The sequence below is a fragment of the Aliterella atlantica CENA595 genome (assembly GCF_000952155.1).
GTDB lineage: Bacteria > Cyanobacteriota > Cyanobacteriia > Cyanobacteriales > Chroococcidiopsidaceae > Aliterella > Aliterella atlantica.
Genome location: NZ_JYON01000024.1, coordinates 1 through 57,362 on the forward strand (window position 1 = coordinate 1; position 57,362 = coordinate 57,362).

General features: G+C 42.9%; 54 protein-coding genes, 1 tRNA gene and 1 pseudogene. 21 read left to right on the forward strand and 35 right to left on the reverse strand.

Annotation, left to right across the window (positions count from 1 at the left end; all coding sequences use genetic code 11):
• Positions 1-397 precede the first annotated feature (397 nt).
• The 3 genes from UH38_RS18480 (at position 398) to UH38_RS18490 (ending at position 2,497) form a co-directional block, all read left to right on the forward strand.
• Positions 398-649, forward strand: coding sequence for a hypothetical protein (locus UH38_RS18480; RefSeq protein ID WP_045056166.1), 252 nt, complete (start codon positions 398-400; stop codon positions 647-649).
• A gap of 9 nt (positions 650-658) precedes the next feature.
• Positions 659-1,837: a murein transglycosylase A gene (gene mltA, locus UH38_RS18485; protein WP_045056167.1), complete on the forward strand. Its 1,179-nt coding sequence runs from the start codon at positions 659-661 to the stop codon at positions 1,835-1,837.
• 78 nt (positions 1,838-1,915) lie between these two features.
• Positions 1,916-2,497 carry a YdeI/OmpD-associated family protein gene (locus tag UH38_RS18490; protein ID WP_045056230.1) on the forward strand — a complete coding sequence of 194 codons (582 nt, stop codon included), beginning with the start codon at positions 1,916-1,918 and terminating at the stop codon, positions 2,495-2,497.
• 181 nt (positions 2,498-2,678) lie between these two features.
• Here the strand turns inward: UH38_RS18490 and UH38_RS18495 are convergent, their stop codons facing one another.
• Positions 2,679-3,554 carry a DUF5895 domain-containing protein gene (locus UH38_RS18495; protein ID WP_045056168.1) on the reverse strand — a complete coding sequence of 292 codons (876 nt, stop codon included), beginning with the start codon at positions 3,552-3,554 and terminating at the stop codon, positions 2,679-2,681.
• A gap of 365 nt (positions 3,555-3,919) precedes the next feature.
• On the opposite strand from UH38_RS18495, the gene UH38_RS18500 reads away from it, so the two are divergent.
• Positions 3,920-5,878, forward strand: coding sequence for a cation:proton antiporter (locus UH38_RS18500; protein WP_045056169.1), 1,959 nt, complete (start codon positions 3,920-3,922; stop codon positions 5,876-5,878).
• Positions 5,879-5,931: 53 nt separating this feature from the next.
• On the opposite strand, the gene UH38_RS18505 is transcribed toward UH38_RS18500, so the two are convergent.
• A complete protein-coding gene (locus UH38_RS18505; protein ID WP_045056170.1) occupies positions 5,932-7,578 on the reverse strand; it encodes a dipeptide ABC transporter ATP-binding protein in 1,647 nt (548 codons plus the stop codon).
• Positions 7,579-7,637: 59 nt separating this feature from the next.
• Positions 7,638-7,997, reverse strand: a complete 360-nt coding sequence (gene patD / locus UH38_RS18510) for a heterocyst frequency control protein PatD (RefSeq protein WP_045056171.1) — start codon at positions 7,995-7,997, stop codon at positions 7,638-7,640.
• Positions 7,998-8,249: 252 nt separating this feature from the next.
• Between patD and UH38_RS18515 the strand changes: the two genes are divergently transcribed.
• Entirely contained in the window at positions 8,250-10,478 is a 2,229-nt protein-coding gene (locus UH38_RS18515; RefSeq protein WP_045056172.1) for a RelA/SpoT family protein, read from the forward strand.
• Between the two features lie 123 nt (positions 10,479-10,601).
• Here the strand turns inward: UH38_RS18515 and UH38_RS18520 are convergent, their stop codons facing one another.
• The gene (locus tag UH38_RS18520) at positions 10,602-10,922 is read right to left on the reverse strand and encodes a hypothetical protein (RefSeq protein WP_045056173.1); all 321 of its coding nucleotides are present in this window, start codon (positions 10,920-10,922) and stop codon (positions 10,602-10,604) included.
• A 214-nt stretch (positions 10,923-11,136) separates the two neighbouring features.
• Between UH38_RS18520 and UH38_RS18525 the strand changes: the two genes are divergently transcribed.
• Positions 11,137-12,549 (forward strand): protein adenylyltransferase SelO, encoded by a 1,413-nt coding sequence (locus tag UH38_RS18525; RefSeq protein ID WP_045056174.1) that lies wholly within the window; start codon positions 11,137-11,139, stop codon positions 12,547-12,549.
• Here the strand turns inward: UH38_RS18525 and UH38_RS18530 are convergent.
• Together UH38_RS18530 and UH38_RS18535 are read right to left on the reverse strand one after the other, a co-directional pair.
• Entirely contained in the window at positions 12,546-13,598 is a 1,053-nt protein-coding gene (locus UH38_RS18530) for a glycerate kinase (RefSeq protein WP_235355345.1), read from the reverse strand. The genes UH38_RS18525 and UH38_RS18530 overlap by 4 nt on opposite strands.
• 4 nt (positions 13,599-13,602) lie before the next feature.
• Positions 13,603-13,935, reverse strand: coding sequence for a DUF565 domain-containing protein (locus tag UH38_RS18535; protein WP_045056175.1), 333 nt, complete (start codon positions 13,933-13,935; stop codon positions 13,603-13,605).
• Positions 13,936-14,120: 185 nt separating this feature from the next.
• Here UH38_RS18535 and UH38_RS18540 point away from each other — a divergent pair, with 185 nt between their 5' ends.
• Both UH38_RS18540 and UH38_RS18545 read left to right on the forward strand, forming a co-directional pair.
• Positions 14,121-14,624 (forward strand): hypothetical protein, encoded by a 504-nt coding sequence (locus tag UH38_RS18540; protein ID WP_045056176.1) that lies wholly within the window; start codon positions 14,121-14,123, stop codon positions 14,622-14,624.
• A gap of 37 nt (positions 14,625-14,661) precedes the next feature.
• The gene (locus UH38_RS18545; protein WP_045056177.1) at positions 14,662-16,455 is read left to right on the forward strand and encodes a glycosyltransferase family 39 protein; all 1,794 of its coding nucleotides are present in this window, start codon (positions 14,662-14,664) and stop codon (positions 16,453-16,455) included.
• On the opposite strand, the pseudogene UH38_RS28295 reads toward UH38_RS18545, so the two are convergent.
• The 3 genes and pseudogenes from UH38_RS28295 to UH38_RS18555 form a co-directional block, all read right to left on the reverse strand.
• Positions 16,452-16,591, reverse strand: a pseudogene (locus tag UH38_RS28295) (IS1 family transposase); the annotation flags it as partial. The gene UH38_RS18545 and the pseudogene UH38_RS28295 sit on opposite strands and share 4 nt — an antisense overlap.
• A 294-nt stretch (positions 16,592-16,885) precedes the next feature.
• Complete coding sequence (locus tag UH38_RS18550) at positions 16,886-17,119, reverse strand: EF-hand domain-containing protein (RefSeq protein ID WP_045056178.1); 234 nt, start codon at positions 17,117-17,119, stop codon at positions 16,886-16,888.
• Between the two features lie 263 nt (positions 17,120-17,382).
• Positions 17,383-20,481, reverse strand: a complete 3,099-nt coding sequence (locus UH38_RS18555; protein WP_052672447.1) for an ATP-binding response regulator — start codon at positions 20,479-20,481, stop codon at positions 17,383-17,385.
• A 672-nt stretch (positions 20,482-21,153) separates the two neighbouring features.
• Between UH38_RS18555 and UH38_RS18560 the strand changes: the two genes are divergently transcribed.
• The 3 genes from UH38_RS18560 to kaiC all read left to right on the forward strand — a co-directional run bounded on the left by UH38_RS18560 (position 21,154) and on the right by kaiC (position 23,454).
• Entirely contained in the window at positions 21,154-21,495 is a 342-nt protein-coding gene (locus UH38_RS18560) for a circadian clock protein KaiA (protein WP_072044948.1), read from the forward strand.
• 26 nt (positions 21,496-21,521) lie between these two features.
• A complete protein-coding gene (gene kaiB / locus UH38_RS18565) occupies positions 21,522-21,830 on the forward strand; it encodes a circadian clock protein KaiB (protein WP_045056179.1) in 309 nt (102 codons plus the stop codon).
• Positions 21,831-21,900: 70 nt separating this feature from the next.
• Positions 21,901-23,454 carry a circadian clock protein KaiC gene (gene kaiC / locus UH38_RS18570; protein WP_045056180.1) on the forward strand — a complete coding sequence of 518 codons (1,554 nt, stop codon included), beginning with the start codon at positions 21,901-21,903 and terminating at the stop codon, positions 23,452-23,454.
• 106 nt (positions 23,455-23,560) lie between these two features.
• Here kaiC and UH38_RS18575 read toward each other — a convergent pair.
• Positions 23,561-23,634, reverse strand: a tRNA-Arg gene (locus tag UH38_RS18575).
• Between the two features lie 141 nt (positions 23,635-23,775).
• Between UH38_RS18575 and UH38_RS18580 the strand changes: the two genes are divergently transcribed.
• From UH38_RS18580 to UH38_RS18590, 3 genes are read left to right on the forward strand one after another with little or no spacing between them, the layout of a single operon-like run.
• Positions 23,776-24,435 carry a vWA domain-containing protein gene (locus tag UH38_RS18580; RefSeq protein ID WP_045056181.1) on the forward strand — a complete coding sequence of 220 codons (660 nt, stop codon included), beginning with the start codon at positions 23,776-23,778 and terminating at the stop codon, positions 24,433-24,435.
• Positions 24,436-24,448: 13 nt separating this feature from the next.
• On the forward strand, positions 24,449-25,249 hold the full coding sequence (locus UH38_RS18585) for a PP2C family serine/threonine-protein phosphatase (RefSeq protein ID WP_045056182.1): 801 nt from the start codon (positions 24,449-24,451) through the stop codon (positions 25,247-25,249).
• Positions 25,224-26,600: a helix-hairpin-helix domain-containing protein gene (locus tag UH38_RS18590; protein WP_160295994.1), complete on the forward strand. Its 1,377-nt coding sequence runs from the start codon at positions 25,224-25,226 to the stop codon at positions 26,598-26,600. Before UH38_RS18585 ends, UH38_RS18590 begins: the two co-directional genes overlap by 26 nt.
• Before the next feature lie 286 nt (positions 26,601-26,886).
• On the opposite strand, the gene UH38_RS18595 is transcribed toward UH38_RS18590, so the two are convergent.
• The 12 genes from UH38_RS18595 to UH38_RS18650 all read right to left on the reverse strand — a co-directional run bounded on the left by UH38_RS18595 (position 26,887) and on the right by UH38_RS18650 (position 38,390).
• Positions 26,887-27,150, reverse strand: a complete 264-nt coding sequence (locus UH38_RS18595) for a hypothetical protein (protein WP_045056183.1) — start codon at positions 27,148-27,150, stop codon at positions 26,887-26,889.
• A gap of 120 nt (positions 27,151-27,270) precedes the next feature.
• A complete protein-coding gene (locus UH38_RS18600) occupies positions 27,271-27,555 on the reverse strand; it encodes a BrnA antitoxin family protein (protein ID WP_045056184.1) in 285 nt (94 codons plus the stop codon).
• Positions 27,530-27,814, reverse strand: coding sequence for a BrnT family toxin (locus UH38_RS18605; RefSeq protein ID WP_045056185.1), 285 nt, complete (start codon positions 27,812-27,814; stop codon positions 27,530-27,532). The genes UH38_RS18600 and UH38_RS18605 overlap by 26 nt, the downstream gene beginning before the upstream one ends.
• A gap of 92 nt (positions 27,815-27,906) precedes the next feature.
• Entirely contained in the window at positions 27,907-28,155 is a 249-nt protein-coding gene (locus UH38_RS18610) for a hypothetical protein (RefSeq protein WP_045056186.1), read from the reverse strand.
• A gap of 125 nt (positions 28,156-28,280) precedes the next feature.
• A complete protein-coding gene (locus UH38_RS18615) occupies positions 28,281-29,579 on the reverse strand; it encodes a DNA cytosine methyltransferase (RefSeq protein WP_045056187.1) in 1,299 nt (432 codons plus the stop codon).
• Positions 29,580-29,613: 34 nt separating this feature from the next.
• Positions 29,614-30,783, reverse strand: coding sequence for a lipid-A-disaccharide synthase (lpxB, locus tag UH38_RS18620; protein WP_045056235.1), 1,170 nt, complete (start codon positions 30,781-30,783; stop codon positions 29,614-29,616).
• A gap of 52 nt (positions 30,784-30,835) precedes the next feature.
• Positions 30,836-31,660: an acyl-ACP--UDP-N-acetylglucosamine O-acyltransferase gene (gene lpxA / locus UH38_RS18625; RefSeq protein ID WP_045056188.1), complete on the reverse strand. Its 825-nt coding sequence runs from the start codon at positions 31,658-31,660 to the stop codon at positions 30,836-30,838.
• 55 nt (positions 31,661-31,715) lie between these two features.
• Positions 31,716-32,231 (reverse strand): 3-hydroxyacyl-ACP dehydratase FabZ, encoded by a 516-nt coding sequence (gene fabZ, locus UH38_RS18630; protein ID WP_045056189.1) that lies wholly within the window; start codon positions 32,229-32,231, stop codon positions 31,716-31,718.
• Between the two features lie 39 nt (positions 32,232-32,270).
• Entirely contained in the window at positions 32,271-33,152 is an 882-nt protein-coding gene (gene lpxC / locus UH38_RS18635) for a UDP-3-O-acyl-N-acetylglucosamine deacetylase (RefSeq protein ID WP_045056190.1), read from the reverse strand.
• Positions 33,153-33,173: 21 nt separating this feature from the next.
• Entirely contained in the window at positions 33,174-35,516 is a 2,343-nt protein-coding gene (locus UH38_RS18640) for a BamA/TamA family outer membrane protein (RefSeq protein ID WP_082065436.1), read from the reverse strand.
• Between the two features lie 345 nt (positions 35,517-35,861).
• Entirely contained in the window at positions 35,862-36,605 is a 744-nt protein-coding gene (purC, locus tag UH38_RS18645; protein ID WP_045056191.1) for a phosphoribosylaminoimidazolesuccinocarboxamide synthase, read from the reverse strand.
• Between the two features lie 135 nt (positions 36,606-36,740).
• Entirely contained in the window at positions 36,741-38,390 is a 1,650-nt protein-coding gene (locus UH38_RS18650; RefSeq protein ID WP_045056192.1) for a flavin monoamine oxidase family protein, read from the reverse strand.
• 111 nt (positions 38,391-38,501) lie between these two features.
• Here UH38_RS18650 and UH38_RS18655 point away from each other — a divergent pair, with 111 nt between their 5' ends.
• Both UH38_RS18655 and UH38_RS18660 read left to right on the forward strand, forming a co-directional pair.
• On the forward strand, positions 38,502-39,356 hold the full coding sequence (locus UH38_RS18655) for an FAD-binding domain-containing protein (RefSeq protein WP_045056193.1): 855 nt from the start codon (positions 38,502-38,504) through the stop codon (positions 39,354-39,356).
• Positions 39,357-39,362: 6 nt separating this feature from the next.
• Entirely contained in the window at positions 39,363-39,773 is a 411-nt protein-coding gene (locus UH38_RS18660) for a DNA polymerase (protein WP_045056194.1), read from the forward strand.
• On the opposite strand, the gene UH38_RS18665 is transcribed toward UH38_RS18660, so the two are convergent.
• The 6 genes from UH38_RS18665 to UH38_RS18690 form a co-directional block, all read right to left on the reverse strand.
• Positions 39,770-40,375: an exopolysaccharide biosynthesis protein gene (locus UH38_RS18665; RefSeq protein WP_045056195.1), complete on the reverse strand. Its 606-nt coding sequence runs from the start codon at positions 40,373-40,375 to the stop codon at positions 39,770-39,772. The genes UH38_RS18660 and UH38_RS18665 overlap by 4 nt on opposite strands.
• Before the next feature lie 50 nt (positions 40,376-40,425).
• Positions 40,426-41,322 carry a lipid kinase gene (locus UH38_RS18670; RefSeq protein WP_045056196.1) on the reverse strand — a complete coding sequence of 299 codons (897 nt, stop codon included), beginning with the start codon at positions 41,320-41,322 and terminating at the stop codon, positions 40,426-40,428.
• A 112-nt stretch (positions 41,323-41,434) separates the two neighbouring features.
• Positions 41,435-44,299: a glycerol-3-phosphate acyltransferase gene (locus tag UH38_RS18675; RefSeq protein WP_082065437.1), complete on the reverse strand. Its 2,865-nt coding sequence runs from the start codon at positions 44,297-44,299 to the stop codon at positions 41,435-41,437.
• A gap of 36 nt (positions 44,300-44,335) precedes the next feature.
• Complete coding sequence (locus tag UH38_RS18680) at positions 44,336-45,208, reverse strand: aldo/keto reductase (RefSeq protein WP_045056197.1); 873 nt, start codon at positions 45,206-45,208, stop codon at positions 44,336-44,338.
• 80 nt (positions 45,209-45,288) lie between these two features.
• The gene (locus UH38_RS18685) at positions 45,289-45,771 is read right to left on the reverse strand and encodes a GNAT family N-acetyltransferase (RefSeq protein WP_045056238.1); all 483 of its coding nucleotides are present in this window, start codon (positions 45,769-45,771) and stop codon (positions 45,289-45,291) included.
• Positions 45,772-46,053: 282 nt separating this feature from the next.
• On the reverse strand, positions 46,054-46,836 hold the full coding sequence (locus UH38_RS18690; RefSeq protein ID WP_045056198.1) for an ABC transporter permease: 783 nt from the start codon (positions 46,834-46,836) through the stop codon (positions 46,054-46,056).
• A 118-nt stretch (positions 46,837-46,954) separates the two neighbouring features.
• Between UH38_RS18690 and UH38_RS18695 the strand changes: the two genes are divergently transcribed.
• Together UH38_RS18695 and UH38_RS18700 are read left to right on the forward strand one after the other, a co-directional pair.
• On the forward strand, positions 46,955-47,302 hold the full coding sequence (locus UH38_RS18695) for a hypothetical protein (protein WP_045056199.1): 348 nt from the start codon (positions 46,955-46,957) through the stop codon (positions 47,300-47,302).
• Between the two features lie 335 nt (positions 47,303-47,637).
• Positions 47,638-48,591, forward strand: coding sequence for an RpnC/YadD family protein (locus UH38_RS18700; protein WP_045056200.1), 954 nt, complete (start codon positions 47,638-47,640; stop codon positions 48,589-48,591).
• 6 nt (positions 48,592-48,597) lie between these two features.
• Here the strand turns inward: UH38_RS18700 and UH38_RS18705 are convergent, their stop codons facing one another.
• From UH38_RS18705 to UH38_RS18720, 4 genes are all read right to left on the reverse strand, one after another.
• A complete protein-coding gene (locus UH38_RS18705) occupies positions 48,598-49,389 on the reverse strand; it encodes an ABC transporter permease (protein ID WP_045056201.1) in 792 nt (263 codons plus the stop codon).
• Entirely contained in the window at positions 49,386-50,369 is a 984-nt protein-coding gene (locus tag UH38_RS18710; RefSeq protein ID WP_045056202.1) for an ABC transporter ATP-binding protein, read from the reverse strand. Before UH38_RS18710 ends, UH38_RS18705 begins: the two co-directional genes overlap by 4 nt.
• A gap of 83 nt (positions 50,370-50,452) precedes the next feature.
• Positions 50,453-50,806, reverse strand: coding sequence for a type II toxin-antitoxin system PemK/MazF family toxin (locus UH38_RS18715; protein ID WP_045056203.1), 354 nt, complete (start codon positions 50,804-50,806; stop codon positions 50,453-50,455).
• Between the two features lie 2 nt (positions 50,807-50,808).
• Positions 50,809-51,063: a ribbon-helix-helix domain-containing protein gene (locus tag UH38_RS18720; protein ID WP_045056204.1), complete on the reverse strand. Its 255-nt coding sequence runs from the start codon at positions 51,061-51,063 to the stop codon at positions 50,809-50,811.
• 114 nt (positions 51,064-51,177) lie between these two features.
• Here UH38_RS18720 and UH38_RS18725 point away from each other — a divergent pair, with 114 nt between their 5' ends.
• Positions 51,178-51,393 carry a hypothetical protein gene (locus UH38_RS18725; protein ID WP_045056205.1) on the forward strand — a complete coding sequence of 72 codons (216 nt, stop codon included), beginning with the start codon at positions 51,178-51,180 and terminating at the stop codon, positions 51,391-51,393.
• An 8-nt stretch (positions 51,394-51,401) separates the two neighbouring features.
• Positions 51,402-52,568 carry an 8-amino-7-oxononanoate synthase gene (gene bioF, locus UH38_RS18730; RefSeq protein ID WP_045056206.1) on the forward strand — a complete coding sequence of 389 codons (1,167 nt, stop codon included), beginning with the start codon at positions 51,402-51,404 and terminating at the stop codon, positions 52,566-52,568.
• Positions 52,569-52,677: 109 nt separating this feature from the next.
• Here bioF and UH38_RS18735 read toward each other — a convergent pair whose 3' ends face one another.
• Together UH38_RS18735 and UH38_RS18740 are read right to left on the reverse strand one after the other, a co-directional pair.
• Positions 52,678-53,142: a BON domain-containing protein gene (locus UH38_RS18735; protein WP_045056207.1), complete on the reverse strand. Its 465-nt coding sequence runs from the start codon at positions 53,140-53,142 to the stop codon at positions 52,678-52,680.
• Positions 53,143-53,226: 84 nt separating this feature from the next.
• Positions 53,227-53,916 carry a general stress protein gene (locus UH38_RS18740; protein WP_045056208.1) on the reverse strand — a complete coding sequence of 230 codons (690 nt, stop codon included), beginning with the start codon at positions 53,914-53,916 and terminating at the stop codon, positions 53,227-53,229.
• Positions 53,917-54,290: 374 nt separating this feature from the next.
• Here UH38_RS18740 and UH38_RS18745 point away from each other — a divergent pair, with 374 nt between their 5' ends.
• The gene (locus UH38_RS18745) at positions 54,291-55,829 is read left to right on the forward strand and encodes a sensor histidine kinase (RefSeq protein ID WP_045056209.1); all 1,539 of its coding nucleotides are present in this window, start codon (positions 54,291-54,293) and stop codon (positions 55,827-55,829) included.
• Between the two features lie 4 nt (positions 55,830-55,833).
• On the opposite strand, the gene UH38_RS18750 is transcribed toward UH38_RS18745, so the two are convergent.
• On the reverse strand, positions 55,834-57,309 hold the full coding sequence (locus UH38_RS18750) for an ATP-binding protein (RefSeq protein ID WP_045056210.1): 1,476 nt from the start codon (positions 57,307-57,309) through the stop codon (positions 55,834-55,836).
• Positions 57,310-57,362: the final 53 nt, after the last annotated feature.

Consider the following 57,362-nt stretch of genomic DNA (forward strand, 5'->3'; position numbering starts at 1 on the left):
GATATTGGTAAGACTTACCTTTAACTTTAAACTCGTAGACTATCATGGTTATCGACCTATCACCATTTTTATGCTAACACGAACAGCACAAAAAAGATTCGCTATCGCGATAGTTTATTTTGTTGGTCGCAATTCATCATCCCGTTAATCCTGTCAGATGTAACGGGAGTCTTCTTGCTTCATTGAGATAAAAATATTTGAGATCGGCGATCGCACGATTGCAAAAATTGCCTTAGTTGTGCTTACATTGATTTTCATTGCGTAGTTAGTAGTTGAACCTGTTAAATCGCTGCCAGCCTCGCTCCTTAGTGAGGATAGCAAGTCAAAAATCCTACTTGCATAAGTAGCTAACAGCTAATCGATTGCTTCTCGTCACAATTTAAGGTAACTCGATTGTATGCCCAGAACCCCTAACGAGTATGTCGTACACCTGATGATTGAAGGTGGACACCGAGAAGAAGTCCGTTTTACTAACATTCAGGACTTTCAAAAATGGTACAGTACCGAACTCGTACCTAAGTCTGCCTCCGATGATTTCATCAGCGTGCCGATTAAAAACGTTCAAGGGGAATACATGGTGGTGCGTCCATCCCGAATTATGGCAATTCGAGTAGAACCTGTATTTAGTTCTAGTGTAGAAAGATTTTAGTGGTGGATGATGAGAAAAATAATTGCTTTACTGACATTGGGTGTAGGAGTGGCGATTTCAACGCCTGCGCCTTCGATTGCCCGCGTACCTCTGCAAGCAACAAACGTACAAAAGCAAACAAAAGATTGCTGCCTTGCAGATACTTTAGGGCTAGATACCCAAATATGGGGGGAAGATGGTAAGCCTGGAGATTGGCGGGCAGTCCTTAAATCAGTCGATCATAGTTTGAAGTATTTAAATACACCAGGTTCGGCAAAAGTTTATCGTCGCTATGCAAAAAGTGGCATCACCCGCGATCGCGTACGCCGCAGTTTGGTACACTTTCGCAAGCTAGTAGTTGCGGCTAAATCTCCCACCGACTTGCAGCAAGCTGTGAAGCGCGATTTTGTCTTTTACCGCTCGATTGGCAAAGATGGTAAAGGGGACGTTTTATTTACTGCCTACTACGAGCCAATGTACGCTGCTAGTCGCGTCAGAACGGAGCAATACCGCTATCCTCTGTATCGGATGCCAGCAAACTTTACAAAATGGTCGAAACCTCATCCTACTCGCGCTCAATTGGAAGGTAGAGACGGTTTATTGGGAGCAAAAAGTCGGCTAAATGGGTTAGAACTTGTGTACCTGAGCGATCGCTTAGATGCTTTCTTAACTCAAGTCCAAGGTTCTGCTAGGTTGCAGCTAACAGACGGTAGTGAGATGAGTATCGGCTATGCTGCCAAAACTAATTATCCTTATACCAGCATTGGTAAAGAACTAGCCAAAGATGGCAAACTACCCTTGGCAGGGCTAACTTTGCCTGTAATGATTGGTTATCTATCTCAGCATCCTTGGGAACTTAATAATTATCTTCCCCGCAATCGTAGCTTTGTATTCTTCCGCAAAACTTATGGAGCGCAAGCTACAGGCAGTTTGGGCGTACCTGTGACGGCAGAACGTTCTATCGCTACTGACAAGTCTTTGATGCCTCCTGGGGCTTTGGCACTGATGCATACTAGCCTACCTTTTGGCGAAACTACCGAGCAAATGGAGTATAAAACAGTTAGCCGCTTTGTTTTGGATCAAGATGCAGGTAGCGCGATTAAGGGACCAGGACGTGTAGATTATTTTATGGGAACTGGGAAACTAGCAGGCGATCGCGCTGGGATTACTGGTAGTAGAGGTCAGTTGTACTATTTACTGCTGAAATAGCAACGATTGATGAAAAGGAGAAAGGGTAAAGAGTTTAACTTTACCCTAATTTCCATATTACTGATAGTTTTTTCTGTAATGCCGTTTGACGATCGACTAGAAACCTTTTTTGCTAGAAGCCGCCAACAATGGCGACAATGGTTAGAAACAAATCATCTGACATCCTGCGGTGTATGGCTTGTCTACTACAAAATTAAAAGTGGCAAACCAAGCGTTCGATATAGCGAAGCAGTCAAAGAAGCTTTATGTTTTGGTTGGATTGATAGCAAAGTTCAATCTATAGATGCAGAAAGTTATCGACAAATATTTACACCGCGCAAACCTCAAAGTGTTTGGTCAAAATTAAATAAGCAATATATTCAAGAACTTATAGAGCAAGGTTTGATAACTGAAATTGGTCTGGAAAAAATTGCCGTAGCAAAACAAAATGGCTCGTGGTACAAGTTGGATGCCATAGAAGAGTTAACAATTCCAGCAGACTTAGAGCAAGCCTTAACAGCAAACGCAATTGCTAATAGCTATTTTCAGGCTTTTAGTAAATCGTCTAAAAAGAACATACTGGCTTGGATTGAAAGCGCCAAACGCCCAGAAACAAGAGTCAAAAGAATCGAACAAACTATCAACTTTGCGTTGCAAAACAAAAGTCCTTTAGCGAGATAGTATTGTAGGGTGCGTTGTCCGCAACGCACCCTACCAATCTGGCTAATTTTCAAAACCTAAACAAAGGGACAAGATTGCTTCCTTTCATAATTTTTTAGCTACTAGATGTCCTAGATAAATATACCGTTTTAGTCCCAAAATTTAAGCGATACTAATAGCCATACAGTTAGGTTTTTAATTGTTAATAAGGAGGATAATCAAATTCATCTTCCTCTGGGTAAGTATAAGAACTAGAAGCACCTGCTGTTGCCAATTTGGGCATTTCTACTTTGATTTGTTCTTTGCCAAATTCTTTGTATTCCTCAAACATCTGAGTAATTATTGCTGACTCATGAGAATCTGAAGCAATCAAAAATTGAGTCAAAGTATCCGCTGTAGGATGTCCGTAGTCTACTGTCGCTGCTACTAAAGCTGTATTTTCTGCATTTCCTCTTTCTTCTGGTTCAATTGTTGGACAAAAAATTCCGTGAGCGTGAAACAACGAGCCTTTTGCTGCAACTGGTTGATTGCGGTAGCTAGCATAAGCTTTCTCTAATTCGCTTACAAATCCCGTTAATTCTCTATTTTGTCTGTTGAAATCGTAGTACGCTTTGCTAAAACTCGTACCAGATGCACCGTTTACAGTTAGTTGTAAGGGCAATTTGTGTAATAACTTTTTGTCTTCACCTACTATAAATATGAGATGGCGCGTGTAGGTTTTAAACTTAAGCTTGTCTGCTATAAAAGCGTCGTAATTATCTTTGAATGTACCAATTTTTTCTCCAGTTTCGCGATTCTTTAGAGATAAAGGTCCCCGACGTACTATAACTAAGCGTGGAGTTTTACTAATATACAGGTCTTGAATTTCTCCAGTGCTAAAAGCATATTCTATTTGCTGCCAATTTGCATCGGGAGTAAAACCTACAGTACGAGCATTATCTAACTTAATTGCTAGCCCGTAAGGCAGAAGATCGCGCTCATCGTAGCGAGGATTCACAATTTGACACCAAGGAATAACTTGAGATGGTGGCGCGTTAAATTTGTCGTCTTCAAAATCAAAATTTGTCGGTAAATTCATGTTCAACTAATCAAAATCTATGCTTATAAAGCTTATCTTTTCTACAATGAAGAAAGTATCCGGCAAAATACGGGTAAACTGCAAATAGCAACAACTCTTCATTTTTATATTGCGGATTGTGACAGCAAGAAAGTGAGGAGGAATGACTTTAATAGGCGATCGCATTGTTAGCTGCGCTATTACTACTGCGACTTTGAGCAAACGAACCTAAATTATTTTTGTCATGAGAATTAATACGTTTTTTCAATAAAAATTAGTAAATGGTAATATAAAATACATCATATTATTCAACTTAGTGTTTTATCTAATTAGGTTAAAATCGACTATCCTTGACGAAAGATTTTGACCGCAGCAAAATCTAGAACATGGAAGCATCTTTTGAAATTACATTGCAGATAGCGATCGCCGTTGTCGCAGGAATCGGCGCTCAAGTGCTGGCGGAGTACCTCAAAGTACCCAGCATCGTGTTTCTGCTGCTGTTTGGCATTGTTCTAGGTGCAGACGGTACGGGCTTGCTGCACCCTCAGTTACTAGGCGCAGGCTTAGAAGTAATTGTTGCCCTAGCGACAGCCGTAATCTTATTTGAAGGCGGGTTGAACTTAGAAATGCGAGACTTAGGCAAAGTCTCCGGTAGTTTGCGTAACCTAGTCACAATTGGGACGCTAATTACTTTAGTTGGTGGCGGTATGGCGGCGCACTGGTTGGGGGAGTTTCCTTGGGCGATCGCTTTTCTGTATGCTTCTTTAGTTGTAGTTACAGGACCTACTGTAATTAGTCCTTTACTTAGGCACGTCAAAGTAGATAGGCAAGTTGCCACGCTCTTAGAGGGTGAAGGAGTCTTAATCGATCCGGTAGGGGCAATATTAGCTGTAGTAGTATTAGACACGATTTTAAATGGCGAAGCTGACCCTATTGCTGCATTTAGTGGCTTAGTTCTACGCTTGGGTATTGGTGGCGGAATTGGAGCGTTAGGCGGTTGGTTGTTGAGCTTGATGTTCAAACGCGCTCATTTTATTGCTGACGAACTGAAAAATTTAGTAGTTTTGGCTGGATTGTGGGGATTATTTACCCTAGCGCAACTGATTCGCAGCGAATCGGGGTTGATGGCGACGGTAGTAGCAGGAGTAGTATTAGGATCTGCCTCTATCCCTGAAGAAAGGCTACTTAGGCGCTTTAAAGGGCAATTAACGATTCTCGGTGTTTCCGTACTGTTTATTTTGCTAGCGGCGGATTTATCAATTGCCAGTATAGTTGCCTTGGGTTGGGGTAGCTTATTTACTGTACTGGTACTAATGTTTGTCGTGCGCCCGATTAACATTGCCGTGTGTACTTGGAACAGCAGTTTAAGCTTGCAGCAAAAGCTATTTTTATGTTGGGTTGCACCTAGAGGTATTGTTTCAGCTTCCGTTGCCTCTTTATTTTCTATCTTATTAACTGACAGAGGTATTAATGGCGGCGATGCAATCAAAGCCTTGGTATTTTTGACAATTATCATGACCGTATTTTGTCAAGGGTTGAGCGCTGGTTGGGTAGCAAAATGGCTGGCGATCGCTTCTACCGAAGCAACAGGAGCGGTAATAGTTGGCTGCAACCCTTTGAGCTTGCTAATTGCCCGTTTATTTCAAGAACGCGGCGAATCAGTCGCAATTATCGATACCGATCCTGTAGCCCAAGAACAAGCCGCAACCGAAAATATTCCTTTTTTCCTCAGCAGTGCTTTAGATCCCCAAGTGCTAGAAGAAGCCGGAGTTAGTTCTAGAGGAACTTTCCTCGCGATGACAAACAATGGCGAAGTAAATGTTGTTGTCGCCCAAAGAGCAGCAGAAGAATTTAAACCGCCGCGAGTTTTAGCTATTTTTCCCCGCGATCCGCAAGCTAATGATGGCAGCAATAACAACAAAAAAATTAGCCAGGCTTTTTTACCAGATTTTGCCAGTAAAACTTGGAACGATTATCTCAGCGATGGGCGAGTCAAGCTGGGAACTACAACGCTAGTAGAGCCAGGATTTGCATTTCAACAGGCGCATTTACAAGCATTAATGCGAGCGGGGGAACTCGTACCCTTGTTTGTAGAACGCGAAGCTAGGTTACAAATTGTGTTAGCAACAGAAGAATGGCAAATAGGCGATCGCTTAATCTACCTGCTGCACGATCCTAGACCAATTTTATTAAAGCGTTTATCTGGGCAACGTCAATCTAGCCGCCTGACTCTAGAAAAATTACCAGAAGTAGAAGAAGTAGCGATTAACTCAGCAGCCTTAGCCGCAGCCATCTCTACTAGCGTAGAAGCGACAGCTTTAAACGAAGGCATAAAAGAAACTTAAACATTTTCCTCCTCAAGCCGCAAAGCGGCAATTCATAATTACGAATGCGCGAATTACGAATTACGAATTAATAAAGGGGCAGCTTTGAGCAGAGTTTGCGTGTAAGGATGTTGGGGATTAGTAAATATATTTTCAGTAGCGCCAAGTTCTACAATTTGTCCGGCATTCATTACAGCAATGCGATCGCACAAAAACCGCGCTAGCCAAAGATCGTGAGTAATAAATAAGTAAGTAAGTTCAAATTTTTGCTTCAAATCCAGCATCAAATCTAATACTTGCGTTTGGACGCTAGCATCTAACATACTTACAGGTTCGTCGCAAATCAACAGTTTTGGGCGCGTAATCAAAGCCCGCGCGATCGCAACTCGCTGCTGTTGTCCTCCTGACAAATCGGACGGATAGCGATCGTAATACTCCGCAGCAGGTACTAACCCTACTTGTTCTAGCATTTGCATTACCTGCTTTTTTGCTGGCAATTCTGGTGTATCTAACTTGTGAATCGCTAAGGGATCGGCAATATTTTCACCAACTGTCATCGCCGGATTAAGGCAAGCATGAGGATCTTGAAACACCATTTGCATTTGACGGCGCTGCTGCAACAAGCTTTGCCAGGGTAAGGTAGTTAGTTCCGTTGCTTGCAACTGCACTTTGCCAGATGTGGGGCGAATTAGCTGCAATATAGTCCGAGATAGAGTGCTTTTACCACAACCCGACTCGCCCACCAGCCCTAAAATTTCGCCTGGGTACAGTTCCAAATTGACACCATCAACAGCCTTAATTGTTTGCTCCTGCGCCCCCAAAAAGCGCTCGATCAAATTCGGTTCCAGCGTATAATACTGCTGCAAATTTGTAACTTTCAGCAAAGGCGATTGATTAGTAGGGGCGCAATGCATGGCGCTTTTACCATCATGAATGTGCAACGCTGCTTTGAGAAGGCTGCGCGTATATTCGTGCTGGGGTTTTTCAAAGACAGATTTAGCCTCCCCAACTTCTACTAAAGCACCTTGGTACATTACGCCAATAGAATTGCAATACTCCCCAACTAAGGCTAAATCGTGGGAAATTAATAGCAATGCCATGTCTCGTTCTTGGCACAGCCTAGTTAGTTCTTTGAGTATTTCTGAGGCAACAGTTACATCTAAGCTGGTGGTTGGTTCGTCAGCCACAATTAATTTGGGGTTGAGTAACAGAGCTAGAGCGATCGCAACTCTTTGTCTCATCCCGCCGCTAAATTCGTGGGGGTATTGCTTCCATCTGCTAGCGGGAATTTTTACAGATTCTAAAGTGGCGATCGCTTTTTCTTTGGCTTGCTGATGCGATAGCTGCGGTTGGTGAGCTTTGAGCGTTTCTATACAATGCTTGCCAATTGTCATCAACGGATCGAGGCGCGTCATTGGATCTTGAAATATCAAGGCTACAGCTTCGCCGCGAAATCGCCGCAACTGGGCGCTTGTCATCTCAAACACCGATTTATCTTCAAAATATACTTTGCCTTCAATCTGCGTAGCTGGCGGTAATAAGCGCATTGCTGCTCTACCTAGAGTAGATTTACCACAGCCTGATTCTCCTACTAACCCCAAGCGATCGCCCCTTTGCAATGTTAAAGATACATCGTTGACTGCCCAATTGGGTTGCTCTGTAAGTCGGCGTTGGGGATAGGCTACTTTGAGGTTTTCTATTTTAAATAAAGGGTTACTCATATTTGGTTAGCTAATGCGCGATCGGCTCTTAGCTGATAATTTTTAGTTATTGTACTGGTTTAGGCTAATTCTACGATTGTGTTGCAGTAGCTTAGTAGAGTTTCGATACGGCTTTTAAGTTGTGTTTGCCTATTAGTTGCTGTTGCTTGCGCTCTTGCTGCTTGCAAAAATCTTACATCCATTCCTAAAAGTTGTAGCTGTTTGCTAATTTCTGTCTGGTAAGCACGAATTTGCGCTTCCTGTACTGGCGATAAGTCGCTAGAGTCTAAAGTCAAAAGCTGTTGCCCAAAAAATTGTTGCGCTTGCTGTACGCTTTGGCGTAGTTTGCCCCCTGCTAGCACAGAATTAGCTGCTTGCAGTTGCAGCCCCTCTAGTAGTTGAGCAAATTCTTGGTAGCGTTGTTGATATCTTGACAACATTCAGCCAATTGTTATGTAGAATTAATGTAAAGAATTTTGCCTTGTTAATAAATTTTAGAGACGTTATATACAACGACTCGGATTGACCAATAGTTTTTATACCTCCTTTGACATATTTGGTACAGATTGGCGTTACGATTGACAAACTATATTAGTTTTTCCCTAGCCTAAATAATACTTTCAATAGATCGCTCCGTTGATTTTTTAACTTTACCCCCACACCCCAAATAAGTGATTGAAGCTCGATCCCCTATGAATGTCGTTGCTCCGAAAGCCTCCTTTAATTGCGTTATTCCTGAGTGGTTGCAAAAGTGTCTGATTTCCGAAAATGACAGCGATCCCAGCGATGCGGGGATAATTTGTCGGGCTTTTGAATTTGCCTATAACTTACACCAAGGGCAGTATCGCAAATCTGGCGAACCTTATATCTGTCATCCTGTTGCCGTTGCGGGTTTATTGCGAGATTTGGGTGGCGGTGGCGCAATGATAGCGGCTGGCTTTCTCCACGACGTTGTAGAAGACACAGAAATTACCCTAGAGGAAATAGAAAAGCGATTTAATCCAGAAGTTAGGCAATTAGTAGAAGGCGTTACTAAGCTATCTAAATTTAACTTTTCCAGCAAAACAGAAAGCCAAGCTGAGAACTTCCGGCGGATGTTTTTGGCAATGGCGCAAGATATTCGGGTAATTGTAGTCAAACTTGCCGATCGCTTGCACAATATGCGAACGCTAGAACACTTGCCAGATGAAAAGCGCCGCCGTATTGCTCAGGAAACGAGAGATATTTTCGCTCCTTTGGCTAATCGGTTGGGGATCGGGCGAGTTAAGTGGGAATTAGAAGATTTAGCCTTTAAGTATTTGGAACCAGATGCTTATCGCCAGATTCAAGAATTAGTAGCTGAAAAACGCGGCGATAGGGAAGCGAGACTTACTAGAGTTACTGAAGTCCTTAAAGCTAGATTAGAGCAATCAGGCATCCAATATAGCGATATTAGCGGTCGTCCCAAGCACCTGTATGGGATTTACCAAAAAATGCAGCGCCAACAAAAAGAATTTCACGAAATTTACGACTTGGCAGCAATTCGGCTCATCGTGCAAACAAATGAAGAATGCTACCGCGCTTTAGCAGTAGTACATGACGAATTTAAGCCGATCCCAGGACGATTTAAAGATTATATTGGTTTGCCTAAGCCCAACCGCTACCAATCGCTGCATACTGCGGTTGTAGGCTTTACCGGACGACCTTTAGAAGTGCAAATTCGCACTTTAGAAATGCATCATATCGCCGAGTACGGAATTGCTGCTCATTGGAAGTACAAGGAAAAAGGCAGCACGCACACACAGATGACACCAGGAGATGAAAAATTTACCTGGCTGCGGCAATTATTAGAATGGCAGCACGATTTGAAAGACGCGCAGGAGTATTTAGAAAGCGTCAAAGATAATTTATTTGAAGATGACGTTTATGTATTTACTCCCAAAGGCGATGTAGTCTCCTTAAGTCCAGGATCGACTACAGTAGATTTTGCCTATCGGATTCACACAGAAGTAGGCAATCATTGCTGCGGGGCGCGAGTAAACGGGCGGATGGTTACGCTAGATACGCAGCTAAAAAACGGCGATATTGTCGAAGTTCTTACTCAGAAAAATAGCCATCCTAGCTTAGATTGGTTGAATTTTGTCAGGACATCTGCAGCTAAGAACAGGATCAGACAGTGGTATAAGCGATCGCACCGCGACGAAAATGTAGCACGCGGGCGAGAGATGTTGGAAAAGGAAATGGGCAAAACTGGCTTTGATGCTTTGTTGAAGTCAGAACCAATGCAACAAGTCGCAGAAAAGTTTAACTATCACAGCGTCGAAGACTTATTAGCGGCTTTGGGTTACGGCGAACAGACATCAAACTCGGTACTCAATCGCTGGCGAGAAACAGTCAAAGCGCAGCAACCGATCGCCACTACAGATATTACTTTACCCACAACAGCAGCGCGATCGCCATTACCCACCAAAAAGGCTAGCGAGTCGCCTATCGCAGGCGTAGAAGGGCTGCTTTATCACTTAGCTGGGTGTTGCAGTCCTATTCCAGGAGAGTCGATTATTGGGGTAGTTACGCGCAGCAATAAGGGAATTTCGATTCACCGCCAAGGCTGTCAGAACGTGGAAAGCGTAGAAGGCGATCGCTTAGTACCTGTAAGTTGGAACCCAATTGACACGCAAAAAGGTCGTCCCCAAACTTATCCAATTGACGTACAAATTGAAGCTATTGACCGTGTAGGCGTACTCAAAGATATATTGTCACGACTTAGCGACCAAAGCATAAATGTGCGTAACGCCAACGTCAAAACTGCCAACGGACAACCAGCAATTATAGATTTAGGAATTGAAATACGCGATCGCGTTCAGCTAGAACAAGTATTTGTGCAAATCAAAAAGATGAGCGATATTCTCAACATTCGTCGCGTCGGGCAAGTTGAGGAGTAATAGTAAGTATGTTGAAAGCGCTAGACATTGCCTTAGTCTGCGCTCGTTTGACTTTAATTCCCGCAGGATAGTTAGATAAAACTAACTATAAAACGCTATCTTTTAAACTATTTGTAACTTAAACTACAGATTTTTGTTGATAACTACCGTACCTTCTAACTCAATTTCTTCGGCAATATCTATGAGTTTATGGGCTTCAACTTTGAGTTTAGTTGAGATATCGCTTGCCGATTTTACTGGATTTTTTTGCAAAAAGTTGATTGCTGCCTCTTGGGTGTGGAAGTAGTAAGTTTCGCCGTCACTTGCTGTTGTGTACCAATTACCTGTAGAGGGATCTCGATCGCTATTCCAGGAAATTAAACCTAAAGTTTGTTCGTCTATTTCCACCTTATATTCTTTGTAGTCAGAACCATCTAGAGTACACAACAATTTGACGTTTTGCATATTTCGACTCTGCTATTAACGAAAATTCTTGAGTTTGAGTATATTGTTAAGCCTATTAGTTATTTAACTACCTTTGTTTGTAACTATTGGGCAAAATTCTATGTCTGTAGATAGGTTTTAGCTCGATTAACGATCGCCAAATACATCGTGAAGCAGAATTGCGATCGCGATCGCCAAAATCGTTAGGATTAAAGCAACAACTTAAAAGCTAACAATGACTGCATCGCACAATCCCCTACTTAACCTTAATTACGAGCCTGCAATCGAATCCTTGGGTAATGAATACTATGATGTTGTCCAAGCAGCAGAATTTCCGCAGCATATCTTACGTTTTCGCAACGATTTATTGTTACCGCTATTAGGACTAGATCCGCAAACAGTTACAGACGAGGATTTTGTGGAGGCTTTTGGCAAATTTCAGGGGCGATCGCCGCTTTTGGCTTTACGCTATCACGGTTATCAATTTGGCTACTACAACCCCGATTTAGGTGATGGTAGAGGCTTTTTATACGGTCAAGTGCGTGGGACAGATGGCGAACTCTACGACTTTGGTACTAAAGGATCTGGTAAAACTCCTTACTCGCGTGGTGGAGATGGAATGCTAACCCTTAAAGGTGGAGTTAGGGAAGTATTAGCAACCGAAGCACTGTATCGATTGGGAGTACGTACTTCTCGCACTTTTAGCATGATAGAAACAGGCGAACAACTATGGCGCGGTGACGAACCTTCCCCCACGCGATCGTCTGTAATGGTGCGTTTTAGCCGATCGCACATTCGTTTTGGTACATTTGAACGCTTGCGCTACATAGAACGAGCAGATTTAACTAAGAAGCTGCTAGACCACGTAATTGAAAACTATTATCCAGATATTTTTACTAAACCAGACCAATATGCCTTATTTTACGCTCAATTAGTCCAAAGAGTTGCTAAATTAGTTGCCCAATGGATGGCAGCAGGCTTTTGTCATGGTGTATTAAATACAGATAATATGTCAATTACTGGGGAAAGCTTTGACTACGGACCTTATGCTTTCATTCCTACCTACGATCCTTTATTTACAGCAGCTTATTTTGATTATGGCAAACGCTACTGTTATGGCAATCAACCAGATGTTTGCTGCGCGAATTTAGAAGCTTTGCAAGAACCGCTAGCAGCAGTTATTAATGCAGAAGATATGGTAAATGGGTTGGCGCAGTTTTACGATCGCTACCTGTATGAATATAGACTGTTGATGCTGAAAAAACTGGGTTTTACTAATGTAGATATACCCCAATTAGATGACTTGTTAGCAGTTACAATTGAGCTTTTAAAAGAAACTCAAATTGGCTACCACGACTTTTTTACGCAAATTACAGCTAAGTTTTCTTCTAGTTGGCGCGATCGCACAGATTTGTCTCTAGACACCTCCCAGCCAGAACTACTAGCAAAGTGGTGCAATACGTATCAACAAGTATTAGCAAAATTACCTGTAGACGAAACTGATAAAATTGCCCAAACATTGCAAGATAGTAACCCTAAAACAGCACTACTAAGACCAGTTATAGAATCAATTTGGGAACCTATAGCTAATGATGATAACTGGCAACCTTTTAACGAGTTGGTAAAGCGCTTGCAAACTGGAAATTAAATATTTTCTGGACGATAAACTCTACCCAAAGAACGAGCGCCCATAATTTCAATAACCACATCGACCTGACTTTTTTGCTCAACTAAAGGTTTGATAAATAATTCTGGATGCAGCGATCGCCAAAAATACTTGACAAATTCCTCTATTTCTGAATCGGTCATGCCTGCTTTACCAGCAGCGATCGCCTGTCGTTCAGCTTGTTGCCGCCAAGCGATACTATAGCGATAATCAGTAGGATACAAAACAATCAAACGGTCTAAATGCGCCCACAAAGGCAGATAATCGTGTAATTTAGCATTCATATCACGGGCAAAATCGCGGTCAAAAGCCGTAACAATCGGCGGCGGTGCATTATCAAAAGCACTTGGAGCGATAGGTCGAACGCCGATAAACCAACCTTCAAACAGCACAATATCAATATTAGAGACTTCTTCAGGTGTAGAGCGATCGCCAGCACCGTTATAAGCTGATTTATCAAAGCGGGGAAGTTGAATCGGTTTATCAAAGTTAGGTTGATGCAGTTGTTCTAGTACCATTAAACCCAACTCGACATCGTGAGTACCAGGAGGACCCCGCCAAATGAGCCGAGGGTCTTGTTGCTGTAAAATTAGGCGATCGCTATAAGTCTTATACAAGTCATCGATAGACAAACTACAAGTGCGATATCCTAAGTGACCTGAAATTGCTCTTAAGACTGCCGCTAAAGTAGTTTTACCCATACCTTGACCGCCCAAAATACCTTGAATCAAAGGTCGAGATTGTTCTTGACGACAAGCAGCTATTTGCATCGCCAGAGGCAGCCACAAGTGCCAGAGAGTGGCGATAAGTGTGTGGGCTGGTAGTTGTAAGGAACGATCGCACTCCTCGCTAAAAGCAGGGTAAAAAGAGCGCAAAAGCTGCGACCTGGTATCGACTTTTTCGGCGACATTTTCCGGTGTAATCCCAAAAGCTGTAGCCCGTTCTGAATCTTGAAGTATGGCAGTTGCTAATTGTTGGCGATCGCCAAATGTATCTGTACCCGCCACAACTCTGTACAGAGAATCGTGCATCGTGCTAAGAACCAAGTTTGAAGGCTTCGATAAATAAGCTGTAAGTAAGACCAATTTTCAGCGCATTTAATGACTCTACCCAAAAAGCTCTGTTTCCTTGGCGACTGCTACGGTAATAAATGCGGTCTACAATTTCTACCAAACTAACTAAAATCGCTGCCGCAATAATATCCCAGTCTGCCGCCTGCCCCGCAGTTGTAGAAACTGCCGTTCCCAGAAAAAAGCCAAATAACAGCGAAATTATCAATAACGATAGCCGCCGCCAAGGATTAAAAAACCATCTTCCCAACTGCCCGCCGATAGCATCAACAATACCGCTCAGACGAGTATTTTGCATAACTAAAAATTGCTAGTGTAGATGTGCCAGATATAAATCTGCCTTATATCTATATACAGAGGATATCGTACAAGCTTTAGCCTATTTCAGTAGTAGAGGGACTATTTATTATAAAAGTCGCCAATTTATCAACATAATAAGCCGCTAATTTGTTAAGCATAAAGAAACTGGATATCTATAAAACTATGAATGCTAAATCCTCGGTGTATCCTGCCATTACGATCGCCTCTTTGCTCGGACTTGCTATGCTAGCGATCGCTGCAATGCAGTTTAGCGTATCAGTCGAACCCCCGATCGCTCCGCCGCCGACAACCGCCAGAGTACCGTCAACGCCAGCAGCGCAGCCAACTGTCGCCGCCAACAACGCACCGCAAGCAAAGCCCGCAGCTAGCATTCCTGGGGCGTTGATAATGAGCAATCAGACTGATGTACCTGTAAGAGTGGCGCTTTTAGCTAGAGGTAAAAACGCAGTAGAACCCGCACATTGGGATTTTGCCCCCCAAGAAGGTAGTAAAGAAGGATTAGTTCTTTCTCTACCAGAAGGGAACTTTAAGCTCAATAAAGGAGACATTTTAGTTGCCTTTGCTCAAGATGGTTCCGGTTATTACTGGGGACCTTATGTAGTAGGAGAATCAGATGCACCAGTTTGGGATAAAAAGCGATCGCAGTGGCAGTTAACTTTAAAGTAACTATTAATATGAAGATCGCTTATAGACTTTTAATGGCATGAAATTGAGCTTGCACCGTAATCTAGCTGATGGGCTGCAAAATATAGAAAAGCGTCCTCATCTGGCTTGGACTTTATCGATCTTGTGGCTGCTGTTTGTTGGTTGGATTGCCTTCTTTTGGCATTTGGGCAGTACCAGCTTAATTGATGAGACAGAACCGCTATTTGCCGAAGCTGCAAGGCAAATGACAGTTACAGGCGATTGGGTAACACCATATTTTAATGGTGTAACTCGTTTTGATAAGCCGCCTTTGGTTTATTGGTTGATGGCGACTTCTTATCAAACTATCGGCGTGAATGAATGGGCGGTACGTCTACCTTCAGCGCTGGCGGCGATGAGTGTAGTTTGTTTGGGATTCTATACTATTTGGTCTTTTGGACTGCATACAAACGCTACTAAGGAACCGTCTAAACCTGGTTATTGGTGGAGTGCAGCTATCGGCGCGGCTTTGATGGCGCTAAATCCAGAGACGATCGCTTGGGCGCGGGTTGGTGTATCGGATATGCTGCTCACAGGCTGTATGGCTTCGGCTTTGCTGTGCTTTTTTATTGGCTACGCGCGATCGCCGCAATCAAAAGTGCAGTTTCGCTGGTATTTAGCCTTTTACGTACTAATTGCAGCGGCAATTTTGACTAAAGGACCTGTAGGCATTGTTTTACCAGGTTTAATTATTATTTCCTTCTTGTTTTATGTTGGTAAGTTCAAAGAAGTGTGGCAGGAAATGCGCCCGCTATGGGGTAGCTTAATCATTTGCGCGATCGCTTTGCCTTGGTTTATATTAGTAACTTTGCGTAACGGCGATGCATATATCAACTCATTTTTTGGCTATCACAATATCGAACGCTTTACAGGAGTAGTTAACAATCACTCTGCACCTTGGTATTTTTACTTTATAGTAGTGTTGCTTGGTTTTGCTCCTTGGTCGATTTATTTGCCTGTAGCGATCGCAAAGGTCAAGTTTTGGCAGCGCTCTATTTGGCAACATCAAGCAAGAACCAATCAACTAAGTTTGTTTGCGCTGTTCTGGTTTTTGGGTGTTTTTAGCTTTTTTACTGTTGCTGTAACCAAATTACCTAGTTATGTATTGCCTTTAATGCCAGCAGGGGCGATGCTAGTTACGCTAGCTTGGAGCAATTTGCCATCAAATCTCAAGTTACAAAGGTTTTTCCAAGTTAGTCGGTGGTTAAATATAGTTTTATTAGTGGTTCTAGCGGTAGGATTTTTCTTGCTGCCTAATTTAATTGGCATAGATCCAGCGATACCGAATTTACAGCAATTAGTTAAACAGTCTGGTTTGCCAGTTGTGGCAGGGACGATTTGGGCGCTTGCAGGAGTAGGAGGAGCGATTTTATTGTTGCGCCGTCAAGGGCGTTGGCTATTGGGTGCGAACTTGTTGGCGTTTATTGCTTTTATGATGTTTGTGATTACGCCTGCTGCTTTTTTGATGGATGGCGCAAGACAATTGCCTTTGAAACAATTGTCGGCGATCGCTGCTACTAGCCATCAACCAGGTGAAGAATTAATCATGATTGGTTTTAAAAAGCCGAGTGTAGTATTCTACAGCCATTTGCCAGTGACTTATATTAAACAGACTGATACAGGTCTAGATTACGTCAAGAAAATTCTAGATGCCAGATCGTCTCCTGTTTCGGTAATGGTGTTGACACAGCCGCAAAAGCTAGCAGGCTTAAAGTTGTCTCCTCCATCCCAGTATGTGAATTTGGGCAAAACTGGGGGATATCAACTTATTCGCGCTAGTAAATGGGCGTTGCTGAATAGCAGTATGAATTAGAGAGGAACTGGAACATCCCAGAATTTAGAATAGTGCAGTAACAATCGAACCCGTGAGCCTCAGCATTTCTGCGGACGAGCGAATAACATAATGTCTTGCGATGCCATCGGGCGAGATAGTGTCTTTGAAAAGCATTTGCACTGATATCACTATTTTCTAAAGCAACTAGGGTATTGGTATCAATACCCCTGTCCGTATTTTTCTGTAACAATTCCAAAAGCTGTTTTAATATCTAATTGCCTAGCTGAAATAATTATATCTGCGCCTTTTCCAATAGAAAGATTTTGTGAAACAATGCCTGCTCCTAAACCATCTATTCTAGAATTTCCTAGCGCAGCAAAATTTAGATTAAATGACCTGGAAATTGCATATCCCTCAAAGTGTGGGCGCTTTGAGGGATTTTGGGTATTCGGTATTGGTTTTTCAACTGCTATGTCAAATTATCTGCTCTCTCAACTGCTTTTTTTAACTCTTCAAAGGTAATACTACCGTCTTCGTTTGAAGCATACCGTGATAGTAACTCCTGGGGGCTAGTAATACCTGTTTCTGATGAGATGATTGCACTTAAGCCAGGACTTAAAAAAAGCTCATTCATGGAGACTTTGCCATCTCCATCGGTATCCAAAGTATCAAAAAGAGATTGAAGCTCTTGCTCGGTTGCCATAAGTTTCTATTTGAATTGATTTTTAAATTTACTATCTCATTAATATTTCACTTATCAAACAAACTTACATCCAAAGAGGTAGAAACGGGTATTGCAGGAGCTTAGAACGGGTATAAGCTGCGATCCAGTGTGTACAGTTAGGAGCGGAAAAATCAATTGGCATGGTCGAGCCAAAGTTCTTACTCAACAAATGAATCTGCATTGGCGGATGTTGTCAGATGTAGCAGTGCTGCATCTCTACATTCTTCCTTGTCTCTTCATCTCTATTCTTCTTTTTTCAATGCTTGATGGATGTGGTTTAACAATTCTTCCATAGAGACGGAAGGCGGCAGGATGCGGGTAGCGATCGCATCTAAAATATTTGCTAATTCTCTGCTATTTTTCGGCTTTTTTGGGCTTGATCGCCGATCTATGACTAAAATTGGTGGCATTTTGTCTTGCTGGCTCAAAACTCTAACTGCTTCTATTGCTTGGGCATTTACAGGAAAATTTCCCCAACTAATTATTAGTAGATCGATGCTGTGAGAACGAATTTGTTGTATTAGTTCTAGCCAAGAGCGACCGAGGGTGCTTTTGAAGCCAGCGCTGTGCAAATATTGAATTAAGGCTTGAAACCACTCATTTTTTGACATCTGTAAAGCGCCGTCAGTTTCTAACTTTTGATTATCTAGTTCTGGTAAATCTGCTAAAGTCGCCAAATCTACTACTGACAAGTTAGGCTTCCACCTGATACCCGCAGCAGTTTGGAGAACTGTTACCAACGTATCTAAGGATGAATCTGATTCTAATAGCGGACAAGGAAAGATAGAAAGTTCTGGTACTTGCGTCGCTGCTTGAGTAATTTCTGGATCTAAAGTTACCAGAGGTAAGTTAGGCAATCTGCGGTACTGGCGCAGTTGTTGTAAATAAGCTAGGGGATCGGAAAGCGAACCATCTAATACAACTACGTCTGGTTGCCACAAACGGGCGAGTAATTCTGCTTGTTCTAAATCGTCTGCTTCTAAAACTCGATAATGCAGCTTAGAAGCATATAAATTGAGCAGTGAAGACTGAAATGGAGTAACTAACCATAAAACAGTCAATAAATCTCGGCGGGGAATTGGCGAAATATTATCTCCTGGTACAAATACAGGTAATAAAGCGCAATAACGCTCTAAAACTTGTTGCAAGCTGCTATTTTGAATTGGCAAGCTCAAGAAATCATCTGCTCGATTTAATAATGCTTGTTCCTTTTCTGCTCGTGTTGCGGTGATAATTACAGGTACTTGGCTAGTTGCTGCATCTGATTTTAATAGCGTTAGTACGTCCCAACCTGAAAGCATGGGTAATAAAGGATTGAGAAATATAAATCCTGGTTGCACTCTTCGTGCTTTTTCTAGTGCTTCTGTTCCCGTCCGCGCGACGACAACTCGGTAGCCGAAACCAGTTAGTTGCGTGCTTAAAGCTTCAATAAATTTAGGCGCTGCTTCTACTACCAATACTAAGTGATTGCAGTGCAGTTGAAAGTTAGAGGATGAATCAGGTAGCCCTTTAAGAGTATGAGGTGTAGGTGGAGATGGTGGTGTCGGTAAAAGCGATGAATAAGTATGAGTAGGTAGCGATCGCTTTTGGTGCAAAGTAGACAGATTATTTGTCGCATCTCCATTCTCTGCAACTGTTGGTTGCGGCGGACTGGGGGGCAAAAGTAATGTAAATGTGCTGCCTTGACCTTGTTGAGATATGAAAGTCACATCTCCACCATGCAATCGCGCTAGCGCCCTTGTTAGCACAAGTCCCAATCCTGTGCCTTCAAACTGGCGAGTTAAAGGGTTTTCTAGTTGTTGAAATTTTTGGAAAATTAAGTGTTGCTGCGCGTCAGCAATGCCAATACCTGTGTCCCAAACTGTAAATGCAATCCAGCCTTCCCATCGGCTTACTTGCAAGCCAACTTCGCCGCCAGGGTCTGTAAATTTAAAGGCGTTGCTTAATAGGTTGACTAGCATTTGCCGCAGACGCATTTCATCGGCTATTAATAGGTCTAATTCTGGGGCAATTGTCAGGTTAAAGCGGCGATCGCTACTATCTTCTGTATCTTCTGAGGTGCTAGTTTTGGGCTGCATTGCTTTTGCTTGCTCAAGAGCGCGATCGCATACTATCCTAATTTGCACTGGTTCTAATGTTAGCTTGAGTTGTCCCGTCTCCATGCGGGTCAAGTCTAATATATCGTTGACTACTGCCATCAAATGACGACCGCTTTGATGAATCAGTTTGGCATATCGTGCTTGGCGTTCGTTTAACTCTCCTAGCGCTCGATCTTTTAATAAGGTGGACAAACCCATCACAGCAGTAATCGGGGTTTTTAGTTCGTGGCTGATACAGGCTAGAAATTCATCTTTGAGGCGGTTTAGTTGAATTAAGTCTGCGTTCTTGGCTGCTAGTTCTGAGGCTAATTGCTGTTGTTCGCTAATATCTGTCGCTACTAACAACCATAAATCTTTATGCCACGATTGCTGGCGATCGCTCGATTCTAAGTCATTAGACAGCGGAATTTTCTCAAATTCCCATACTTTTTCTTGTCCTCCAGAGGTAGGACATATACACACGCAAGTCCCTGGTTTGCCAGTAAGCTGACAGCGGCTACCTTGTGGTAGTGCTGTTTCCGGCGGGTTTTGTTCTAGGCGATCGCTTGGCGTGTCTGTTTGGTACAATCTCTCTAAGTTTTGTTCGCTCTGCGGTTCGTGGTAGACATTGGCTGTAGATAGTGTTTCTGGTTGCGAGATGGTTGGGGTATTTAATAGTTCTGCTATTTCTTGCTTGACTGCTTCTGTATCTTGCCACAAGCTAAAGTTTTCTTGCCAAGCTGAATTTTCAAAGATCGTTTTACCTGTATTACTCTGCAATACTAAGGGTAATGGTAATTTATCTAGTATTTCTAGTAGGGCATTTAATACTTGGCGATCGCTGAGTTGCTGTTGTTGAGTTAATACCCAATACTGTAGTAGGCGCTGGCTATCCAATAGCCCGACAAATCTACCTAAATTGTCTACTAATGCTCGTTCGCTGTCTGTGGCATTTTGTAGTTGCTCTTGCCCAAGGTACAATTTAAATTGCTCTAAGCTCCAATCAGCAGGCAGTGTTTTTAACGGTTCTATCAGGTTTGGCACTTCTGCAAGTGCTGATAGCGGTAGTTGCAGTTTGCTGTCGGTGCGGTCTTCGAGCAAGTAAGATAGCAACCGAGCGGGATATAGTAGCCCTAGAGGGTGTTGCCGATTGCTTACTATTACTAAGCGATCGCTCTTTCTCTGCGCTAATATTTCTAATACTACGGCTATCTGAGTTGTCTGTTCGCAATAGGGTACGAGCGCGATAAAATCTCTCAGCATGGAATTTGGCATTAACTTACGATGCAGCGCCGTAGAGCGTGGACGGGAGTATAATTGCACTTCAGTTTGTAGCTTTGTACTACTTGTACTTCACCCTCTGGAGTATGCAAGCTTATCTGTACCTACTGTTTTGATTGCAACTCAACACCTTGAAGGTATTAAAGTACGACTTTCCATCATAGCCATACTAACTACTAATTATGACTGCTCAACTGGAAGATGAGCATTAAAGAATTATAATGAATTACAATGCCATAATGGTCGCGCTACCTTTAATGTATCTTAATTTTAAGGAGTAAAATAAATATTTTTTTCTAGATATATTTTATTAATACTACTTGAACTTATCGCTCGTAATCTTTTGCTTTTAAGTTGCTCTTTGGATCTGACTATTTTTCTCTATTTATTTAAGCCGAGCTTTTTAGCTTATTCCACAATTTAACTGCTCTCTAAAATCAGCATTTAACTGCAATTTTCACGTCTAATTTCAAGAATATCAATTTATTCCTATGCGTATACCTAAATTATTACTTAATAATTTATATTGACAGCAATAAGCAGTTAAAATTTGCTCCACTTCTAAATATACCAAAACTAGGATAAATGATATGTAAAAGTTTATTGTTCTACAAGTAGACATTGCAAAACTAATAGCAAAAATTTTCCATCCAGATGAATGATGAAACAATATTATTTCAGCAAATGTCCGCCCAAAAACAAGCTACTTTTATTCAGGATTTAAAAACTGACTATCGGGCGATCGTTTTAAACTATTTCTCTCATCCGAACATTAAACCTATAGAAAATTTTACAGACAAAGTTTTTTACAGTAATATTCCAGTTCCGCAGGTGATTCAAATTCACATGGATTTGATAGATGAATTTTCTAAGCAGTTAAAAATAGAAGGTAGAAGCGATGAAGTTTTGCTAGATTACCGTTTAACATTGATTGATATTTTAGCTCACCTTTGCGAGATGTATCGGCGGAAGATATCAAAACATTCTCACGTTTAAAATAAATTAGTGTAATTTAATAAGATATGAACACCTATAAAAAAGCATACATTCTTAAGCTTTACGTAGCGGGCAATACATCTAACTCAATTAGAGCCTTAAAAACGTTAAAAGATATTTTAGAACAAGAGTTTCAAGGTATTTATACGCTTAAAGTGATAGATGTATTAAAAAATCCTCAATTAGCAGAAGATGACAAAATTTTAGCTACACCAACTTTATCGAAAATTTTACCACCGCCAGTTCGTAAAGTAATTGGCGATCTTTCCGACAGAGAAAAGGTGTTAATTGGTTTAGATTTACTCTATGACGAAATCAAAGACGAGGAATTATAGATCGAGATTGGAAGAATTTTATAAAAAATTGAAGACATATTTAAATTATAAAAAATTTAGTAATTGAAAAATGAAAAAAGACAAACAAATATTTTCAACAAAATTATTTAGTAATAAGGGTGTGGATAAAATTCGCACAATGATTGAAGGCTTTGACGATATCAGTCATGGCGGGTTGCCAATTGGTAGAGCAACATTAGTTAGCGGTACTTCTGGTACGGGAAAAACTTTGTTTTCGGTGCAATTCCTCTACAATGGCATAACTCACTTCGACGAACCAGGTGTATTTGTTACTTTTGAAGAATCGCCTAGCGATATTATCAAAAATGCTAGTAGTTTTGGCTGGGATTTACAAAGTTTAATTGACCAAGGAAAGCTATTTATTTTAGATGCTTCTCCAGACCCAGAAGGACATGAAGTTGTTGGCAGTTTCGATCTTTCAGCATTAATTGAACGCTTGCACTATGCAATTGTCAAATATAAAGCCAAACGAGTTTCTATAGACTCAATTACAGCTTTATTTCAGCAATATGAAGCAGTATCAGTTGTTAGAAGAGAGATTTTTCGCTTGGTAGCGCGTCTAAAGCAAATTGGCGTAACTACAATTATGACAACAGAAAGAACAGAGGAATACGGACCAGTAGCGCGATTTGGGGTAGAAGAATTTGTTTCTGATAATGTAACAATTGTCCGCAACGTGTTAGAAGGAGAACGTCGCCGCCGAACGATAGAAATTCTTAAGTTGCGCGGTTCTACACACATGAAAGGCGAGTATCCTTTTACGCTGACAAATGATGGCTTTAATATATTTCCATTAGGAGCAATGCAATTAACACAAAGGTCTTCTAACGTGCGAGTATCTTCAGGAGTGGAGACGTTAGATAAAATGTGTGGTGGAGGATTTTTTAAAGATTCAATTATTTTAGCAACAGGTGCAACAGGGACGGGTAAAACGCTACTGGTAAGTAAGTTTTTGCAAAATGCTTGTGTCAATAGCGATCGCGCGATATTATTTGCTTACGAGGAATCCCGCGCTCAATTATCCCGCAATGCTTTTTCCTGGGGAATTGATTTTGAAGAATTGGAACGCAAAGGCTTACTAAAAATTATTTGTGCTTATCCAGAATCGGCGGGATTAGAAGATCATTTGCAAATTATTAAGTCAGAAATTGCTGAATTTAAGCCATCAAGAATAGCGATAGATTCGCTTTCTGCTTTGGCGCGGGGAGTAAGTAATAACGCCTTTCGTCAATTTGTAATTGGTGTAACGGGTTATGCCAAACAAGAAGAAATTACCGGATTTTTTACTAATACATCCGATCAATTTATGGGGTCAAATTCAATTACCGATTCTCATATTTCGACAATTACAGATACGATATTAATGCTGCAATATGTAGAAATTCGCGGGGAAATGTCGCGGGCAATTAACGTATTTAAGATGCGCGGTTCTTGGCACGATAAAGGTATACGCGAGTACACAATTAGCGCCGCAGGTCCCGAAATTACTGATTCTTTCCGCAACTACGAAGGTATTATTAGCGGTTCGCCAACGCGGATTACTATTGATGAGAAAAGCGAGTTGTCAAGGATAGTTCAAAGCTTCCAAGAAACTGAGGAGTGAATATTAACTCAGGTAATAGAAGATGGAATGCGATCGCACGTTGGTACAAATTTACCCGAACGCAAACAATAGTTTAATAGGTAATTAATCGAGATTAAGACTAAAACGAGCATGGAGGGACTCGAACCCCCGCCAACTTAGAACCGGAATCTAATGCTCTATCCACTGAGCTACATGCCCTTGCACTTTGCAAGTATAGCACTTTTTGCAGTGTAGTGCAGCTAAAAAGGAACGTTGCAGGCGATCGCAATTTACACCCAAATGCGATTTTGCAGCTTGACATGGGCATCCTAAGCATGAGTTACGTAAGGAGCATATAGGATGCCTATAGGATTGCCTGAATTTGTAGACAACCCAGAACCGCGTTGTCCAGTAATTTTGCTGTGCGATACATCTGGTTCGATGTCTGGTGAACCAATTAATGCTTTGAATGCAGGATTGGCAGCATTTAAAGAGGATGTTTATCTAGACGAAGTTGCTTCTTTACGAGTAGAAGTAGCGCTAGTAACTTTTGGTCCTGTGCAGTTGGCGCAAGATTTTGTCACGATTGACAATTTTACGTCGCCGAGATTATTTGCCGATGGTGGAACTCCGATGGGAGAGGCGATTGAGTATGCTTTGGACTTACTAGAAAGACGCAAAGTAACTTATAAAAATAACGGCATTCAGTATTATCGCCCTTGGATGTTCTTAATTACCGACGGAGCGCCTACTGATAGGTGGTACAACGCCGCCCAACAAATCAGACAAGCTGAAGCACAGCGTCGGCTATTGTTCTTTGCTGTCGGCGTTAAGGGGGCGGATATGAATACCCTCAGACAAATTGCCTTGCCAGAACGCCCGCCTGTCGTATTGGATGGGCTGAAATTTAGAGAGATGTTTCATTGGCTCTCAACTTCGATGAAACGAGTATCTAGCAGCCAAGTCGGGGGAACAATGATTGCATTGCCGCCCGTAGGTTGGGGTCAAATTGCTACATAAGGAACGGAAATTTATGCAGTGGAAAGCGATCGCCCGTTCTACGGTAGGAACAAGTCATATCAAACATCAAATGCCCTGTCAAGACTACGGTGGCTACAAAGTTTTAAATAACGTCCTTATTGGGGCTGTAGCTGATGGCGCAGGTAGTGCAAAATACGCCGAAACTGGGGCTAAATTAGCCGTCGAGAAAGCATTGGCATACCTAACAGGTATAGAAGCATGGTTGCAGAAGCACAAACGCTTTTGGCAGCTTCAACCGCAACCGCTATCAGAAGAACAAGCTAGCAAAATTTTTACTAAGACGACTACAAAGGTAATTGATGCTTTGAAAATGCAAGCAGCAAGCGCAGGTTACTTATTTGAGGACTTAGCTTGTACGTTGCTGGTATTTATCGCGACTCCAAATTGGGTGGCGGCGATGCAAATTGGCGATGGATTTATTACCGTACGCTGTCAGCAAGAAGCCCATCAATTGCTGTTTCCGCCAGATAAGGGGGAATACATCAACGAGACAACTTTTGTCACTTCAGCTAATGCCTTGCAAGCGATGCGGGTAGAAGTTCGCAAAGGCAAGCCAGAGTATATTTTTGCGGCAACTGATGGGCTAGAAAGAGTAGCAATTCGCATGAGTGACTTTACACCGTTTGCTCCTTTCTTCCAACCATTAGAAGAATATTTGCAAGAAACTAGCAATCCAGAACAGGAAGACGCATATTTAATGAGTTTTCTTAACTCTGACAGGTTAAATGCCCGTACTGACGACGATAAAACCTTACTTTTGTGCTGCTATGATGACAATTCTCACTCGCGCTAGCGATCGCCAAACGGTTTCTTTGGGCAATAAAATTGCTAGTAGCGGTGAAGGCGAAGTTTGGGAAACCAATTTTAGCGGCATTTTAGCGAAGATTTATCATAACCCAACTCCTGAGAGAATCGAGAAGCTAAAAGCGATGCTGGCAAATCCGCCAGTAGATCCGATGGCGGGAAAAAATCATGTTTCGATTGCTTTTCCCCAAGATTTGCTGCAAGACGGGAGTGGTAATTGTGTCGGCTTTTTGATGCCAGCAGTTCGCAGTAGTCGAGAACTACCAAGTATTTATAACCCCAGATTGCGTAAACGGAATGCTCCTGGTTTCAATTGGTATTACCTGCACATCACCGCCTTAAATACTGCTTGGATTATTCAGGCAATTCATGAGAAAGGCTATGTTTTGGGCGATATCAAGCCGCAGAATATCTTGGTAAACGATCGCGCTTTGGTTGCGGTGATTGATACTGATTCTTTTCAAGTATGCGATCGCAAGTCAGGGAAAGTATATCGCTGTACTGTAGGTTCCGATGGTTTTACACCTGTGGAATTGCTAGGCAAAGATTTTGCTGTTACCGATCAAAGTGAAGTGTGCGATCGTTTTCGCCTAGCGGTGTTGATTCACTACTTACTATTTGGCTACCATCCTTTTTCTGGAGAGTGGACGGGTGTGGGTGAATCGCCAGATCAAACTGAACTCATCCGCAAAGGCTTGTGGTACGGCGGTAACAGTAGTCTAATTCGCCCTAGTCAAAATACAATTCCGCTTGACGTTATTCATCCAGAAATTAAGCGACTTTTTCTTAAATGTTTTAATGACGGACACGCATCGCCCAAACTACGCCCGACTGCGGAAGATTGGCACAATGCCTTACAAGTTGCAGTTAACGATTTGACGATTTGTGGAAAGGTAGACAGTCATCACTACAGCCGGAACTATAGTAAGTGCTACTGGTGCGAAAGGTCAGTAAAACTTAGTGTTGACATTTTTCCTTCTGTTCCTGGTACTACTACACCAGTTACAAATACAACAACTTCATCAACAAGACTAACAAACCAAAAACAGCACATACTAGCCCAGAGGCAAGCTACAACAACTCCATTAACAGCAACTCAAAATACGTCATCTTCAATATCACTGAATCAAACTTCAAAGCAATTAGCTTCTCCTTCCACTGGTCATTCTCATACAAATCAATCTTCTCATATTTCTAAGGAACATAAAGTTGTGTTAGTAATCTTTCTCTTATCTCCTTTTATTTGTATGTGTGTTTTAGCAGGAGGATCTGCTGGCTCTATTTTTGGCTTCTTAATCGGCATAGCAACTGTATTTTTAACTGTTGTATATAGCAAATAATTGATTTCTCTAACTAATAAATAGTTCTAGCTGACTATTCTTAGAGATATTAATAATATAAATTTTAAATAGGCTACAAAGCAAAATTGCAATTAGTCTTTAAACAGTTGCTTTTACAGTAGACGGCGAATAAAGTTAATAGTATTGAACTTATTTATTAGATGATTAAATACTCACGAATTTTGAAGGGAATACATTGCACTTTCTACATCTAAAATAACAAAGGCGATCGCAGTTAATTCATACTTGCCTTTACTAAATGTGAATGATACTGAATTACTGTAGCTTACGAATTGCCTACAAAATTAAATAACTTAGCCAAGCCACCAAGAATTGCTAAAATCAATCCGATCGAGATTCCTCTGCTTATGAAGTCCTTGTTTTTTACCCGTTCGTCTATTCCATTAATTCTTTCACTCAAAGTTTTGAATTCTCCTTTAATCTCTGTTTGTCCTATTTTTAAATCGACTATATCTTTTTGTATTCCCTCTAACTTTTGGTCAATTTTCCCTAAAATTTCCTTTAAGTCCTGTTCTATTGTTACTGACATTTGTTAACCTCCTGAGTAAGCGATCGGGTGTGTATAAAATATAAATCGCTACTTTTGTACTGTAAACGCGATCGCACTTTTATTTTCGAGGTAGTGCGATCGCTTTTAAAAGATAAATTATTAATGATGCGTTACGTAAGTTCTCAATACATCATTAATTAAAGTTTGATAACCTTTTTCAGTAGCGTGATTTCTAAACCATTCCAGCACTTCTGTATCAATCCTGATACTAATTTGTGCTGTTTTTGGTTTACGCTGCACCAGTTTAGCCTTTTTAAAAAACTCTTCATCTAGAGGCGGAATATCAGAATAATCAATATCTTCATCAGACATTGACTTGAGTTCTTCTGCTCTTTCCTCACTCATCGGAGGTATTTCGTCAATATGTTTGCGTACAGTATTCATAGTACAATCGCTCCTCTTGTTTGTTAGCTCTACGCGCTGAGATTATCCTGATTCTTGCTTCTCTCTCAGTGTAAACAACTGTCAAAATTAGCATCTTACTGTTTCTACCAATTACAATGAACCTTTCTTCCCCATACTCTAATCGAGAATCAACTGTTTCATGTGTTGGGTAGCAAAAGACTTCGGTAGCCTCTTCAAAACTAATTTGATGCTTTCTTTGGTTGGCTGTGTTTTTTTCTTCGTCCCATTCAAACTCCATATAGTGTATATACAAAATAGTATAGACATTATATAAAGCAAACTAGGTACTAAATTTAAAAACTTGTATATAGCCTTAGAAATCTACTTATCCTATAAATCATCTGCCCTAAGTTGGCGAATCAAGTTTACAGAACTTAGTTGAGTGTCTGTCTTTTGTTTGATTTTCTCTCGTCTATCAATAATGCGCTGATACGCTGCTAATCCCTTGCGGTGGCTTACTTCTCGCTCTGGTGCTGCGATCGCCAAATCGTTCAAAGACTCATTTTGTGCCTTATACAACTTCACCTGAGTAAGCAATCTCACAGGCAAACGAACTGTTAAAGATTCTCTTTCTTCCATAACAATGATGTCTTACTGTGACACCATTTAATGATATCAAATCTTGAATTTTGAACAGTTAAAGCGATCGCTAGTATATTCTCTTCTAAATCTTAAAATCCTTGAGTCGGTCAAAGAGGAAATGCTTATACTTCCTCTTGGCGATCGCAATTTTGCAACCAATAGTTAAAGGCTTGAGATGGTTCCCAGCTTAATAGTTGGCGATCGCCTGGTGCTAATGTTATTCCTGGCACAATGGGGGTAATGCCTAAAGCAGCGATGATTTTTTTGCCAATTGCTTGAGCAAGTAATGGCGGAACGGCATTGCCTACTTGTCTAAATCCATGCCACTTTGTTTGATGGAAGCGAAACCAATCTGGGAAAGAATGCAGTCTGGCGGCTTCTCTAACAGAAATTACTCTCGGTAAAATTGGATGAATTGGACGTGGTGACGTGTAGCTACCGCGATCGCTTCCCGTTCCTGCGCGTAATGTATGGCTTAATCCATGTAAATCTAACCGCCGCAAATGGCTAATTGGTTCTCTTTGATTGGCTAATGTTGCTGCAAACCGCGCTATTGAGTTTTCAGTATGTTGGGTTTGCATGGAACTTGTCAATAATTGCGGATTCCACAAACGAGGATAAGCAAAGTTATTCTTAGCAGGTATAGAGCGCAGAAATTTGGCATAAGTGCTAGTTTTTTGCTCTAATTGCCCTAATAGCTCTTTACTTAATAACACCTCATCAGTAGTTTTTAGTTCTACAAAACTATCTAAATCGGGTAAATCGGCGATCGCATCAGCTACAGTAACTAAATTTTGCGCCAAAGGTTGGGGAAAATAAACTTTCATCCCAGCTTGTGCACCACAGAAAAATAAGCGTTTGCGTTTTTGTGGGATACCAAAATCGGCGGCATTTAAAATTTGCGCCCTACCGTGATAACCATGTTGTTTAAACTTGTTTTTGAGTTTGTGCAACCAAGTAATATGCTTTCCTGCTGCCATCCCTGGTACGTTTTCCATCACAAAGTAACGGGGATTTAAATCGATGACTAAGCGGCAAAATTCTAAAATTAGGCTGTTGCGATCGTCATCAATTAAGCGTTTGCCCATAATCGAAAAACCCTGGCAAGGCGGTCCGCCAAATACTAAATCAATTTCCTGGTTCCAAGGTCTAGAATATGGATGGTGATGCTTCCAGCCCTTATATGCTGCTTGTTTAATTGCTTCCCCAGTTAAATTGCTGACGCTGGTACATAAAACCTCAGTTAAAGGGAAATTGAACTTATATACAGCCGCGTGGACTGGATCGCTTTCTACAGCTACTAATACGTCAAATCCAGCTTGTTCCATGCCTAACGAAAAACCACCCGCGCCAGCAAATAAATCTACCGCTACAGGGCGACGGGTAGGTAAGGATACTTGCGCGGACGAGTTTCCCAGCATAAGTAGGCGATCCCCCTGTAGTCCCCCTTATCCCCTACTCCTTACTTTCAACCTCAAGTAATTGCAAAATTTCTTGGGCAGCGCGATCGCATACGCCCACTTCTCCTAACGATACTCGCATTTGAGCGTAAGCATCTATTGTTTCTTGGCGACGTTGGGGATTTTGCAGCAATTCTAATGATTCTTTGACAATATTTTCCGGCGTTGCCAAATCTTGTAATAACTCTGGCACAATTGGCTTCATTTCTACCAAGTTCGGCGGCGACATGAAGGGAATAGAAAATTTAAATAGTTGCGCTAAGGCAAAAGTTAAACGGCTAACGCGGTAAATTACTACCTGCGGCACGTTTAATAAGGCAATTTCTAAATTAACTGTACCGGATTTAGTAATAGCTAAATCGCTAGCTGCGATCGCTTCTATGGTTTGCCCTGATACGATGGTTGCGTTTAAGCTGTAACGGGCGATTTCTTTTTCTATCTGCGCCCTATAAGTTTCTAAAGCTAAGGGAATCCAAAAATGGACGTTGGGTAATTGCGCTTGAATTTGTTTAGCGGCTGCAAACATCGGTGGCAAAAGGTATTTCAACTCTTGACGGCGAGAAGCAGGAATAAGAGCGATCGCCGTTTGTTCTGGAGGAATATTTAAAATCGATCTTGCTGCTGCTTTACTAGGGGCATTTTGCAGTTTATCTACTAAAGGATGTCCTACCCAACTAACTTTTGCGCCTCGTTGTTGAAAATAACGTGCTTCTGCGGGAAAAATTGCTAGTAACTTATCTGTTATTTCCACGATTCTAGTTGCATCGGTTGGATTTGGCGACCATACCCACACTTGCGGCGCAATGTAGTAGGCAATTGGTACTTGCGGCAGTTGCTTGTAGAGATACGTACCAATTTTTAGATTTGACCCCATGTAGTCAATTAATACAACCAAATCTGGCGGCTGTTGCTTTAGAGATGCGATCGCTTGTTTTTGCAGGCGAAAGGTGGGCAAAATAAATGGGATTAGTTCCAAAGCTCCCATTGCGCCAATACTTGCAGTATCGCCGATTAAAGTTGCTCCGGCTTCTGCCATTTGAGCGCCGCCTAGAGCGACAATTTCTAACTTTAACCCCATACGGGCAGCTTGACGATAAAGGGCGGTAACTAATAAAGCACCTTGCAAATCGCCCGATACTTCACCCGTACTGATAAAGACTCTAATCAAAGAGCGATCGCTTGTTGGCTGCGGACTAGGCAATTGCGATTTTAATTCATCAATCATCAGTTTTGCGTCTGCTCCGACCAGGAATTAAACCGCGTCGCCCTTCCATCTGCGATAATTGTAAAAATCGTTGTAGGTGCTGCAAGTGTTCGTTATCTGGCAGCAATTCCAGTTGCTCTAATGCAGCATTAACTGATAAACCAGACCGATATAGACTGCGAAAAGCTTTTTTGAGAGTCTGCATAACTTGTCCTTTGTCTAAGTCAGCTATACCAGCACGTTTTAGACCGACAAGGTTGAGACTGCGTACTCTTCCTGGGCTACCTTCTACCAACGTATAGGGCGGTACATCGCGGTCAATTCGACTCATACCACCTACCATTGCAAGTCTACCTATATGCACGAATTGATGAACGCCTAAAACTCCACCAATTGTTACTCTAGACTCGATGTGGACGTGACCTGCTAGCGCTACTGCGTTGGCAATAACTACAGAATTTTCAATTACGCAATTATGAGCTACATGGGTATAAGCCATTAACAAGTTATTGTCGCCAATTACTGTTGCTTCGCCTGCATTTGTAGCGCGGTTGATCGTGACGTATTCGCGGATGCGATTGCCATTACCAATTTTTACCCAGCTTAAAGCGCCATTGTACTTAAGATCTTGCGGTTCTTGACCGATGGAAGCTCCAGGAAAGATATGGTTTCTTTCGCCGATTTCCGTTGGTCCTTCTAGCACCACATGAGCGCCGATAATCGTTTGCGCCCCAACTTTGACATTTTCGCCAATAACCGCATAGGGACCAACCTGCACAGTGGGGTGCAGTTCTGCGTCGGGATGAATTACAGCAGTGGGATGAACTAGGGTCTTCAAATAATACGCCTCCAACAGCAGGCAGCCAATAGCGGTTAAAATAATGCGTGCAAGTTTAATCTATGAGGGAAAACATTAATTCCCCTTCGCTGACTAGCTGACCGTCTACCTCAGCTTTGGCTTGCATTTTACCGAAACGACGACGCTTGACGCACAACAGTTCCACAGTCATCACCAAGCGATCGCCTGGTACAACTGGGCGGCGGAACCTGACTTTATCTATCCCTGCAAATAAAAATAATCCACCTGCCATTTCTGGCAGTTGCTTTAGCACTACGCCACCGACTTGCGCCATTGCTTCGACAATTAATACTCCAGGCATGATTGGTCTACCTGGAAAATGCCCTTGAAAATGAGGCTCGTTGAAGGTAACGTTTTTGATGCCAACAGCACGCTGTCCTGGTACGTATTCAATAATTCGGTCTACCAAGGAAAAAGGGTAGCGATGAGGTAGTAGTGCTTGAATTTCCTCTACTGTCAACACTGTTTTGGCTGTTGTGGGACTAGCAGGATCGGCAGCAATATGGCTAGTAGATTCTTCTGGTAAGTTAACGTCAGTCAAGGTTGACATGGGCAGGTTTCTCAAGAGGGTAAAGGTTAAAGGTGAAATTTACACTTCAGCCTTCATGTTTTGCTCTAGCTGTTGGGCAAGTTGAACGTGCAGGTTATGACTAGCTTTGTAGGCGATGAAATGAGCAGTAGGTAAATTTTGCACCAAGCTCAAATCTCCCACTAAGTCTAAAATTTTATGACGTACTGGTTCATTTGCAAATCGCAAAGGTGGATTTAGCCAACCTGTGCGATCGCATACCAAAGCATTATCTAACGTTCCACCTTTAATTAAACCTTGTTGGCGCAAGTATTCAATTTGATGGGCAAGTCCAAATGTCCGCGCTGGGGCAATTTCTAAAGCAAAATCCCCTTCTCCCGTAGGCGACCAGCTATACCACTGGTTGCCAATTGCGCTTAGGTCGAAGTCGATGCCGTAGCTGTAGCGCGTTTCTGGGGCAGGTACGGCGGCAACAAAGGTATCACCCTCATAAATCCATATAGGCTGGGTTAGAGGCGCGTGCAGGCGCTCTAGGGGCAAAGATTGAGAGGCAACCCCAACTTGAGAAATCGCTTCTACCCACAAAGCTGCCGAACCATCTAATAACGGTGCTTCTGCACCATCAATTTCGATTCTGGCATCATCAACGCCCATCCCAGCTAAGGCAGCAAGGAGATGTTCTACCGTCCGCACGTAAGCATCGCCACAACTTAGTTGCGTCGATAGCACTGTTGCCGTCACTGCCTCAACTTTTGCGGGAATAATCGGCTGCTGGGGTAAGTCTACGCGGACAAAGTAGCGCCCACCTCCGGCGGAGGCAGGCAGCACCTTGACTGTTGTTGCTGCGCCGCTGTGCAGTCCTACTCCCGACAAGCTGAATTCCGATGCCAGGGTAAGGCGATCGCTTGTTAAAGACTCGCTTTTGTTTACTTCAGCCTTCATGTTCTGTGCCTTCATCCCGATTTAGAATCGTTCGCCAATGCCAAAGTGCAAGCGGCTATCGCCTTCGTCGGTAAAGCCGTAGTCAATCCGAATTGGTCCTAGTGGCGATTGCACCCGCACACCTACACCGTAACCAAAACCGCTACCCGATTTACCTCTTACGCCAGCAGGATTTCCTGGTACGTTGTCGCCCGTACCTAAATCCGTACCGACATCAAAAAATAAAGCGCCGCCGACAATTGAGAATACAGGGAAGCGATATTCTGCCGTTGCTTGCAGAAAACTCCTACCAGATCCTAAGTCTCCTTCATCATAGCCACGCACCGAGTTGCTACCGCCCAGCAAGAAGGCTTCATAAGGTGGCAAATCGCCGAGTACCGTCCCCGCTTGGATATTGAAAGCTAGAGTTTCCGGTCCGTCGTTGAAGTTAGTAAAGTTGACGGGTAAGTATTGGCTATAGCTACCGCGCACGCGATTGAGTAAAATGTTGCCCGATCCGATCGGCACTGATTGCTCGACTCCAAACCTAACTAAAGAGCCGCTAGTAGGTCGCACAGCATCGTTACGGCGATCGCGTACTGCACCTACTTGTAAGGTAAGTAAGTCGTCTGTCCCATCGCCACTAAAACTTAGATCGTTGCCAAGTTCGTCTTGAGGGCTAATTTCGCCATCAGAATCGCGGATCGACACGCGCTGATACTCTAATCCCGCCGAGGCTGTCCATTCTGACTTGCGTAACGGATCTTTGGACAAAGGACGGGTAAAGTTGACTCCGCCGCCGAGTCTTAAGACGCGGGGGCGATCGCCATTTGGCAGTTCAATATCGTTTTCGCCGCCATCAAAAATCAGCGAAATCGAACGCCGTCTAAACGCGTTGACGGTGTAAGAAGTCCGATAAGGATCGCCACCGATCCAAGGATCGGTAAAGCGCAGGTCAAATAATAATTCCCGCTGACCGATTTGAAATTCTGCGCCCAAATCTTGGTTATTGCCGCCTAGGTTTTGCTCTTGATAGCTCAAACTACCGAACAACCCGCTCGCCGAACTGATCCCCGCGCCTGCACCTATTGAACCGCTATTGCGCTCGTCAACGTTAACAACTACAACTACTTTACGCGGGTCTTGACCTGGGTTAAGGGAAACGTTGACATCTTCAAACAAACCTAATCCATAGACTCGTTGTAAGTCTCTTTGGACAGTGTTGCGGTTGAATATCTGTCCTGGTTTTAACTCTAGTTCGCGGGTAATGATAAATTCGCGGGTGCGTCCTTTAATCGGTCGCCCTTCGTCGTCGGTGGCTTCGCCTTCGCTGTTGCGGAAGCTAACTTGAATATTTTCTACTACTCCTTCAGGTACGGTTAAAGTAACTGTGCCATCTGGGGATACTTGGGGTGCTTCTGTCACCTGCGCTAAGACATAGCCGTTGTCTTGATACCACTTATTTAACTGTTTGATGCTTTCTTGAAAGCGACGCAGGTTGAGGATGCTGCCATACTGGCTTTTGAATATGTCATTTACTACTTTTTCTGGTAGTACGGAGGGAATATCTGTCCCTGGATTTGCCTGCACTCGCACAGCGCGTAGAATTGGGTTGGGTTGGACGAGGAACGTCACCCGTACGCCTAACGGTGTATCTTCAGGTTCGGCGCGGACGTTAGCAAAAAAGCCAGTAGCAAACACAGCATTGATATCTTCTTGCAATTGTTCTCTAGTGGCGGTGCTACCAGGTCGAGTTTTGATCGCCCCGTAAACTTCGTTTTCTAGTTCTTGAGAAAGTTCGCCTTCTTGGCTTCTCACAAAAACTTCTCCTACTAATACTTCTGGAGATGTTTCTGAGTCTGCTTCTGGTTGGGTTCCTTCTGGCGCTGGTGTTGCTGGGGTTGTTGGCGCTGGTGTTGTTGGCGCTGGCGCTGCTGGTTGGGCGTTATTGTCAATATTGGGAGTTTGGCTATCTGGAGTGACATCAAACTCTAGTTGATTGGGCGTTTCTTGTTGGGGTATGCCTTCTGTTCCTGGCGCTGGCGTTATTGGTGTCGGGACATCTGCTGGGGGATTGGTATCAGTTGTTGATTGATTGGGCGTAGTCGATCGTGGTGTTTGCTGGGCGATCGATAACGGTGCGGGTAATGTATCTACAACTACGTTATTTGAAGTTTTCTCAGCTTTGACGCGCGGATTTGGGAGATTTCCGCTCAAATTAGACAGCGCGTTGACGGGCGTTCTATATTGAGTTTTTTGAGCAGATTGCGGCTGTTCGCTAGCAGTTGCCGGGACTAAGCTCAAAGGAGCTACAAGCGCCAAGACTAGCCACAAAGCATTATGTATGGGGCGCAGGTATTGCACCCGTTGATGGGAGTTAGGCATTTTATTTATGTTCTCGTTCGTTTCCACACACCAAAAATTAAGCTAGAGCAACGTTAACAGCGACCAGTTTGTCAGTTACCAGTGACCAGTTTTTGGAGGGGGATGTTTTACCCCAACCAAAACCTACAACTTTACCAGACAAGTTGTTTGGCAGGGGAAACCTACCAAAACAAGTGTCCTTTAGAAGTTGGGGATAATTTCCCAAGGAATGAATCTTTAACTGGTCACTGGTCACTGGTCACTGGTCACTGTTTTAACAGCGCTCCTCGCACTATTTCCTGCTCCTAAGTTACCGGACATCGGTCAGAAGTATGAAATAAATTTTTATATACTCCTTATATTTTCTTAATTATTAATAGTAGCGGCTTGAGCCAAAACTCGTTTTAAAACTTGTTGGTAAGCATTTTCAACATTGCCTAAGTCTTGCCGGAAGCGGTCTTTATCCATAATCCGGTTTTTGGGGTCTGTATCGGCATTGTCCCAAAGGCGACAGGTATCGGGGCTAATTTCATCAGCTAAGAGTAACTGTCCTTGGGCATCTAAGCCAAATTCTAATTTGAAGTCTACTAGGGTCAAGCCGCAGTTTTGGAAAAATTCCTCCAGATAGCGATCGATTTGCAATGCTTGCTGCTGTAATTGGTCAACTTGGGCTGCTGTAGCTAATTCCATTAGTAATAGGCGATCGCGTGTTAGCAATGGATCTCCTAGTGCGTCGTTTTTGTAGTAAAACTCTACCAAAGGTTGTTTTAGCACTGTGCCAAGAGGTAATCCTGTCTGTTGACAGAGACTCCCAGCCGCAATGTTCCTGACGACTACTTCTAAGGGGAAAATTTTTACTGCCCGTACTCGCATTTGGTTGGGTTGGGGGCAATCGATAAAATGGGTAGGAATGCCCCTTTGTTCGAGATATTGAAATAGCGATCGCGAAATCGTGCAATTAATTTCGCCTTTACCGACAATGCTGCCGCGTTTTTGGGCATTAAATGCGGTAGCGTCGTCTTTGAAGTGAGCGAGTAAAATGTCTGGATCTGCGGTGGGGTAGATAATTTTTGCTTTACCTTCGTAGAGCAATGTTGGTGGCTCAGACATATAGTTTTATAGATGTCAATATACCTGCTCGCGCAGGCTTAACTATTTTACCTGCGCTGTGCTTGCAAGGCTAATTATCTGTTAGAGAAGATGCGATCGCCCTGAGCAAATTAATTCGTAATTCGTAATTCGTAATTAGGAATTACTGTCTTGCGGCTTGAGATCCTGCAAAATTTCGCTAGCAGCTTGCATTCCAGATAGCGCCGCACCTTCCATAAATCCTTGCCATTCATAAAAAGAGTTAGCGTGTTCGCCAGCAAAGTGCAAATTTCCTACTGGCTTACCTTCATTACCAGCAATACTTGTAAATTGCCCTGGCTTGTAGCAAGTGTAGCTGCCTAAAGTCTGCTCTTTAGAAGTCCACTGTTCTAAATGCACGCGCAAGCTATCTCCATTTCGTGTCGCTGCTGCTTTTGCACCTGGATAAACAAGTTCTAAATCGCCCAGAAAGCGTGTGGCTTCTTGTTGAACTTTACTAGGGTTAAGCAGTGCGCCGCGCTTACCGCTAGAGTAGTCTGTTAGCACTGCATTGGTACTCGTCGCTTTAGTTGGGTTGCTTTCCCACGTACTTTGATGGTTGAGGAGATTCGAGTAAGATGAGCCATTGCTGCCCAAATCTACCCAAGGACGGCGATTGAAACCTAACATCATTTTGGCGTTAGTACCGTAGCCCAGTTGAGAAATTGCCTGCCGTTTCCATACGGGTAGTTCTAAATTTGTATCCAATTCAACTTGACGCAAAACTGTAAATGGGATTGCTAATACTACAGCGTCATAAGCTACGCTAGTTGTTTTTGCACCATTAGCAAACGTTAGTTCGATGCGAGAGCTTGCATTTTTGCGGACTTTAACTAGACGCATACCCAAATTAATTTGCCCTGGAAGTTGGCTTGCCAAGCCTTGAGCGATTTTCTCATTGCCTTCAACAATGTGATAGCGTTCGTCGCTAAACACGCCAAAAGGCTTAAACTTGGATCTTTTGTCTGCATGGATAAATAAAAGGAAGTTTAGGCAGCTTTGCTCGTACAACTCCAAACCGTATTCTGCCATGTAAGCCGCGCTAATTGCTGCTTTGACTACACTTCCTGCTTGACGCGTTTCTAAATACTCTAGAAGGCTGATATTATCCAATGCCACATCAGCACTGGTGTGATTATCGGCTGTAGGCGCACTCGAAAGTTTGAGTAAGTCCGCACGCATAGCAGCAACAAGATTGCGGTACTCATCAACAACGACTGATTCTGGGTAGCGTTGTCCGTTGAAATAGTAAAAAACTTCTCCTGGTTGCTTTTCTACATCTTCTAGCGTTAGTCCAAATTGCTGTGCCAAGCCGAGCATAGTTTTATGGAGGTTATCGATAAACTCGCCACCTCTTTCGACAACTTGGTTGGGAAAATTAACAGGTCCGCCAAAAGAACCACCCATTGAAAAGCAACGACCGCCAACACGATTGCTAGCATCGTAGAGAGTCGCCACAATACCATTTTTCTTTAGTTCGTTACCGCAGACAAGCCCTGCCAGTCCTGCGCCCACTATGCCTACTTTTACATCCGATTTAATCGGTGGTGCTGCGATCGCTTTATCCCAATTTCCCGCTACTGCACCCAAGGTACTAACTGCCGATAAAGCCAAAAACTCGCGCCTACTAAGGCGCCACCTAGCTATGCGCGACTCCACAGCAGCTATTTGTTCCATTCCTTGGCTAGTTGAAATATTATTTCTATCGCAGAACTGGGCGATCCGCATAGCGCGGGCAAGGTTGCCAAATAAGGGCGAATGACTCATAAGTTTATAAATACTAGACAATTAGGGTAGATAAATCAAAAGTAATTTACCTAGTCATTTTTCTTTCCCGTAGAAATTACCGATCTTAGTGTGAAGATTTAGAATTGAAGTATGAGTGATAACCTAAAACGTAACTTTAAAAGTCAGGGCGAACTGGTTGCCTATCTCAAAGCACAATTTCCCGATGCTGCTGAACGCAGCGATGCTATTAGCGCCATACCAGGGGGTCGTCAAGCCGCCGAAACAGCTTTGCATAAGGTCGATCCCGAACGCTATGCTAAATCGCGTAATTTTTTTACTGGTGCTGTAACTCGGCTATCGCCATATATCCGCTATGGAGTGCTAAGTCTAGCTGAAATTCGCCAATACGTTATGAATCGGGTGCAGAATCCTGATGAAGCAACAAAAATTGTCAATGAATTAGCTTGGCGCGATTATTGGCAACGGCTGTATGCCAAGTTAGGCGATGATATTTGGCAAGACAACGAACCTTACAAAACAGGTTATTCTGCCCAAGATTACGCGCAAATCCTACCAGAAGATATTAAATTGGGGACAACTGAGCGAGTTTGCATTGATAGCTTCAGTCGTGACTTACAAGAAACAGGCTACTTGCACAATCACGGGCGAATGTGGCTAGCTGCGTACATGATTCACTGGCGTAAAATTCGCTGGCAAGTAGGGGCAAAGTGGTTTTTAGAACATCTATTAGACGGAGATCCAGCTAGTAATAATATGTCTTGGCAATGGGTAGCTAGCACCTTTAGTCAAAAGCCTTATTATTTTAACCGCGAGAACTTAGAACGTTATACAGAAGGCGTATATTGCCGTCAATGTCCTTTGTACGGGCATTGTGACTTTGAAGGCAGTTATGAAGAATTGGCAGAAAAACTATTTCCCAAAGCTGAGTTTCATCGTAACGGTGGAGGCGATCGCTATCAAAAATCCAAAAAGTCTCGGAGGTAAAATTGCATGAGTCCGATTGTCTGGGTGCATGGAGATTGCTTAAGTCCATATAACCCTGCGCTGAAAAATTATCCAGATACTCCAGCTATTTGGGTTTGGGATGATGCTTTAATTGACCAATGGCAGCTAAGTCTCAAGCGCATTACTTTTATCTACGAATGTCTGTTAGAGTTGCCTGTAACTATTCGCCGAGGAAATGTCGCTAAGGAAGTTGTCTCATTTGCCCAAGAACATAACGCCGATGCTGTTGTCACGGTAGAAAGCGTTAGTCCTAGATTTGCTGCTATTTGCACTGAAATTGAAAGCTCTTTACCTGTAGAAGTGCTAAGTTTAGAGCCATTTTTTGAGTATGACGGCTATATCGATCTCAAACGCTTTTCGCGTTACTGGAAAGTAGCAGAGCGGCATCTATTCTAAACGAATAAATTGGGTAGCAATCCTGGCGCAAGCCACAGGGCGTAGAGGATAAAGCCAAAAAATAAAGTAATTAAACCTGTAAGCACGTAGCTAATGCACATTAGTAAGCCATCAGCTTCTAGATTAGCGATCGCCAATAACAAAATTCCTACAGTCGGAATCGGATTGGTAAAAGGAATTGGCGAAATTAGCAGCACTGATAGCCAAGCAATACACGCCCCATTCAAGCGCCAAGCATAACGACTTTTAGCAATATGAGACAAGCGCGGGCGAGTAATTTTTTCTACTAACCGAGTCACCCGCCGCAGATTTTGTAGTAGTTGCAGCACAAACCAGCGGGGGAACTTGAACTTAGCTATTCTTTTCGGTAGCCAAGGCGATCGCCTGCCCAAAGCCATTTGCAACGCTAATATTATACAAGCTGTACCTAGAGGACCCGTTAATCCTGGCGGCATGGGAAACAAAAAAGGTAAAACTAGCAAACAAATAACTAAACTAAACCCTCGCTCTGACGTTTGCGCCAAAATATCTCCCAAAGACAGAGGTTGATTTGCCAACTTTTCTAGCAAAGATTTGATGTCATGGGAAAATCGTAAATGCATAGGTAGGGAAAGCAATCGCTACCTTCAAGCTTAACTTATATCAAAAAAGATTAAGTAAAGTTACTTAGATCTGTTTCTGCTGGTACTAAGACAGTAATAGCATGGGGAACAACGCGGAAACGGGCAGGAGTATAAGTTGTAATTTCGCCGTCAGTATTAATTGGGCGATGCTTGCGAGTGCTAACTTCAAATTCCCGACCGTGCAAAGAGCGGACGCTACGTAGTTCGGTATGTCTGCCTTGGCGCATTGTCGGAATTAACGGTAACATTTGCCACCAGTGGCGCAATTCCAGGCTATACAAATCGAGTCTTTGGTCATCAATTGTCGCATCGTGAGTTACAGCCATCCCGCCACCATAATAGCGACCATTACCCACAGCAATCTGTACAGTTTTCACATGGATAACCTCATCATTGAGACGAATTTCCGCACTAAAAGGACGAGTTTGCCAAATAACTTGAATAGCAGTTGCCGCATAAGCAAAAATACCCCAACGGCGTTTAGCTTCCTTAGTTAGCTTTTGGGTAATTTGCACGCTCAGACCAAGACTTGCAACATTAAAGAAATGCTTGCCATTGACCCAGCCTAGATCGATTTGCTTAACTTGACCAGTGGCAATAACTTGACAAGCATCAGCCAGAGAAGTTGGGATACCCAAAGTTCGCGCGAGATCGTTAGCCGTACCCAAAGGTAAAATCCCTAAAGGCAACTGCGTATCGACAATACCATCTACCGCAGCATTAAGAGTACCATCACCACCGCCCACAATTATCAAATCGACCTGCTGACGATAGCGGCGAATAAGTTCAGGTAGATGCATAGGATCTTCAGTGGACTCCTCCATCAACTCCAAGCCTAGTTTTTTCAACTGCTCAATAGCATCAGACACAGCCTGTTGTCCGTGACGGGAATGACGATTGACTAAAAGTAATGCTCGGCGACTCATAATAAATTAGTCCCCGCAACTGGTGCGAGCCAACAAGGAAAGTAATAGTAATTATCCCCTGGAAACAGTCAAGAAGGTCAAAAGCAAATAGATTGTGCGATCGCAAACCGTCTTATAACAAGTCCACAGTACCTAACCGCCCATCAATCCGAACGCGCTGACCATCTTTAAAAATCTGAGTAGCATTATGCACATCCATCACAGCAGGAATACCATATTCGCGGGCAACAATAGCTCCATGAGAGAGCCGTCCGCCTACCTCAGCAATCAACCCGCCAGCCAAAGCCAAAAGCGGCGACCAACCAGAATCAGTATAAGGCACAACCAAAATCGTTTCGCGATTAACTTCCCCCACCCCTTGCAGACTCCGCACTATTAAAATATGTCCCTCAACTTGCCCAGGACTTGCGCCGATCCCTTGTAATTGGGAGGCAGGGGAGGCAGGGGAAGCAGGGGAAGCAGGGGAAGCAGGGGGAGAATTACCATAGATTAAGGGGGGTATAGATTCTATGTTGCTATATTGCATAAATTGCGATCGCCTACTAGCCACCAACTCTTGCAAACCGCGCCCATCACCACCCCCAACAACCTTCCGAACCTCTCCCTCCTCCAAAAAAAAGATATCCCCAACTTCCACTAACCAACCCAACTCCAGCCACAACCTCTCCAAAGCCACAAACCGCCACCTAAGCAAAGCTAACAAACGACTATAAACTTCAGTCACTCTCCCCTTCAAATCCAAACGCCCCTGAACAACCCCTCCTTTCCTCCTTCCTGGGCGTACTTGGCGACTAAACGCTATCGCTACACTTCGTGAAGGCGGTTCGTTTTCCCCACTCCCCAGCCGCAAAAACAACTCCCGTACCACCTGGGGTTCCTCCCGCCAAGCAGGAACAGCAATATCAGTCCCCACCGCACTAAGATAGCCATACCGCTCCACCAACTCATCAAACCGCCGTAAAATCTCCTCATCCTGCAAACCGCGCCCCAACCCCCGCGCCTCTTGCGCTAAAGATGCGATCGCCCGAATAGCCGCCACCTCTGGAGTCAAGCTATTATCTAAATCCTCATCCTTTACCCGAAACACAGCTTGCCGTAAAGCCGCACTCAAAGGAGCCAAAATACTGTAATAAGTAGCCTTTTTTAGCAACCCCAAAATCTCATCCACCTGTGCTAGCAACTCCTGGGCAGACATTTTATCTTCCCGATCCAACCGAGACAAAGCAGGAGCAAAATGCAGCCGATAATCGCGCTCAAAATCTTGCTTTAACCTTAATTCCCGCCCCAACAGCCGCAATAACCCTGGCACATTTTGCAAAGTAGACTGCAAAGGCGGCTTACTAAACTTAGCTCCCCTAGTCAGAAACTCCAAACTTTCCGGTGGTAGACCCATGCGCCGAAAAATTTGCCCTAACAAAGAAGCATTAAAATAAGCGTAAGCATAGTGCAAAGTTGCTGTTTGCTCGAAATCTAACCCACTAGCCCTTGCACCCAAAACAACTGTAAAAATATCACCCCAAACGCCACACGTCAAAGGACGATTGATCGACCAAGTTAAGGGACGAATTGCCCCTGGTATCACCTCTGATGCTATCTTGCGCGTCCAAATAGGTAGCAGCGTAGTAATCGGGCGAGACTGCAACAGCCACAAAGTTTGACCATCATAGCTCCATTCAATATCTTGAGGAATGCCGTGATAGTAGTTCTCTAAATGTCTTGCCAAAAAAGCAACTTGCCTAATTAAAGCTGGCGGAACATCGCCTTCACCCTCTACTGGCATTTCTAACCCTTCAGGCAATAGCCAACTATCTCCAGTGGCAATGCGATCGCTATATACGCGATACTGTTGGGGTGTTACTTGCCCTGAAACTACAGCCGTTGCATCTCCAGGTAAAGCTTCAATTACTACCCAATCGCCTTGCTGGGCAATGGGATCGCGGCTAAAAGCAACGCCTGAAAATACCCCTCTAACTTGCTTTTGGATCAAAACAGCCATTGCATCTTCAGCAATAGATTTTTCTCGGCGGTAATCAATAGCTGCTGGATTATCGTAGGAATCAATCACGCGGGCGATCGCTCTATTTAACTGTGCTTTACTACTAACATTTAAAACTGTTTCATACTGTCCTGCGGCTGAAGCAGATTCGCTATCTTCCCCAACGGCTGAAGAACGCACTGCTAATGGTTCGGCTGGTGTGGGTTGCAAAAATTCTGTTAGCGCTTGCCAATCGTCTCCTGGAGGCAATACCCAACCTTGAGGAATGGGATAGCCCAAACGTTTTAACTGCGCTAATGTTGCAGCTTTTTGACCGAATTTTTCTGTTGGCAATTCGTTATCTAAACTGACGATCGCTTTGCTACCTTGAAAAAATTTAAACATTGCTTGCGACTGAGTTTGTCCACCTACTGCGGCTAAATCTAGATCGTCTGGTATTTTTTGGTAAATCCAACCAAGTAATACAGCAAGAGCGATCGCTGCCATAATTCGCCCTGGCTCGTCAGCGTGTAATAATGCCGTAAGTAGCGGAAATATCACTAAAACGCCAATTCTACCTAATTCTCTTTCCCGCAAAATTGTAAAGCTAATCCCGCCAATCAAAAACGATAAGGCTGCAATCCGCCAATCGTGGACTGCATAGCCCCAAACTGCATTAGTTGCGCCTGCACCTTTACCAATCCAATACCTACCCATAATTAAGGCAATCAGGGCAATTATCTCCCAAGTCGGATTTGTAGGGAAGAAAGTACGGGCAAGCAACACAGCAGCAATGCCTTTAAAAGCTTCTGACATTACTGCTAATACGCCTGCAAATGTACCGCCGTGATAGAAAGCTGCGGAGACGCTGATGTTACCTGTACCAACTTTAGTTAGTTGCTTTTTGGAGATTGCATACGTAATCCAAGCAATCAGCGGCAATCCACCCAATAAAGGACAGACAATAAAAATAGCCAGTGCGCCCCAAACTTCCAGCAGCATGATAATTTTCGTGTGGACTTATCTCTAGAGGTTATTTTAAGCTGCCGTTTCTCGATCTATTTGCTCTACTTCCTCTTTTGATAACTTAACTTCTACAGATTTTACCGAGTCTTCAATGCTAGAAATTTTGCTAGCACCAGGAATTGGGACGATGCAAGGTGATTTCGACATTAAGAACGCTAAGACGATCGCATATACCGATACTCCCTTGGTTTTGGCTAAAGATGCGATCGCGTCTATCTCTTCTAGGCGGCTAACTCGACGGCTACCACCCAAAGGACTCCAAGGCAAGAAAGTTAAGTTTTCTTTTTGGCAATACTCTAACACGCCGTCTTTTTCCGGCTGGCGATGCCAAGGGTTGTATTGATTTTGCACTGAGACAATATCGACTACATCGCGGGCGCGTTTGATTTGTTCGACGGAGAAATTAGAAACGCCTACAAATCTAATTAATCCTGATTCCACTGCTTCTTTAGCAGGTTTTAGCGATTCCTCAATCGAGTAATTAGGATCTGGTGCGTGATACTGCCAAATATCAATTGGTTTTTCGCCCCCCAAAGCTTCAAAGCTATCTGCAATTGTCTCCCGTAGATGGTCGGGATTGCCATTGCGCGTCCAATCTCCATTGGGACGCATCAAGCCGCCTTTGGTAGCAATAACGATTTTATCGCGATCGCCTTGATACTCCTGTAATGCTTTGGCAATCAATCGTTCGTTGTGGTGCTTATCTGACTCGTCTTTGCAATAAGAATCTGCTGTATCAATTAGCGTTACTCCCAAATCTAAGGCACGATGAATCACCTCTATCGCTTGTGCTTCTGGGGGTCTGCTACTTAGCGACATAGGCATTCCGCCTAACCCGATGGCGCTAATTGTGACATTCGTATTTCCCAGTTGTTTCGTTTCCATCAATTGACCTCTTTATCTCTAATTCCTTTCCATTGAGGTGAAAAAGTAAGGCAACAATCGTCTGTCTGAGGGTAAATTCTTTATTTATCTATCTCAATTAACATTTCCATCGTACTGATGCGAAAGCCACAAGAGGCAAATAACTTTCTTGCTGCTTCGTTGGCGTTAGCTGTGTCTAGCCGAATTTGCTTTACTCCTAGCTTTTGAAAGCGATCGCAACTTAGCTTTACCATTCTCCTCGCTACTCCCTGATGGCGATATTCTGGTTCTACCCACAGGTCATGAATAAAACCAAATTCCTTCAAGCGATAAATCGGTATTTCTTTTTCTACTGTCGCAATCAGAAAGCCTGCTAGTTGTTTGGGTTTGCTTTCATCTTCTGCTACTAAAAATACGCTTTGGCGATTATTTGCTTGAGATATCAACCACTTTTCATAACGCTGTTGAGGAGCGGGCAAAAATCCATACTTTGCCTCATTCCATGCTTGATGTAATGCACATATAGACGCAACCATTGGTAATATTGCTGGCACATCAGCAGGCGTAGCAGAACGAATATGCATAAATGTGTTTTTTGAGATTTTTACTATTAACAAATTTAACGTTTCTACTGCCAAATTTTTAGCTAGTAATTGCTGCAAAAAATTTTATTTTTAATCTAAAAATGCTTGACTTTGTAATTACAACATCATATTATAGTAAGTGTATTTGTCTAACTAAATGCTTGTTAAAAGCAGGTAGTTGGAGCGCAGCGGACAATTGTCCGTTGCGCGGGGTTTGATAGGAACTAAAAGTTAATTTTGCCAAGTTTTGAAAATAAATAGAGCTAAAATAATCGGCTTATTTTAACTAGAAGCACTGGTGTAGAAACGCAAAGCAAAGCCCCAAAAAGAGCGGGCTATGAATAGAAGTGCGATCGCCAAAACTCCCGCACCAATCACCCAGCCTAATTGTACGCGCCCAAGCATAGCTTCAGCCGGAACAGTAGTTAAAAAAGCCACAGGCACAACAAAAGTAAAGAAGAAACGATAAGCAGTAGGATAAGCAACCATTGGATAGCGCCCAGCTTCTAAAAGTCCTCTTAAAACTTCTGTAACGTTGTAGATTTTCACAAACCAAATGCTAGTTGCACCTAGCATAAACCATAAACTATATAAACTAGCGAGTCCAAATAAAAGCGGAATAGCGCTAAGTAAATAATCGCTTACAGTTATTCCTAACTGCCCTCCCGCATAAACGATCAAAATTCCTCCAAAGATCAGATCGGGTACTCCCCAAGGCGAAATAGTATGACCTGATAACCAAAATTGACTGCTAATAGGTTTAAGCAAAACAAAGTCTAAAGTACCTTGTTGAACGAGTTGAACAATACTATTTAAATTAGGAGCAAGGAAAGTGCTAGAAAAGCCTTGCAACACAGTAAAAATTCCCAGTACAACTAAAGCTTCTTGCCAAGACCAGCCAGCAAAAGTATAGCCAGTGCGGTAGAACAAAAACAAGCCAAACAAACTACCAGCAAGATTACCCAAGCTAGTAAGGGTAGCCAAGACAAAATTGACGCGGTATTCTAATTCCGCAGCGATCGCTGCACTCCACAACAGTCGCAAAACATCCAAATATCGTTTCATGCACTAAATTTCACGTAGTAGCTTACTTGAGTTTAGCTTTTATAACAAGGTAATGCACTTTTCTCGCTACACGGGAATACTACAATTGTTAACCAGACTGCATCGAAATTACAAATATATGCAAAATTATCAACTAGATCCGCAATCAGTAGAAATTGTGGGTAGAAATAAGCTTGTAAATGAGTTGCTGAAAGCGGGAATAGAAGTGTCTTTACCTATTCGCGATCGAGGAATAGATTTAATTGCCTATATAGATATAGACAAAGAAAATGAACTGCAATCATTTGTGGCTTGTCCTATACAGATGAAAGCTGCTACAGAACGCAGATTTAGCTTAAATAAAAAGTATGAGAGGTTCAAAAATCTGCTTTTAACCTTCGTTTGGCACGTTAACGATCCAAATAGCAATATTATTTATGCATTAACATACAGTGAAGCATTAAAAGTAGCAGAAAAACTGGAATAGACAAAAACTGAAACTTGGGAAAAAAGAGGTAAGTACAGTAGTACCAACCCTGGTATAAGAATAGTGAATTTACTCGAACAATATAAGATGACACCCGAAAAATGGAGGAATAAAGTCAAGAATACTGGTAAAGATTTGGTTGATACAGATAATAAGTATCAACAGTAAATTAGCATATTTGCAAAAGTAATTGATCGCAACTTAAATTAGCTATCAAACAATGAACTCATACAAAAGGTCTGTTATCTTCGCAAAAGAGCAGGCAAAAATCAAGTGCGATCGCTTTTTGAGCAATAAAGTAATAAAATAGCTTATTCTTTAAATCTCCTAACTTCATGCCCAAATCAGCCGACATTGGCACTAAACGTCTAATCAGTTTAGCTCCTAACAATTGGGTAAGATGGGTAACGCAAATTCCTGATGTAGTCGCCTCTAATATTTTAGATCCGCAGTTCCAATGGATTAGCCGCGAGGGTGATGTTTTAGTTCGCGCTCAAAGTCCGCGATACGGCGAATTTTTGGTACTTAATGAATTACAGTTGCGCTACAAACCCGATATGCCAAGAAGAATGCGGGCGTATGCAGCTTTAGCAGAAGAGAAATACAACCTGCCTACCTATCCGGTACTAATTAATCTTTTAAAAGAAGGCAATATCGAGATTCCAACTTGCTATCAGTCAGAATTTGCAGGTTTGCAGGCACGTCAAGATTACCAAGTAATTAATTTATGGGAAGTAGATGTAGAGATTGCGTTTCAAGAACCAGTCTCACCCTTGATTCCGCTTGTGCCTATACTCAAAGGTGGTGCAGAAGAATCAGTAGTACAAAGAGCATTGCAGATTTTACGTAGCGATCGCCAATTGAGCGAATTAGAAATAGTCATGGCGTTTTTTGCTAGCTTTGTATTAGATAGTGCTTTAATTCGACAAATAATGAGGTGGGATATGGCAATACTTAGCGAATCACCCTGGTATCAACAAATTTTGCAAGAAGGCGAAAAAAGAGGTATTCAAGAGGGCTTGCAGCAGGGCATTCAAGAGGGCTTGCAGCAGGGTATGCAACGCGGTATTCAAGAGGGCTTGCAGCAGGGTATGCAACGCGGTATTCAAGAGGGCTTGCAGCAGGGAATACTATTAAGTATCGAGACGAGTTTAGAGCTAAAATTTGGGGCTAAAGGGTTGGAACTATTATCAGAAATATCGCAAATTTCCGATTTAGAACGATTAAAAGCAATTTATCGGGAAGTGATAACAGCAAATACTCTAGACCAAGTGCGGCGATCGCTCTAAAATAATCTACGCTCCCATCCCTGAGTATTGCTTCAGTCCTCTACGCCACAGCCAGCGATTCCAAATAAAAAATAATCCCCCCCAACCAATCATTACCAAAAAACCTTGGACTACATTTACATCTGTTAGTCCGATCAATAGTGCTGCGGGAAAATGAATTAGGTAAGGAAATGGTGTCCAAAGTACAACATCCCTTACTCGTTCGGGAAACATCTCTAAAGGGGCAATTAAGCCAGAGAGAAACAAATATAGCAAAAACCAAAAGCTTTCAATCGCGCTAGCCCGTTCAGTCCAAAAAGCAAATAAAGCAAAAGTGTACTGAATAATAAATCTTAGAGCAAAAGCTAAGATTGCTGCGACAGCAAAAAGCAGCAAATTTCCCCAACTTGGAACCCAAAAAGCTTGCGGATAAAGAAGGAAAAACATAGCGATTAAAATTAAAGCAAATGGCAAACGGGCAAATCTTTCCGAAAAATGCCCTGCCACATGATGCCATACAGGATCTATTGGTTGTAATAATCGGGGTGAGAGTTTCCCTTCAACTACTTCCTTCTCAAACTCCCAAATTACCCAAACGACTGTAAATTGCCTAATTACAAATACAGCGAGAAAGTAGCGGGTAAAATCTATCGGACTTAGCCCAAATTGTCCGCTTTGCGCCGCCTGATTCCAAACTCCCATCAAAATTAACGGCAAACTACCAGATAATGCCCACAAAAATAGCTCGGCGCGATACTCCATCATGTAGGCGTAGTAAACCACAGCTAAAACTCTAGCCTTTCTCAAAACTGCATTCATAAAACACCGCCTGCACTAAAGACGCGCCCAATTACTTCTTCTACAGGCGGATCGGTTACTGTTAAATCTACTACTTCTAATTCTGCTAACATTCTTGCTACAGTCCGAGTAAGTAAGTCGCGTTCGACTAAAAAACGCACTGATTGCCCTTCTAAAGCTTTGATTTCGCCGTAGGGTAATAGTTTAGATTCAGGTAGCGCCCGCGCCAGTTCTACTTTTACTTCCCGACAAGGAGCAAAATTATCAATCAGTTCATCTAAGCCGCCGTCGTACACTAATTGTCCTTGATGAATGACTAAGACGCGATCGCATAAAGCTGTAATATCTGCCATATAGTGGCTAGTTAAAAGTATTGTCGCGCCATATTTAGCGTTGTATTCGCGCAAGAAATCCCGCACTCCCACTTGAGCGTTAACATCTAGCCCTAATGTTGGTTCGTCTAAAAATAGGACTTGAGGGCGGTGCAATAATGCAGCTAAAAACTCCGCTTTCATACGTTCGCCCAACGATAACTTGCGTACAGGTTGATTGAGTTTACCTTGCAACGACAGCATTTCTGTCAGTTCGCCTACCCGCATTCGGTATTCTTTGTCTGGGATACCGTAAATAGCAGCATTAATTTTTAAGGAGTCTAAGGCGGGTAAATCCCAAATTAGCTGCTGTTTTTGCCCCATGACTAAAGTAATTTTCTGCAAAAACTCAGCTTTGCGCTGAAAAGGGATATGCCCAGCTACTCTTACTTTCCCCGCAGAGGGATGAATTAAGCCTGTAAGCATTTTCAACGTTGTCGTTTTCCCTGCTCCATTTGCCCCTAGAAAGCCGACTACTTCTCCAGGTTGAATTTGAAATGAAACTTGCTTTACAGCCTCTACAGCGCGGTAAGTGCGGCGGAAAAAGTGGGTAATTGTCCCTTGCAGTCCAGGTTCTTTGACAGCTATGGGATAGACTTTGCTGAGGTTTTCAGCCTCGATAATTGGCATAGTTTAGTTATATAGATGCGATCGCCCTCTATTTGCTATTATGCTTTTTCTGCCTCGTCTGCTACACATTTACTGGTAGCTTCTTAAAATATAGCGATCGCAATTTGAATCCCTTGTTTAATTCGTTGCAAAGATTTCGGCGAAATTGCGCCATAGGGACCTTGTTCGAGATATAGTTTGCCTATTGCTGAGATATTGTCGCATAAAGCCAAAGAGTCTACTGAAAGTCCGCCTTCTCCTGCTTCGAGCAAAATGCGCGTTGGAGTTTCTCCACTGGTTACATCGCTGGTACAGGGAACGACCAAAACACTGCTAGAAAGCTGATTTCTGACATTAATAGAAACGACAACGGCGGGGCGTTTTTTGGTATCTCCCAGGGTTTTTAGGGCGCGAATTAAATAGATTTCTCCTTGGCAGGGATAACTATTGTCTGCCACTTTTAGAGTCCTTCAGAGTCTAATATCTCTTCCATTTGGGTTTGAGCAAATTCTCCCCAGTCTCGATCGAATTGTCTATCTGGTTGTTTTTGGCTTTGATAGAAGGCGCGTAGCTTATTTTCTATCTGCTGTTGATGCCACAACCGCAATCCTTCTTCCACAGCCGCAGAACGATTTTCTGTCATTTGGTCAATATCTTGAAGCAATTTAGCATCAACTGTAATTGAAATCCGTTGTTTGCTACTCGATTGAGTCATGAGTGAGGAAACAAAGTAATACTATCTATATGATAAATTATCGTATTGCGATCGCACTTTGTTTGCAGTCTCTATTTGCTATTATCCTTATTCTGTAGAGTGGCAGGAAAAGTTATGATACCTGAGCAAAAAATTTATCGAGCAAGATTTTTGCCTACAGAGGTAGTTCGGCTAAAACAAACCTGTTTTACTCTAGGACGCGCTTTCGAGCCTGGTAAGTATATAGCAGGACAGTTACCAGATATTGCTTTTGAAATGGGTTTAGTAGAACAGTTACCCCCCGTTCGGGGCAAAAATGCCAAAATCAAAAATATCGAAGCTCCCCAATAATTCAAGTAATGGAAAAAGAGCCTTACGATTGGATACAACCGTCTTTAGATACTATTCGCCGCGCCGATTGGTATCGCTCGGTGCAAGCAATTCAAAGCAAGTCGGGAGCGGTAGTACAGTTAGAAGGCAAAGAAGTTGTTAATTTTGCTAGTAACGATTATCTAGGGCTTGCAGGAGACGATCGCTTAATTCAAGCTGCTATATCTGCTACTCAAGAATATGGTACTGGTAGTACGGGTTCGCGGCTACTGAGCGGACATCGAGAAATCCATAGAGAATTGGAATGTGCGATCGCATCTCTCAAACAAACAGAAGATGCTCTAGTATTTAGTTCTGGGTATTTAGCGAATTTGGGTGCGATCGCCGCAATAGTTGGCAAACGCGATTTTATCTTATCTGATACCTACAACCACTCTTGTCTCAAAAATGGTGCAATTCTTAGCGGTGCTACAATCATCGACTACCCGCACTGCAATCTAGAAATTCTGCAAACTTTACTAAGCCAACAGCGCCACAATTTTCGCCGTTGCCTAATGATTACCGATAGCGTCTTTAGCATGGACGGCGATTTATGCCCTTTACCCGAACTTGTAGACTTAGCCGAACAATTCAACTGTATGCTGCTAATTGACGAAGCTCATGCTACCGGAGTATTAGGCGCAACAGGTGCAGGGTGCGCCGAACACTTCAAAATAAAGAATAAGTTCATCCAAGTCGGTACTTTAAGCAAAGCATTAGGTAGTTTAGGCGGTTTCGTTGCAGGTACAAAACCTTTGATTGACTTTCTCCGCAATCGTGCAGCCACTTGGATTTATACTACAGCCCTTTCTCCTGCCGATACCGCCGCCGCACTAGCAGCCGTCAACATTATTCGCCACGAGCCGCAACGCCATCAACAACTATGGCGTAACATCAATTACCTCAAACAATTATTCGCCCAGCAACTACCCAACTTAGAATTATTACCCTCAGAATCTTCTATTTTATGCTTCCAACTTCAAGACTCGAAAGCTGCGCTGCAAGTTTGCACCCAACTTAAAGATGCTGGTATCTTCGCTCCAGCAGTTCGCCCTCCTACAGTACCTACAAGTAGAATCAGACTTTCAGTAATAGCAACTCACCAACCAACTCATATCGAGCGTTTGATAGCAGCAACAAAGCAAATTAAAGCCTGAGTAGTACTTGATGAATGCGCCTGACGATAAAACTTTAAAAACGCCAAATCCGAGCAAACGTTTGTTTGGCTCGGAAAAGGATGATACTTATAAATATCTAAGTATTTGTTTAACTAGCTGGTTGTGCAGGTGCAACTTTAGCCTCAACCTTTACACTTTGTACTCCCTTAATTTCTTTTGCCAAAGGCTCAATTCTTTGTAGCTGTTCTTCAGTAGGAACAGTACCAGCTACAGTTACAGCGCCATCTTCAGCTTCTACGCTTAATTTACTAGCTGGCAAATTGGCTTCTAACTTACTGCGAACCTCACTTTGCAAGTCGCCGTCAGTTCTATCAGCATCGCCACCAGTAACATTATTGCGTTGCTCTCTGGCTCTAATATCTGAATTTAGCTGATCTCGACGGACTTCGCTAGTTGCATCATTTTTGATTTGCTCGGCAGTTTGAGCATCTGGTGCTTCTACATTTTCAGTAGTAGTATTGGGGGAGTCAGCGCTAGTTTTAGCTGTATCTTGGCAACCTACAGCACCAACTACTAGGAAGCTACCAACTAGAAAAGGAATAATTTTTTTCATTTTTACCCACTATTTGCAATTTGCAAAAGATCGATCGTGATATGAAATTGCAGATACTAATTTCTGCTAATAGCTAAGAAGCAATTAGACTTCTTCTCTACGGTCAACAATTACAACTTTGGGATCGTTGCTACTAACTGTATTGCTATAACCTGTGCGCGTTGTATCCATATCAACAGCGGGATCTACATAATTAGTATCAGCAGTGTAGCTACCAGTATTTGCACTATCAGGTATATCGTAGATGCCAAATTCTTCAATTCCTCTACCTGTCAAAATTGCTTCTGCTCTAGCAATTTCTGCTTCGCTACCATCTACTAATACTAAATAATGACCTCTAGAAACGCGATCGTTATACACTCTAGCTCGTTCTTCAGGAATACCTAAACCAATCAATGCGCCAATTAAACCACCTGCGGCTGCACCAATTGCACCACCAGCTAAGGTTGTAGCCAAAGCTGTCGCTACTTCACCAGCTAAAACTATCGGACCTACTCCGGGAATAGCTAAAGCACCCAAACCAACTAGCAAGCCTGTAGCGCCACCTAATATTCCGCCAGTTACAGCACCAGCACTAGCGCCTTCATCTGCTTTGTTGCCTACATTGTCGCTGACATCTACGCCTGCTATATCATCTTCTCTGTCTGCATCTTTGGCAACAACCGAAATTTTGTTCATCGGGAAGCCAGAATCATTTAATTCGTGCAGTGCGCGTTCTGCTTCTTGACGAGTGTTAAATACACCTACTGCACGTTTGTTCAAACCTAAAGCCATTATTTTTCCTCCACTCTTAACAACTCAACACATAAGTTGGCACAAATCTAGATTCAAGTTCTTCGTGCTAACAATATAGTTCTCGCTTTTTTATACATCAGTTTCATCAATCTATAGGTGGAATGTTTCTATTTATCTATCAATAGAATGACTTAAACATATTTATATAGATAGAGATTTACTTATAAATACAAATTTTGTGTATCAATTAATACGTAGGTTGCTGAGAGATGAAGTAGGTGCGACACCGGGAATCGCGACTTATGGGTTCGGTTCTACGACTGTCACTAATGCCTTAATATTTATAGGCTGGTAGTCAGTAAAGTTGGCTCGAACTTGGATAAAATTGCTAGCAGGTAAAGGGGCAAATACTCGTGCAAAAATGGATATTGCCTACACTAAGTGAACTATTAGCCTTGTCGCCTGATAAGGTACAAATAACAGATACGCAAAATAGTAGTGAGGCGATCGCATTGCGCGAATGGTCGATCGCGATCGCAGCAACAGAAGAACTACTACTGCAAAATATTAACTGCTCGACATCGCCGACACTACCGCCACAAGGAATAGTTCTGGCAAGTCCAGCACCAGTTTGGAGTCACGAAGCCTTGCTTGCCAATTTGTCAGCATGGGTATTTGTACCAGAAACGCTTACAAAAGCAGAAAGGCAACTACAACTACCACCTGCGGTACAAACTCACACCCAAACTACAGCAAATCTGCAGCAACTTCCCCTCCTTTGTCAAGATCCACTAGCGCAAGAACAATTTTGTCTAGTTTTAACAGATAAATTCAGTCTCATCCTAGTTTTAGGTACAGACGAGCGGGGTAATTTATCCTTCCAGTTTTCATTTGAGCCAGAAATAATCGAGCAGGCATGGCAACTTTTGCGATCGCGTTTGCTGCTATTTAACTCCCATTCCACATCGGCGTTAGATACTGAGATTGCTAAATATCACCCCACAGCACCAGACTATCGCACAGTCAGCCAATTTAGTCGCCTATTACTCAAGCACGCGCAATCGGGGGTATGGCAACGTAAAGCGCCTTTAGAGCCAACAGAAGCGCTAGAGAGCGATCGCCCTACCCTTGCTCCCCACGCCTCCCAGCGCCCCGATATCGAACTTTTGCAAGCATTTGCTCACGAGATCCGCACGCCACTGACAACTATTCGCACCTTGACACGCTTGGTATTGAAGCGCAAAGATTTAGCGCCAGAAGTGAAAAAGCGCCTAGAAACAATCGATCGCGAATGTACCGAGCAAATCGAGCGCATGGAATTAATGCTCCGCGCTGCCGAAATTGTGGAAAAAGCAACGGTTAACGCGCTATCTAATGCGGAAGGTTTCCTCCCAAATCCGCGCGTCAAAAATACCATCGCTCAACTCACAGCAATGTCTCTAGATCGAGTATTGCAACAAAGCATTCCTCGATGGCAACAACAAGCTAGTCGACGTAATTTAACTTTAGATGTGGTCGTTCCCCAACATTTGCCTACTGTAGTTAGCGATCCAAATATGTTAGATCGGATCTTGACTAGCCTAATTGAGAACTTTACCCGTAACTTGGCAGCAGGTAGCCAAATTAAAGTTCATGTCATTCCTGCTGGCAATCAACTAAAATTGCAACTGCTCTATCAATCCCAATCGAAGCAAGAACCAACGCCGCAGGCTGATAAAGTTGCACCTACAGTCAAATCTTTAGGACAACTGCTGATTTTTCAACCTGAAACTGGCAACATCAGTTTAAACATAGCTGCAACTAAACATTTATTTCAAGCTATTGGTGGCAAACTTATTGTCAGACAAAGACCTGATGAAGGAGAGATATTGACTATATTCTTGCCGATGGAAGTTAGTCATAGCGATTTTTATGCCCATAGTCTAGGCTCTATTAACCATCCTGTAGTTTAGATATTTAACTAGAAGCAGATTGCGGCGTTACTGGAGAAGTCGCTAGCGTTACAGTAAAAGTTGAGCCTTCACCTAGCTTACTTTTCACAGCAATAGAGCCACCGCAGCGCTCCAAAAGCTCCTTGACAACTGTCAAACCCAAACCAGCACCATAACTGTCATCAGCAGTCGGGCGCGTGTGGTAAAACAAGTCAAATACTTTGGGAATATCGCGTTCGGCGATGCCCATACCTGTATCGCGAAATTCTAACATCACGCGATCGCTTATCTGCCTAGCTCTAACCCAAACTTGTCCGCCGTTAGGCGTAAACTTAATACTGTTGTGCAGCAGATTAATCGCAATCTGCTTGAGCCAAGAGTTTAAACACAATACCGGAGGTAACTGCTCCGGTACTGTATAAGCAAGCATAATCCCTTTTTCTTGTGCCAAAGGCTGATACGTACTTACTACCCCAGGCACGATCTCGCTCAGGCGTACTGGTTGCAAAGGAGTGTGCTTAGGCGTGCGATTGATTTGCACTAATTCTAGTAAACCATTAATAACCGAATTTTGGCGATCGCATTCTGTATGCAGCATTTGTAAATAACGCAATCGCTGGGGCGGCTTGAGGTGAGGAGAATTAAGCAAACTCAATGCCGTTTTCATATTCGTCAAAGGCGTACGCATTTCCTGACAAGCGCTACCTAGTAACTCATCCTTTTGCCCAACACTATTACCTAGTTCTTGGTTACGCTGCTGCAATCTAGCTATAGCACCAGCACTTGCTCTACGCAGCAATCGATCTTGGCGTTGGATTTGGTAAGTAAACAAGCACTCAATTAGCTCTAATGGCGGCGATGGAGCGATCGCAAATAACTCATCCCAATTTGCCAACAATTGGGTTATTGCTTGAGCGCTAGCATTAGTTTTTTTTGCAGCATTTTTTGTAGTTACAGCGATAATTTCTTGGTGTATCCCCTCTAACACTTGCTCAACTACTTGGGGTTGCCAAGAACACACACTTATTAAACTATCCTTTTTCTCTACACGTGATGGTTTATTTGCCCTTAAAGAGCCACTTAGATCGCTTCCCGTTCTAATTTTTTGGCGTTGATGGTGACGGCGGTGAGCCAAAACAAGAATGTTAAAGCTAGGCGATAAAACTAATAAGAAATACTCGCGCTGCAACTTACTACTTACGGGTAGTTTAAGCGATCGCTCGCCAGCAGCGCTTAACTTGGAATTTTGTCCTACATGGAAACCATATACTCCCTCACATAGCCCTGTGACATGGTAGCGCTCAATTTCCGAGCGCCAAATTTGTCCTGGCGGTAACTTGAGCCATAACTGGGCGCGAATTTGCTGTTCGACAAGCAAATCGACTGTAGCACCAAACAGAGCATATAAAGTAGTAGGCGTAACAGGCAATAACTGAGGAGGTGATTCTACTGTAGAAGTCATCTCAACAAGACTAAAAGACTGCCGATCGGAACTGACCATACTTATTTTTTGTTAACTAACATTGATAAATACTTCATCTCAGCCGCAGATAC

Coding starts and splice junctions, on each gene's coding strand:
- UH38_RS18480 (WP_045056166.1), top strand. CDS start 398: ATGCCCAGAACCCCTAACGAGTATGTCGTACACCTGATGATTGAAGGT.
- mltA (WP_045056167.1), top strand. CDS start 659: ATGAGAAAAATAATTGCTTTACTGACATTGGGTGTAGGAGTGGCGATT.
- UH38_RS18490 (WP_045056230.1), top strand. CDS start 1,916: ATGCCGTTTGACGATCGACTAGAAACCTTTTTTGCTAGAAGCCGCCAA.
- UH38_RS18495 (WP_045056168.1), bottom strand. CDS start 3,554: ATGAATTTACCGACAAATTTTGATTTTGAAGACGACAAATTTAACGCG.
- UH38_RS18500 (WP_045056169.1), top strand. CDS start 3,920: ATGGAAGCATCTTTTGAAATTACATTGCAGATAGCGATCGCCGTTGTC.
- UH38_RS18505 (WP_045056170.1), bottom strand. CDS start 7,578: ATGAGTAACCCTTTATTTAAAATAGAAAACCTCAAAGTAGCCTATCCC.
- patD (WP_045056171.1), bottom strand. CDS start 7,997: ATGTTGTCAAGATATCAACAACGCTACCAAGAATTTGCTCAACTACTA.
- UH38_RS18515 (WP_045056172.1), top strand. CDS start 8,250: ATGAATGTCGTTGCTCCGAAAGCCTCCTTTAATTGCGTTATTCCTGAG.
- UH38_RS18520 (WP_045056173.1), bottom strand. CDS start 10,922: ATGCAAAACGTCAAATTGTTGTGTACTCTAGATGGTTCTGACTACAAA.
- UH38_RS18525 (WP_045056174.1), top strand. CDS start 11,137: ATGACTGCATCGCACAATCCCCTACTTAACCTTAATTACGAGCCTGCA.
- UH38_RS18530 (WP_235355345.1), bottom strand. CDS start 13,598: ATGCACGATTCTCTGTACAGAGTTGTGGCGGGTACAGATACATTTGGC.
- UH38_RS18535 (WP_045056175.1), bottom strand. CDS start 13,935: ATGCAAAATACTCGTCTGAGCGGTATTGTTGATGCTATCGGCGGGCAG.
- UH38_RS18540 (WP_045056176.1), top strand. CDS start 14,121: ATGAATGCTAAATCCTCGGTGTATCCTGCCATTACGATCGCCTCTTTG.
- UH38_RS18545 (WP_045056177.1), top strand. CDS start 14,662: ATGAAATTGAGCTTGCACCGTAATCTAGCTGATGGGCTGCAAAATATA.
- UH38_RS18550 (WP_045056178.1), bottom strand. CDS start 17,119: ATGGCAACCGAGCAAGAGCTTCAATCTCTTTTTGATACTTTGGATACC.
- UH38_RS18555 (WP_052672447.1), bottom strand. CDS start 20,481: ATGCTGAGAGATTTTATCGCGCTCGTACCCTATTGCGAACAGACAACT.
- UH38_RS18560 (WP_072044948.1), top strand. CDS start 21,154: ATGAATGATGAAACAATATTATTTCAGCAAATGTCCGCCCAAAAACAA.
- kaiB (WP_045056179.1), top strand. CDS start 21,522: ATGAACACCTATAAAAAAGCATACATTCTTAAGCTTTACGTAGCGGGC.
- kaiC (WP_045056180.1), top strand. CDS start 21,901: ATGAAAAAAGACAAACAAATATTTTCAACAAAATTATTTAGTAATAAG.
- UH38_RS18580 (WP_045056181.1), top strand. CDS start 23,776: ATGCCTATAGGATTGCCTGAATTTGTAGACAACCCAGAACCGCGTTGT.
- UH38_RS18585 (WP_045056182.1), top strand. CDS start 24,449: ATGCAGTGGAAAGCGATCGCCCGTTCTACGGTAGGAACAAGTCATATC.
- UH38_RS18590 (WP_160295994.1), top strand. CDS start 25,224: ATGATGACAATTCTCACTCGCGCTAGCGATCGCCAAACGGTTTCTTTG.
- UH38_RS18595 (WP_045056183.1), bottom strand. CDS start 27,150: ATGTCAGTAACAATAGAACAGGACTTAAAGGAAATTTTAGGGAAAATT.
- UH38_RS18600 (WP_045056184.1), bottom strand. CDS start 27,555: ATGAATACTGTACGCAAACATATTGACGAAATACCTCCGATGAGTGAG.
- UH38_RS18605 (WP_045056185.1), bottom strand. CDS start 27,814: ATGGAGTTTGAATGGGACGAAGAAAAAAACACAGCCAACCAAAGAAAG.
- UH38_RS18610 (WP_045056186.1), bottom strand. CDS start 28,155: ATGGAAGAAAGAGAATCTTTAACAGTTCGTTTGCCTGTGAGATTGCTT.
- UH38_RS18615 (WP_045056187.1), bottom strand. CDS start 29,579: ATGCTGGGAAACTCGTCCGCGCAAGTATCCTTACCTACCCGTCGCCCT.
- fabZ (WP_045056189.1), bottom strand. CDS start 32,231: ATGTCAACCTTGACTGACGTTAACTTACCAGAAGAATCTACTAGCCAT.
- lpxC (WP_045056190.1), bottom strand. CDS start 33,152: ATGAAGGCTGAAGTAAACAAAAGCGAGTCTTTAACAAGCGATCGCCTT.
- UH38_RS18640 (WP_082065436.1), bottom strand. CDS start 35,516: ATGCCTAACTCCCATCAACGGGTGCAATACCTGCGCCCCATACATAAT.
- purC (WP_045056191.1), bottom strand. CDS start 36,605: ATGTCTGAGCCACCAACATTGCTCTACGAAGGTAAAGCAAAAATTATC.
- UH38_RS18650 (WP_045056192.1), bottom strand. CDS start 38,390: ATGAGTCATTCGCCCTTATTTGGCAACCTTGCCCGCGCTATGCGGATC.
- UH38_RS18655 (WP_045056193.1), top strand. CDS start 38,502: ATGAGTGATAACCTAAAACGTAACTTTAAAAGTCAGGGCGAACTGGTT.
- UH38_RS18660 (WP_045056194.1), top strand. CDS start 39,363: ATGAGTCCGATTGTCTGGGTGCATGGAGATTGCTTAAGTCCATATAAC.
- UH38_RS18665 (WP_045056195.1), bottom strand. CDS start 40,375: ATGCATTTACGATTTTCCCATGACATCAAATCTTTGCTAGAAAAGTTG.
- UH38_RS18670 (WP_045056196.1), bottom strand. CDS start 41,322: ATGAGTCGCCGAGCATTACTTTTAGTCAATCGTCATTCCCGTCACGGA.
- UH38_RS18675 (WP_082065437.1), bottom strand. CDS start 44,299: ATGCTGCTGGAAGTTTGGGGCGCACTGGCTATTTTTATTGTCTGTCCT.
- UH38_RS18680 (WP_045056197.1), bottom strand. CDS start 45,208: ATGGAAACGAAACAACTGGGAAATACGAATGTCACAATTAGCGCCATC.
- UH38_RS18685 (WP_045056238.1), bottom strand. CDS start 45,771: ATGCATATTCGTTCTGCTACGCCTGCTGATGTGCCAGCAATATTACCA.
- UH38_RS18690 (WP_045056198.1), bottom strand. CDS start 46,836: ATGAAACGATATTTGGATGTTTTGCGACTGTTGTGGAGTGCAGCGATC.
- UH38_RS18695 (WP_045056199.1), top strand. CDS start 46,955: ATGCAAAATTATCAACTAGATCCGCAATCAGTAGAAATTGTGGGTAGA.
- UH38_RS18700 (WP_045056200.1), top strand. CDS start 47,638: ATGCCCAAATCAGCCGACATTGGCACTAAACGTCTAATCAGTTTAGCT.
- UH38_RS18705 (WP_045056201.1), bottom strand. CDS start 49,389: ATGAATGCAGTTTTGAGAAAGGCTAGAGTTTTAGCTGTGGTTTACTAC.
- UH38_RS18710 (WP_045056202.1), bottom strand. CDS start 50,369: ATGCCAATTATCGAGGCTGAAAACCTCAGCAAAGTCTATCCCATAGCT.
- UH38_RS18720 (WP_045056204.1), bottom strand. CDS start 51,063: ATGACTCAATCGAGTAGCAAACAACGGATTTCAATTACAGTTGATGCT.
- UH38_RS18725 (WP_045056205.1), top strand. CDS start 51,178: ATGATACCTGAGCAAAAAATTTATCGAGCAAGATTTTTGCCTACAGAG.
- bioF (WP_045056206.1), top strand. CDS start 51,402: ATGGAAAAAGAGCCTTACGATTGGATACAACCGTCTTTAGATACTATT.
- UH38_RS18735 (WP_045056207.1), bottom strand. CDS start 53,142: ATGAAAAAAATTATTCCTTTTCTAGTTGGTAGCTTCCTAGTAGTTGGT.
- UH38_RS18740 (WP_045056208.1), bottom strand. CDS start 53,916: ATGGCTTTAGGTTTGAACAAACGTGCAGTAGGTGTATTTAACACTCGT.
- UH38_RS18750 (WP_045056210.1), bottom strand. CDS start 57,309: ATGGTCAGTTCCGATCGGCAGTCTTTTAGTCTTGTTGAGATGACTTCT.